The 57,671-nt window shown below is 47.5% G+C and carries 42 protein-coding genes and 1 tRNA gene (2 of these 43 running past the window's edge); 2 read left to right on the top strand and 41 right to left on the bottom strand.

All coding sequences use genetic code 11. From position 1 onward, the window contains the following. The 37 genes from MUB50_RS11035 to MUB50_RS10855 form a co-directional block, all read right to left on the bottom strand. Positions 1 to 348, bottom strand: partial view of a deoxyuridine 5'-triphosphate nucleotidohydrolase gene (locus MUB50_RS11035; protein WP_138276324.1) — the 5' portion only. The gene continues 165 nt to the left of window position 1, outside the view; 348 of the gene's 513 nt are visible here — the first part of the coding sequence; its start codon is at positions 346 to 348; its stop codon lies beyond the left edge, outside the window. Positions 349 to 392: 44 nt separating this feature from the next. Then, complete coding sequence (nrdG, locus tag MUB50_RS11030; protein WP_118513778.1) at positions 393 to 884, bottom strand: anaerobic ribonucleoside-triphosphate reductase activating protein; 492 nt, start codon at positions 882 to 884, stop codon at positions 393 to 395. A 3-nt stretch (positions 885 to 887) separates the two neighbouring features. Beyond that, a complete protein-coding gene (locus MUB50_RS11025) occupies positions 888 to 2,981 on the bottom strand; it encodes a polyribonucleotide nucleotidyltransferase (protein ID WP_118625421.1) in 2,094 nt (697 codons plus the stop codon). Positions 2,982 to 3,180: 199 nt separating this feature from the next. Then, the gene (gene rpsO / locus MUB50_RS11020) at positions 3,181 to 3,447 is read right to left on the bottom strand and encodes a 30S ribosomal protein S15 (RefSeq protein WP_015525801.1); all 267 of its coding nucleotides are present in this window, start codon (positions 3,445 to 3,447) and stop codon (positions 3,181 to 3,183) included. 155 nt (positions 3,448 to 3,602) lie between these two features. Next, the gene (locus MUB50_RS11015) at positions 3,603 to 4,502 is read right to left on the bottom strand and encodes a bifunctional riboflavin kinase/FAD synthetase (protein WP_244790982.1); all 900 of its coding nucleotides are present in this window, start codon (positions 4,500 to 4,502) and stop codon (positions 3,603 to 3,605) included. A gap of 34 nt (positions 4,503 to 4,536) precedes the next feature. After that, positions 4,537 to 5,427, bottom strand: a complete 891-nt coding sequence (truB, locus tag MUB50_RS11010; RefSeq protein WP_420314112.1) for a tRNA pseudouridine(55) synthase TruB — start codon at positions 5,425 to 5,427, stop codon at positions 4,537 to 4,539. A 7-nt stretch (positions 5,428 to 5,434) separates the two neighbouring features. Next, positions 5,435 to 6,391 carry a DHH family phosphoesterase gene (locus tag MUB50_RS11005; RefSeq protein WP_022426620.1) on the bottom strand — a complete coding sequence of 319 codons (957 nt, stop codon included), beginning with the start codon at positions 6,389 to 6,391 and terminating at the stop codon, positions 5,435 to 5,437. A 9-nt stretch (positions 6,392 to 6,400) separates the two neighbouring features. Further along, positions 6,401 to 6,769: a 30S ribosome-binding factor RbfA gene (gene rbfA, locus MUB50_RS11000; RefSeq protein ID WP_015525797.1), complete on the bottom strand. Its 369-nt coding sequence runs from the start codon at positions 6,767 to 6,769 to the stop codon at positions 6,401 to 6,403. A 12-nt stretch (positions 6,770 to 6,781) separates the two neighbouring features. After that, the gene (gene infB / locus MUB50_RS10995) at positions 6,782 to 9,466 is read right to left on the bottom strand and encodes a translation initiation factor IF-2 (RefSeq protein ID WP_244790980.1); all 2,685 of its coding nucleotides are present in this window, start codon (positions 9,464 to 9,466) and stop codon (positions 6,782 to 6,784) included. A gap of 42 nt (positions 9,467 to 9,508) precedes the next feature. Next, positions 9,509 to 9,826, bottom strand: coding sequence for a L7Ae/L30e/S12e/Gadd45 family ribosomal protein (locus MUB50_RS10990; protein WP_021650310.1), 318 nt, complete (start codon positions 9,824 to 9,826; stop codon positions 9,509 to 9,511). Then, positions 9,813 to 10,091: an RNase P modulator RnpM gene (gene rnpM / locus MUB50_RS10985; protein WP_138276325.1), complete on the bottom strand. Its 279-nt coding sequence runs from the start codon at positions 10,089 to 10,091 to the stop codon at positions 9,813 to 9,815. The genes MUB50_RS10990 and rnpM overlap by 14 nt, the downstream gene beginning before the upstream one ends. Further along, positions 10,091 to 11,284, bottom strand: a complete 1,194-nt coding sequence (gene nusA / locus MUB50_RS10980; RefSeq protein WP_114001441.1) for a transcription termination factor NusA — start codon at positions 11,282 to 11,284, stop codon at positions 10,091 to 10,093. The genes rnpM and nusA overlap by 1 nt, the downstream gene beginning before the upstream one ends. Positions 11,285 to 11,325: 41 nt before the next feature. After that, a complete protein-coding gene (gene rimP, locus MUB50_RS10975; protein ID WP_021650312.1) occupies positions 11,326 to 11,790 on the bottom strand; it encodes a ribosome maturation factor RimP in 465 nt (154 codons plus the stop codon). Between the two features lie 171 nt (positions 11,791 to 11,961). Further along, positions 11,962 to 12,402: a hypothetical protein gene (locus MUB50_RS10970; RefSeq protein ID WP_138276326.1), complete on the bottom strand. Its 441-nt coding sequence runs from the start codon at positions 12,400 to 12,402 to the stop codon at positions 11,962 to 11,964. Next, positions 12,386 to 12,853: a DUF3990 domain-containing protein gene (locus MUB50_RS10965; protein ID WP_244790977.1), complete on the bottom strand. Its 468-nt coding sequence runs from the start codon at positions 12,851 to 12,853 to the stop codon at positions 12,386 to 12,388. The genes MUB50_RS10970 and MUB50_RS10965 overlap by 17 nt, the downstream gene beginning before the upstream one ends. 106 nt (positions 12,854 to 12,959) lie before the next feature. Beyond that, a complete protein-coding gene (locus MUB50_RS10960) occupies positions 12,960 to 14,747 on the bottom strand; it encodes an amino acid ABC transporter ATP-binding/permease protein (RefSeq protein ID WP_244790993.1) in 1,788 nt (595 codons plus the stop codon). A gap of 71 nt (positions 14,748 to 14,818) precedes the next feature. Continuing rightward, entirely contained in the window at positions 14,819 to 16,555 is a 1,737-nt protein-coding gene (locus MUB50_RS10955) for an ABC transporter ATP-binding protein/permease (RefSeq protein WP_244790975.1), read from the bottom strand. Positions 16,556 to 16,562: 7 nt separating this feature from the next. Then, on the bottom strand, positions 16,563 to 16,946 hold the full coding sequence (locus tag MUB50_RS10950; RefSeq protein WP_244790973.1) for a YbaN family protein: 384 nt from the start codon (positions 16,944 to 16,946) through the stop codon (positions 16,563 to 16,565). A gap of 25 nt (positions 16,947 to 16,971) precedes the next feature. Next, on the bottom strand, positions 16,972 to 17,772 hold the full coding sequence (locus tag MUB50_RS10945) for an ABC transporter ATP-binding protein (protein ID WP_244790971.1): 801 nt from the start codon (positions 17,770 to 17,772) through the stop codon (positions 16,972 to 16,974). Continuing rightward, the gene (locus MUB50_RS10940; RefSeq protein WP_144093493.1) at positions 17,762 to 18,769 is read right to left on the bottom strand and encodes a FecCD family ABC transporter permease; all 1,008 of its coding nucleotides are present in this window, start codon (positions 18,767 to 18,769) and stop codon (positions 17,762 to 17,764) included. Before MUB50_RS10940 ends, MUB50_RS10945 begins: the two co-directional genes overlap by 11 nt. A 5-nt stretch (positions 18,770 to 18,774) precedes the next feature. Continuing rightward, positions 18,775 to 19,929: a heme ABC transporter substrate-binding protein IsdE gene (gene isdE / locus MUB50_RS10935; RefSeq protein ID WP_416385837.1), complete on the bottom strand. Its 1,155-nt coding sequence runs from the start codon at positions 19,927 to 19,929 to the stop codon at positions 18,775 to 18,777. After that, positions 19,910 to 20,995 (bottom strand): heme-binding Shp domain-containing protein, encoded by a 1,086-nt coding sequence (locus MUB50_RS10930; RefSeq protein ID WP_244790969.1) that lies wholly within the window; start codon positions 20,993 to 20,995, stop codon positions 19,910 to 19,912. The genes isdE and MUB50_RS10930 overlap by 20 nt, the downstream gene beginning before the upstream one ends. After that, on the bottom strand, positions 20,992 to 24,450 hold the full coding sequence (locus MUB50_RS10925) for an NEAT domain-containing protein (protein ID WP_244790967.1): 3,459 nt from the start codon (positions 24,448 to 24,450) through the stop codon (positions 20,992 to 20,994). The genes MUB50_RS10930 and MUB50_RS10925 overlap by 4 nt, the downstream gene beginning before the upstream one ends. 245 nt (positions 24,451 to 24,695) lie before the next feature. Next, positions 24,696 to 25,436 (bottom strand): vWA domain-containing protein, encoded by a 741-nt coding sequence (locus MUB50_RS10920; RefSeq protein ID WP_244790965.1) that lies wholly within the window; start codon positions 25,434 to 25,436, stop codon positions 24,696 to 24,698. Between the two features lie 95 nt (positions 25,437 to 25,531). After that, a complete protein-coding gene (locus tag MUB50_RS10915; protein WP_306466238.1) occupies positions 25,532 to 26,491 on the bottom strand; it encodes an ATP-binding protein in 960 nt (319 codons plus the stop codon). Beyond that, positions 26,488 to 29,943, bottom strand: a complete 3,456-nt coding sequence (locus MUB50_RS10910; protein ID WP_244790963.1) for a cobaltochelatase subunit CobN — start codon at positions 29,941 to 29,943, stop codon at positions 26,488 to 26,490. Before MUB50_RS10910 ends, MUB50_RS10915 begins: the two co-directional genes overlap by 4 nt. A gap of 158 nt (positions 29,944 to 30,101) precedes the next feature. After that, positions 30,102 to 32,855 (bottom strand): NEAT domain-containing protein, encoded by a 2,754-nt coding sequence (locus MUB50_RS10905; protein ID WP_244790961.1) that lies wholly within the window; start codon positions 32,853 to 32,855, stop codon positions 30,102 to 30,104. 320 nt (positions 32,856 to 33,175) lie between these two features. Continuing rightward, positions 33,176 to 37,645 (bottom strand): hypothetical protein, encoded by a 4,470-nt coding sequence (locus tag MUB50_RS10900; RefSeq protein WP_244790959.1) that lies wholly within the window; start codon positions 37,643 to 37,645, stop codon positions 33,176 to 33,178. Positions 37,646 to 37,908: 263 nt separating this feature from the next. Then, positions 37,909 to 38,742, bottom strand: coding sequence for a hypothetical protein (locus MUB50_RS10895; protein ID WP_118513693.1), 834 nt, complete (start codon positions 38,740 to 38,742; stop codon positions 37,909 to 37,911). A 10-nt stretch (positions 38,743 to 38,752) separates the two neighbouring features. Then, positions 38,753 to 39,586, bottom strand: a complete 834-nt coding sequence (locus tag MUB50_RS10890) for a metal-dependent transcriptional regulator (RefSeq protein WP_138276339.1) — start codon at positions 39,584 to 39,586, stop codon at positions 38,753 to 38,755. A gap of 153 nt (positions 39,587 to 39,739) precedes the next feature. Next, the gene (locus MUB50_RS10885; RefSeq protein ID WP_244790957.1) at positions 39,740 to 41,443 is read right to left on the bottom strand and encodes an AAA family ATPase; all 1,704 of its coding nucleotides are present in this window, start codon (positions 41,441 to 41,443) and stop codon (positions 39,740 to 39,742) included. A gap of 45 nt (positions 41,444 to 41,488) precedes the next feature. Continuing rightward, on the bottom strand, positions 41,489 to 41,899 hold the full coding sequence (locus tag MUB50_RS10880; RefSeq protein WP_244790955.1) for an HI0074 family nucleotidyltransferase substrate-binding subunit: 411 nt from the start codon (positions 41,897 to 41,899) through the stop codon (positions 41,489 to 41,491). Next, positions 41,886 to 42,176, bottom strand: a complete 291-nt coding sequence (locus MUB50_RS10875) for a nucleotidyltransferase family protein (protein WP_118513700.1) — start codon at positions 42,174 to 42,176, stop codon at positions 41,886 to 41,888. Before MUB50_RS10875 ends, MUB50_RS10880 begins: the two co-directional genes overlap by 14 nt. A 74-nt stretch (positions 42,177 to 42,250) precedes the next feature. Next, positions 42,251 to 44,497: a DNA gyrase/topoisomerase IV subunit A gene (locus tag MUB50_RS10870; protein WP_244790953.1), complete on the bottom strand. Its 2,247-nt coding sequence runs from the start codon at positions 44,495 to 44,497 to the stop codon at positions 42,251 to 42,253. A gap of 120 nt (positions 44,498 to 44,617) precedes the next feature. Beyond that, on the bottom strand, positions 44,618 to 46,543 hold the full coding sequence (locus MUB50_RS10865) for a DNA gyrase/topoisomerase IV subunit B (RefSeq protein ID WP_110102015.1): 1,926 nt from the start codon (positions 46,541 to 46,543) through the stop codon (positions 44,618 to 44,620). Positions 46,544 to 46,829: 286 nt separating this feature from the next. After that, positions 46,830 to 48,734 carry a GGDEF domain-containing protein gene (locus tag MUB50_RS10860; protein WP_244790951.1) on the bottom strand — a complete coding sequence of 635 codons (1,905 nt, stop codon included), beginning with the start codon at positions 48,732 to 48,734 and terminating at the stop codon, positions 46,830 to 46,832. Beyond that, a complete protein-coding gene (locus MUB50_RS10855; RefSeq protein ID WP_118625393.1) occupies positions 48,721 to 50,400 on the bottom strand; it encodes a GGDEF domain-containing protein in 1,680 nt (559 codons plus the stop codon). The genes MUB50_RS10860 and MUB50_RS10855 overlap by 14 nt, the downstream gene beginning before the upstream one ends. A 211-nt stretch (positions 50,401 to 50,611) precedes the next feature. Here MUB50_RS10855 and MUB50_RS10850 point away from each other — a divergent pair. Further along, positions 50,612 to 50,683, top strand: a tRNA-Glu gene (locus MUB50_RS10850). A gap of 226 nt (positions 50,684 to 50,909) precedes the next feature. Beyond that, positions 50,910 to 52,073: a ComEC/Rec2 family competence protein gene (locus MUB50_RS10845; protein ID WP_110102018.1), complete on the top strand. Its 1,164-nt coding sequence runs from the start codon at positions 50,910 to 50,912 to the stop codon at positions 52,071 to 52,073. A 71-nt stretch (positions 52,074 to 52,144) separates the two neighbouring features. On the opposite strand, the gene MUB50_RS10840 is transcribed toward MUB50_RS10845, so the two are convergent. The 4 genes in view from MUB50_RS10840 to pheA are tightly spaced (at most 34 nt apart) and all read right to left on the bottom strand, a layout consistent with a single transcriptional unit that may run on beyond the window. Continuing rightward, positions 52,145 to 54,298 carry an RNA degradosome polyphosphate kinase gene (locus MUB50_RS10840; protein WP_118608261.1) on the bottom strand — a complete coding sequence of 718 codons (2,154 nt, stop codon included), beginning with the start codon at positions 54,296 to 54,298 and terminating at the stop codon, positions 52,145 to 52,147. A 16-nt stretch (positions 54,299 to 54,314) separates the two neighbouring features. Then, on the bottom strand, positions 54,315 to 55,850 hold the full coding sequence (locus MUB50_RS10835; RefSeq protein WP_118513710.1) for a Ppx/GppA phosphatase family protein: 1,536 nt from the start codon (positions 55,848 to 55,850) through the stop codon (positions 54,315 to 54,317). A 34-nt stretch (positions 55,851 to 55,884) separates the two neighbouring features. Then, positions 55,885 to 57,204: an ATP-binding protein gene (locus MUB50_RS10830; protein ID WP_330590837.1), complete on the bottom strand. Its 1,320-nt coding sequence runs from the start codon at positions 57,202 to 57,204 to the stop codon at positions 55,885 to 55,887. A gap of 21 nt (positions 57,205 to 57,225) precedes the next feature. Then, positions 57,226 to 57,671, bottom strand: the final stretch of a protein-coding gene (pheA, locus tag MUB50_RS10825; protein WP_118608260.1) for a prephenate dehydratase. The gene runs 685 nt beyond the window's last position; only the last 446 of its 1,131 coding nucleotides appear in the window; its start codon lies beyond the right edge, outside the window; it ends in the stop codon at positions 57,226 to 57,228.

The raw sequence follows: 57,671 nt of genomic DNA, 5'->3' as shown, positions 1-57,671 counted from the left end.
TTCGTTGTCAGAAAAGAAATAATCGCTGTCAATGATTCCCACTGTGTTATTCAACTGCAGCCGGAATTTAAATCCCAGTCCGCTTCTCGGATAACATTTCAGGACCCAGCCCTCTTCCATCTCTACACGGATACCGGTCGGTATCTTTACGATCTCACCTGGCTTCATGGTCACATCCACAGGTGCATAAAAATCATATCCTGCACTTCCGGTCGTAGCTCTCTTCGGAAGCTTCAGACTGTCGTAGATATTTCGGATTTCCTCTTCTGAATACTGTTCAAAGGTATCTTTCCAGTCCTTTGCAAACTGTTCAAAACTTACCTTGTGAAATTTCGCAATTCTTTTCATTTTTCGTTCCACTCCCAATAGGTAATTTCAGAAAAAACCTCTGATCACTCCGCATACAGAACCACACGGTTCTCACGAAGTGACGCCTGTACATCGATCACCCTCTGATTTGAGGAGCCTTTCCATTTCAGAAGAACTTCTTTCTTATCCACCTGAAATTCCCCGTCCACGCATACATCCAGATAATGGATGATCTCATACTGCTGGATTTCTTCCCAGAGAGAACCCGTATACAGCCAGATCGTCTTATCCGGATACTTCTCTCTGATCTCTCGTGCAAGAGCTGTTACCTCAGCGATATTGGAAGGATGCAGAGGATCGCCTCCTGAGAAAGTGATCCCGCTGATATAATCCTTGTCCAGCTCTGCAAATATCTCAGCTCGCTCGCTGTCCGTAAAGGGCAGACCTCCATTCGGATCCCAGGTAATGGGATTCTGACACTCCCGGCAGCCGTGTGAACAGCCGGCTACCCAGAGCACTACACGAAGTCCGTCTCCGTTTAACATATCGTCCTTGGTAATATTGTGGTATCTCATCATTTATGCTTCTTCCGGTACATCCTTCATGCTGAAGCTGATTCTTCCCATCTTGTCCTTGCCAAGGCAGATAACCTTAACTTTGTCGCCAAGTGTAAGAACATCCTCAACACGGTTGATCCTCTGTTTGGAGATCTTGGAAATGTGTACCATTCCCTCCTTGCCTGGTGCAAACTCAAGGAATGCGCCAAACTCTTTGATGCTGACTACGCGTCCTGTAAAGATCTGTCCTGCCTCAAACTCGGTAGTGATGATCTCGATCATACGTTTTGCTTCATCCATACCCTTCTGGTCTGTTCCGCAAATGGAAACTGCGCCGTCATCTGTGATGTCGATCTTCACACCTGTACGCTCGATGATCGTATTGATAGTCTTTCCTCTCTGTCCAACTACATCACCGATCTTCTGCGGGTCGATTTGGATCTGGATGATCTTCGGAGCAAACTCACCAACAGTTGTACGAGGCTTGTCGATACATTTCTCCATAACTTCTGTCAGGATATATTCTCTTGCCTCTTTTGTTCTGCGGATCGCTTCCTCAACGATCGGTCTTGTAAGACCATGGATCTTGATATCCATCTGGATCGCTGTGATTCCGTCATGTGTTCCGGCTACCTTGAAGTCCATATCTCCGAAGAAGTCCTCAAGGCCCTGGATATCTGTAAGAACGATGTAATCATCGTCTGTTTCACCTGTAACAAGTCCGCAGGAAATACCTGCAACCGGTTTTCTGATCGGTACACCGGCAGCCATCAGTGACATGGTAGATGCACAGATACTTGCCTGGGATGTGGAGCCGTTGGACTCAAATGTCTCAGATACGGTACGGATCGCATATGGGAATTCTTCCTCTGTAGGAAGTACCGGTACCAGTGCTCTCTCAGCAAGTGCTCCGTGACCGATCTCACGACGTCCCGGTCCTCTGGAAGGCTTGGTCTCACCTACAGAGTAGGACGGGAAATTGTAGTGGTGCATATATCTCTTGGATGTCTCAAACTCATCCAGTCCGTCAAGACGCTGTGCCTCTGTAAGAGGAGCAAGTGTGGTAACGGTACAGATCTGAGTCTGTCCTCTTGTGAACATGGCAGAACCATGAACTCTCGGGATGATATCTGTCTCTGCAGCCAGCGGACGGATCTGTCTGATCTCACGTCCATCCGGACGTTTATGATCTTTGAGGATCATCTTACGGACAGTCTTCTTCTGGTACTGATATACAGCCTCACCGAGAACGGCAAGCCATTCCTCATTGTCTGCAAAAGCTTCTTTCAGCTTATCAGTGATCTCGCTGATGTTATTCTCACGTGTCTGCTTGTCATCAGAGAATACAGCCACCTCCATCTCTTCCGGAGGAACGATCTTCTTGATCTCATCAAAAAGCTCCTGAGGTACTGCACAGGACTCGTAGGAATGTTTCTCTTTTCCGCACTCTGCTACGATCTGGTCAATGAATCTGATGATCTCCTGGTTCACTTCATGGGCCTTGTAGATAGCCTCGATCATCTTATCTTCCGGGATCTCATTAGCTCCGGCCTCGATCATGATAACCTTCTCTCTTGTAGAAGCAACAGTAAGCTGAAGATCAGAAACTGCCTTCTGTGCAAGTGTTGGGTTGATGATAAACTCGCCGTCGATCATACCAACCTGTGTGGTTGCGCATGGACCGTCAAATGGGATATCAGAAATACAGGTTGCAATGGAAGAACCAAGCATAGCCGGGATCTCCGGATTGCATTCCGGATCAACAGACATAACCATATCTACCAGAGTTACGTCATTTCTGTAATCCTTTGGAAACAGCGGACGCATCGGACGGTCGATAACACGGGATGTAAGGATCGCATGCTCGCTTGCCTTACCCTCTCTCTTGTTGAAGCCTCCCGGGATCTTTCCTACTGCATACATCTTCTCCTCATACTCAACACTTAACGGAAAGAAATCGATTCCTTCTCTCGGCTCTTTGGATGCGGTAGCAGTAGCAAGGACTGTAGTATCACCGTAGTGCATAAGAGCAGCACCATTGGCCTGTTTCGCTACACGTCCGATATCTACAGTCAGTGTTCTTCCTGCAAGTTCCATGGAATAACTTTTGTACATATTCGTTCTCCTTTTCTTATTATATTAATATCTGACAGGAGCCCGAAACAACTGAAAAGACCACTTCCTTTGAAAAAAAGATCTCGACCGGAAATGGGCTTTTCAGTAGTCTCGGAAATCACTCCTGCGGTAATTCCGTCTGTGTTTATCACACATGTTAAAATGGGGCGGATGGAATCATCCGCCCCTCCCGTAGCAATTATTTTCTTAAACCTAATTTCTCAATCAGTGCACGGTATCTTTCGATGTCTGTTTTCTTAAGATAAGCAAGAAGGCCACGTCTCTGACCTACCATTTTCAGAAGACCTCTTCTGGAATGATGATCTTTGTGGTGTGTTTTAAGATGCTCTGTAAGCTCCTGGATTCTTGCTGTAAGAACTGCAACCTGAACCTCCGGTGAACCTGTGTCACCCTCTGTTCTTGCATACTCTTTCATGATTGCTGTTTTCTTCTCTTTAGAAATCATTGTTGTTTCCTCCTTGAAATTTTAATTAAACGCCGGGTATTAAGAAGTGGTCGGAGTCTCCGGCTTCTGAATACTGGCTTTTTTCACCTCGAACAGTATAGCACACGGTTTCTGACCTGTAAACTGTTTTTTCGAAAAGTTTTTCCCGAAAGTTTTTATTTTTCGAGGCTGCGGAAATAAGCCTTTCCCTTTTCTGCATCCTTCAGGAGCTGCTGCTTTAGTGCTTCTATGGACGAAAAGCGCTTCTCCGGTCTGGAATAATGAAAAAATTCCACTCTGCAGGGCTCTCCGTACAGATCCTCATCACAATCAAAAAGATAGGTCTCAACACCCAGGAATTTCTCTCCGATGGTTGGCTTATATCCTACGTTTGTGATCCCGCAAAGGGTTCTGTCCTTAAAATGGGACACTGTATCATAAACGCCATTTGGCGGCATCAGCTTTTCTTTTGCAGGAACGATATTAGTAGTGGGAAGAAGGACCTTATGTCCCATTCCTCTTCCATGTTCGATCACACCGTCCACAAAAAAGGGGATTCCCAGCAGATCATTAACCTTTTCCATATTTCCCTTTTTCAGTTCCTCACGGATAAATGTACTGCTGATCTTTCTGCGGCCTTCCATTTCTTTCGGAACAACATCCACAGTAAAGCCAAGCTTCCTTCCCATAGTCTCCAGAAGCTGTGGTGTTCCCTTGCGTTCATACCCGAACCTGAAATCTTCTCCCACTGCAACATGCTCCGCCTGAAGATCTCCCACCAGGATCTCTTTAATAAAGGTTTCCGCCTTCATATGACGGATCCGGTTATCCAGCGGACATTCGATCAGCACATCCACGCCTGCTTTCTCAAGAAGCTGACATCGTTCCTCTTTTGTAAAGATCATCTGACTGCCGATGCCAAGAGAAAAAAGGACTGTCTGCAGACCTTTTTCTTTCTGTTCCAGGATCTTCTCCACCAGTTTCTGGTGTCCACGGTGTATGCCATCAAATTTTCCAAGTGTCACCGCACTCTTTGAAAGGCGCGGAAATTCTCCGTCGATCTTCAAGTATTCCATATCTTCTGCTGCTCCTGCAAGTTTTTATAAAGTGTCATACAAAAAACATGCGGATGGGTACGTATTTCTGTTTTCTTTCATCCCAGCCGTATATTCCTGTGAAATTTCCGCTGCTTTTATACATCCGGACTTTTTCTTCCCTGCTGCCTCCCTGTACCAGTTCTTCCGGAAGCGGGTTTCCGTTATTGAGAAGTCTGTCTCCCTCCGGTGTACAGGTAAGGACCGGATACTTGGAAAGTACATCCTCGATGGAAACAAGCTTTTCCCCGATGGTCCCATCGGCAACCGCCTCCTCCACCTGGGAAAGTGTCATGCTCTCTTCCAGAGTGAAATTTCCGGACCTGGTCCGAAGCAGCTCTTCCATGGCTCCGCCGCAGCCTAATTTTTCTCCGATGTCATTGCAAAGTGTACGGATATAGGTGCCCTTGCTGCAGGTAACGCTTATGCGTACCAGCGGAAGCTCCATATCCAGTATCCTTATCTCATAAAAAACCACAGGGCGCGGCTTACGCTCTATGGTTTTTCCTTCTCTGGCCAGTTCGTAAAGCTTCTTTCCGTTTACCTTCAGGGCCGAATACATAGGAGGGACCTGCTGCTGTTCTCCCACAAAGGATCCCACTGCCTCACGGACTTCCTCTTCCGTGACGGTCACAGGTTTCTCAGAAAGAACAGCTCCGGTCATGTCCTGGGTATCTGTGGAAACTCCCAGCCTTAAAACCGCCTCATATGTTTTTTCTTTTTCTGTAAGAAGTTCCACCAGCCGGGTCCCCTTGCCCAGTGCAACAGGAAGTACTCCCTCTGCTGCCGGATCCAGAGTCCCGGTATGGCCGATCTTTTTCATGTGGAGAATCCCACGCAGCTTTGCAACAACATCATGAGAGGTATAACCTTTTTCCTTTCGGATCACAAGTATTCCGTCCATGATCTTATCTTTACTCCTCTGCAAGCTGTTTTTCAATTTCAGCGGTAAGGTTGTTGATCACATCGTACATGGAGCCCTGCATATCACAGCCGGCCGCACGCACATGTCCGCCGCCTCCGAAAAATACGGCAATCTTGCTTACATCCACCTTACCATTGGAACGGAGAGATACTTTAAAGAGTTGCGTCTGCATCTCATAGATAAAGATCGCAACCTCCACACCAGCAGTCAGACGGAGCTGGCTCACGATTCCCTCCAGATCCTTTCCTTCCACACTGTAGAAATCCATCTCCCGTTTTTTCAGATATCCGACCACACACTTACCGCCCTGAAGGAGAATACTCTCTGCCAGGACACGTCCCATGACCTGATTCTGAAGATATGTTTTCTGGTAAAAGGACTCATCGATGATCCTGCTGAAATCAAATCCTGTTTTCATCAGTTCTCCGGCGATCCTCATGGTTTCCGGTGTTGTGGAAGAATACTGGAACACGCCGGTATCATGTGCCATTCCCGTATAAATAGGAACCGCAATGGAACGATCGATCTTGTCTGAATCCAGAAGTCCGTAAAGAACTTCACTGGCAGAGCTGATTTCGCCTCTTACATGATTGACATCCGCAAATCCGTTATTGCTCACATGATGGTCAATGCAGGCTGTCTTTTTTGCTGCATCAAAATATTTCCGGGCAACTGCAAGTCTGTCCAGTGCGCTGACATCACAGGTGATAAAAAGATCATACACCTTATCTTCTTCTGCTTCTGTCTTAACCTCATCCATTCTGTCAATGTAATCAAATACAGGTTTTCGGTCTTCCAGATAAACATCTGCTTCTATATCAGGAAAATATTTCCGGATATAGAGATACAGAGCCATACAGGAACCAATGCAGTCCCCATCCGGACGGATGTGACCGCCAATGCCAACGGTTTTTACATTTTCCAGTATTTCTGAAATGTTTTTCATTTTTTCCACCTATTCCTCTGTTTCCATCCCACTCATTACGTCATTGATCTTCTTTGACATATTTACACCATATTCAATAGACTCATCCAGAACAAAACGGATCTCCGGTGTATTGCGGAGATTCAGTCTTCTGGCCAGTTCTCTCCGAACATAGCCCTCTGCATTCTTCAAGCCCCGGAGGGTGGAATCCTTGGCCTGTTTCTCGCCCAGCACACTGATGTAGGCTTTGCAGGTCTTAAGATCCGGTGCCACCTCAACAGCTGTCACAGAGGTCATCGGATGAATTCTGGGATCCTTGATCTCGCTGTGTATGATGGTGCTGAGTTCTTTTTGAACTGCACCATTCACACGTGTATTTTTAATGCTGTTTTTTCTCATTACGAATCACTCCTATCTTGGTACCTCTACCATGATATATGCTTCGACTTTATCTTCTTCTTTGACATCATTAAAGTCATTAAATACAAGGCCGCACTCATAGCCGGCACGAACTTCCTTGACATCATCCTTAAATCTCTTCAGGGATGCAAGCTCACCCTCGAAGATCTGGTCCTCACCTCGTGTGATACGAACCTTACAGTTACGCTGGAATGTACCATCCAGCACATAGCTTCCTGCGATGGTTCCGACACCGGATGCCTTGAACAGCTGACGAACCTCTGCGTGACCGATAACCTTCTCCTCGAATACAGGATCCAGCATACCCTTCATGGCTGCCTCTACATCCTCGATTGCCTGATAAATGACTTTATAAAGTCGAAGGTCAACACCCTCCTGCTCAGCAAGCTGTTTTGCTGTGGTATCAGGACGTACGTTAAAGCCAATGATGATAGCATTGGATGTTGCAGCAAGGCTAACATCAGACTCATTGATGGCACCTACGCCACCATGGATCACCTTAACGATAACTTCCTCGTTGGAAAGCTTGGTAAGACTCTGTTTTACAGCCTCAACAGATCCCTGTACATCGGCCTTGACGATGATCGGAAGCTCCTTAAGATCGCTGGCCTGGATCTGGTCAAACAGGTTATCCAGAGAAAGCTTGCCTTTGGTCTCCTCGAGAAGACGGCTCTTGTTCTCTGTAACGAATGCGCCTGCAAAGTTCTTGGCTTCTTTATCGCTCTCGAAGGACATCAAGATCTCACCTGCATTGGGAACATCGCCAAGTCCGAGGATCTCAACCGGAGTAGACGGACCTGCCTCTTTTACACGACGTCCCTTATCATCCATCATTGCACGTACCTTACCGTTGCATGCACCTGCAGCAATAAAATCTCCCACATGAAGAGTACCCTTCTGAACAAGAATAGTAGCAACCGGTCCTTTACCCTTATCAAGCTGAGCCTCAATAACAAGACCTCTTGCCTCACGGTTCGGATTGGCTTTGAGCTCGGAAACCTCAGCAGTAAGAAGGATCATCTCAAGAAGGTTCTCAATTCCTTCTCCTGTATGTGCGGATACCGGAACAAAGATGGTGCTTCCGCCCCAGTCCTCAGGAATCAGTTCATACTCGGAAAGTTCCTGTTTTACACGCTCAACATTTGCACTTGGTTTATCGATCTTATTGATGGCAACGATGATCTCAACACCTGCTGCCTTTGCATGACTGATTGCCTCTACTGTCTGCGGCATTACACCATCGTCTGCGGCAACGACCAGAACTGCGATATCTGTAGCGTTGGCACCACGCATACGCATAGCTGTGAACGCCTCATGTCCCGGTGTATCCAGGAATGTGATCTTCTGGCCCTTGATATTTACCACGTAAGCACCGATGTGCTGTGTGATTCCGCCGGCCTCGCCTCTGGTTACGTTTGTATTACGGATAGCATCCAGAAGAGATGTTTTACCATGGTCAACGTGACCCATAACACAGACTACCGGAGGTCTCGGAACCATGTCATCCTCGTCCTCTTCGTCCTCTTTGAGGAGCTCTGCGATCACATCCACCTTTTCTTCCTTCTCAGCAATGATATCAAAGCCAAGTGCGATCTCCTCTGCCTTTTCAAAGTCGATCTCCTGGTTTACGGTTACCATGACCCCTTCCATGAAAAGCTTCTTAACGATCACTGACGGCTGCATCTTCATCGCGTCCGCAAGCTCACGGATAGTAAGCTTCTCCGGAATGGTGATCTCCTTGATCTCCGGTTTCTTCTCTTCCTGCTTCGGCTGTGGATTCGGTTTCTGAAGTGCTTTCGGAATTCTGGAATTCGGTCTGCGTCCGCCCTGATTTGGTCTGCGTCCGCCCTGGGTACCTTTCTCGAATTCTTTCTTCTTGTTCTTATTCTCTCTGTCACGCTCACGCTTGCTGTCCTTGGATGTCTTGGTCAGCTCCGGGGTGAATACAGCATCTGAAGAGCCCCCGCTTCTTCTCTGTCCCGGACGCTGTCCGCCGCCCTGGCCACCACGGTTTGCTCCGCCGAAACGGTTATCTCCGCCTCTTCCGCCTTCGGAACGTCCGCCCTGGCCTCCCTGGCCACGGTTTACTCCGCCGCCGAAACGGTTTCCGCCGTCTCTTCTTCCTTCAAAGCTTCCGCCCTGGCCACGGTTTGCTCCACCGCTGAAACGACTTCCGCCTCTTCCGTCATTCTGGCGTGGGCCTCTGTTTCCCTCGCCCTGTCTTGCCGGACGTCCCTCGCCATTCTGGGAACGGTTTCCGCCAAAACGATTTCCTCCGTCTCTTCTTCCCTCGAAGGTTCTTCCGTCACGATTTCCGTCTCTTCTTCCTTCCGGACGGTTGCCCTGCGGTCTTCCGCCCTGAGTACGATTCTGGCCACTCTGACCGTTTCTCTGCTCACCGGACTCACCGTTTCTTGTGTTTGCTCCTGCGCTTCTCTGACCGCCGTTCTGTGGACGTGCCGGTCCCTTTCTCTCGCCTGCTGCCGGTTTTCTTCTTCCTTTACCGCCATCGCTGGCATTCTGTGCATGAAATACACGGATGATATTTTTTTTCTTTTTCGGTGCTTCAGATTTGTTACCCTCTGTATTCACCGTTGTTGTCTTTTCTTCTGTTTTTGGAGTATCCAATTGTCTATATTGCTCCTTTCCCGATCTGTTGAATTTATCTTTTATCATTTCTATCGTCAAACCTCCTTACAGACGCCTGTATCATGCAGGTTATCTGCCGGATTCTTTTTCCAGCGCCTTCATGATCGCCTTTGCAAAATTTTCGTCCTGCACGGCAAGGCTGGCACGGAATTCTTTGCCCATTGCTCTGCCCAGGCTCTCTTTGTCTGAAAGGAAATATAACGGAACTTCATAATAGGTACACATATTCCGAAATTTCTTTTTTGTGTTTTCGGAGGCATCATCTGCCACCAGTGCCAGGAAACCTTTTCCTGTTTTTACGGATTTCTCTGTGGAAAATTCTCCGCTCACTGTTTTTCCTGCTTTTGTCGCAAGTCCGATGAGTGATAAAACCTTATTGTTTTTCAATTGATCCAAACTCCTTTTTGAGGTTCTGATACACTTCATCCGGAACTGCCATTTTCAAGGAACGCTCCAGGCCATGGTTTTTGATAGCCTTTTCCAGGCATTCCTCTGAGAAACAAAGGTATGCGCCGCGTCCGTTTTTCTTACCTGTAGCGTCCAGGATGATCTCATTCTCTGCTGTCCTGAGAACTCGTATCATTTCCTTTTTGCTTTTCATTTCCCTGCAGCCGGTACACTGACGCATGGGAATCTTGGTTCTCGTTTTCATTATTCTTCGGCATCTCCATCTGCTGTTTCTTCAGCTTCTGTTTCTGTCTCTTCTGTATCTTCCTCTGCTTCTTCAATCTCTTCGGAAACAGCCTCTTCTGTCATTTCTTCTTCTGCTTCCTCGTGTTCCTCATCGTAATCATCGTAGAAGTCACCGGACTCTCTTGCCTGTGTCTCGCTCTTGATGTCGATCTTGAAGCCTGTAAGTCTTGCAGCAAGACGTGCGTTCTGTCCTTCCTTACCGATAGCAAGGGAAAGCTGGTAATCCGGAACTACGACCAGTGCGGTCTTCTCATCCGGGTCAGCCATAACTGCGATAACCTTTGCAGGGCTTAATGCATTCTCGATAAGGATCGCCGGGTTCTCATCCCAGTTGATGATATCGATCTTCTCACCGTGAAGCTCGTTAACAACTGCACCTACACGTGCGCCGTTCATACCAACGCATGCTCCCACAGCATCTACATCCGGATCGTTGCTCCATACAGCGATCTTGGTACGGGAGCCTGCCTCACGGGCAATGCTCTTGATCTCAACGGTACCGTCTCTTACCTCTGCAACCTCGGACTCGAAGAGTCTCTTTACAAGACCGGGATGTGTTCTGGAAACCAGGATACGCGGTCCCTTCGGTGTATCCTTAACTTCAAGAATGTAAACTTTTACTCGCTCGGTTGGCTGGAAGGTCTCACCCTTTACCTGTTCGTTCTCTGTAAGGACTGCGTCTGCTTTACCAAGGTTGATGCTGACATTTTTGCCCATTACTCTCTGAACAATACCGGTTACCACTTCTTTTTCGATTCCGTAGTACTGATCGTAAAGAACTTTACGCTCTTCCTCACGGATTTTCTGAAGAATGACATTCTTTGCATTCTGGGTTGCGATACGTCCGAATTCCTTGGACTGGATCTCAACCTTCATAACATCACCGATCTCTGCGTTCGTGTTTGTTTTCTGTGCATCCACCAGAGAAATCTCCAGCGCCGGATCCTCCACATGCTCTACAACAGTTCTGTCAGCGTAAACACTGAAGTCACAGGTCTCCGGATCGATCATAACGTGAACGTTATCTGCCTTTCCGAAATGGTTCTTACATGCCTGGATCAGTGACTGCTCAATTGCCTCCAGCAGTGTATCCTTACTGATATTTTTCTCTTTTTCGAGAACGTCCAGCGCATCTCTTAAATCTCTGCTCATTTTTCTTTTTTCCTCCTGAATTTTACAGATTCGATTCTCTTTTAGAATTCGATTGCGAGACGAATCAGGGCAATATCTTTTTTATCAAAGGTACGTTCTGTGCCGTCTTCATCGATTGTCACACTGTTACTATCATATGCATTTAAAATACCGCAGAATTCTTTCTGTTTCTCGATGGGCCGGTAGGTACGGATCTCCACCAGCTTGCCAAGGCTTCTCTTAAAGTCTTTTTCTTTTTTAAGAGGCCGGTCAAGTCCCGGAGAACTGATCTCCATAATGTAGCTGTCCTCGATGAAATCCTGCTCATCCAGTATATCGCTGAACGCACGGCTTACGTCCTCGCAGTCATTGACTGTGATTCCGCCCGGCTTGTCGATATAGCCTCTGAGATACCAGGTTCCGGCTTCCTTGACATACTCCACGTCTACCAGCTCAAAGCCCCTGGACTCCACGATCGGTGTAAGGATCGCCTCTGTCTTCTGTTCATATTCTTCCCGTCTGCTCATGCTTCCCACCTGCCTTTCCTATTTCTGCCTGTTTCTGAACAAATTCCTTCTCAGCAAATAGGAGCGGGCTCTCGCCCACTCCTATGCCAACAAGTTCTTAGTTTCGTTCATTGTAACACCAATGTCTGTTAAATGCAAGTATTAATTGCGATTTGAATTTCTGTTTATCTTTTACAGGATTTCTCCCGCTTTATAGCATGCTGCTATATAATCTCTCGGCTGATAATAAAAATCTGTATTATAGTCCGAAATATGTGCATCAATCCAGGAATGATAAATATCCCATATTCCTTTTTCGATTTCCGCATCATCATATATGTCTTCTATTAATCGCTCATATACTTCTCCAATATCCCAGTAATCCGGAACCGTATATCTGCACATGGATACATTGTCAAATTCCCCTTCCGGAATATTGCATTGTTCCATAAACTCTGCTGCAACTTTTTGTATTGGCTCACAGTGAAATACATCCGCATAATCGTATATTCTCTTTATGTTTTCCCTGCCAAGATAATCTGTGATTTCCCGCCGATGTTGTTTTCTGTTTCGTCCTATATACTCAATCAGGCTACAGGTAAAAAATAAATTGTTATTATTTTTTTTCGCCATATATGACCTCACTTCCTGCAAATTTCAAAGTATCCAATGCCGAAATTGTATGAAAACTGATCTGATGTGTGGGGTATTTAAATTTTACCAGTTCCCAGAAAGCAGCTCTTGAGATCTTACCATCCAGATAGTTTTGCAGATAATTGTAGATCGTATCATCTGCCATTGGTCCTTCCACAATATCATACTGATGTGCTTGTCCACTTCGACAGGAAATAATAAAGTCCAGCCATTCTTCTGTCATTTTCTCAAATTTAAGAATTTTTAATTCTGTATTTTCTGTATACTCGTACCTATTGATGTATCCCTTTTCTCCGTACCTTGTTGCCCACCGTTCTGCCTGTTTTTCGATGTTAGTACAATAGAAGCCAAAATAGAAATCTTTGTTAAATCGGGCTTTTCTGATTTCCGGATACTCTACTATATCTTTACTTCCATGATATAAGGTCATATGCGCTCCTTTTCAGATCGGACTTAACACAATAGTCTCCTGGAGCTATTATAGCAAATGTGTATCGGAAATCGCAATATATTTTGCTCTCACAAGAGCATCTATATCATGACACTCTCCCATTCTCCATCTCATACACCACATCTGCAACGTTCATTGTAGAAGTTCTGTGTGACACCAGCACGACGGTACGGTTGGCATTATCTTCTTTCAGGGACTTCAGGATGATGCCTTCGTTCAGGGAATCCAGATTGGATGTCGGCTCGTCCAGAAGAAGGAGTGGGCTGTCGTGGAGGAAGGCTCTTGCAATACCGATTCTCTGCTTTTCGCCGCCGGAGAGTGTGTCTCCCAGTTCTCCGACTTCTGTGTCATATCCTTTTGGAAGGGTCATGATGAAGTCATGGATGGAAGCTTTTTTTGCGGCCTCCATGATTTCCTCACGGGTTGCGCCTGGTTTTGCGATGGCGATATTGTTTGCGATGGAATCGTGGAACAGGTGGGTTTCCTGTGTCACATAGCTTTCCAGATCCCGCAGCCTGCGTGTCGGGATCTCTTTTACATTTCTGCTATCTACGAAAATGCTGCCTGCACTTACATCCCAAAAACGCATCAGAAGCTTTAAAAGTGTGGATTTTCCGGAACCGCTGGCTCCATGGATACCGGTGATCTTACCCGGTGCAAGTTTCAGGGAGTAGTCGTCCAGGATGGTTTCATCTTCATATGCGAATGTCACATGAGAGGCTTCTGCACCTGTAAATCCATCACCGGATTCATCTTGTTTCTCCACATCATTAAACCTTCCAACTGCGTGAAACTCGATTCCATCCGGAATCTCCTCCACCAGTGGTTTCTCCTCCAGGAGCGAAAGCACACGCTCACCACTTGCCAGAGTCTGATTCAGGTTATTGGAAAGACTGGACAGTGCCACAACCGGGCCAAAAGATCCCATCATGGCAATGGTACAGGTCAGGATTCCGTCAAAACCGATCTCGCCTTTTCCATAAAGATGAATCATCAGCGCCAGCATTCCAAAGGACGCAAGCAGGATCATCAGATTCGTAAATGATCTCTGAAATCCTTCCATACGGCTTAAGTCTTCCTGCATTCCTGCAAGTTTCCGGGAACGGTCAGACATCTGGCCTTTTCTCTTTTCACCCTGATTGTACTGGATGGTTTCATCAAGGCCGCGGAGAGAATCCAGCACAAAACTGTTCAGCTCACCAAACTCCGTACGGAATTCCATACCCTTCTGACTTCCATGCTTTCCATTCCACAGGGGAATCACCACACCTACGATCAGATAGGCGGCCAGAGCCAGAACTCCGGCAAGCACATGATATCTTCCGATAAAAACTACCATGATCACAGAAGTCAGTGTTGCAATAGCAATGGGGGAAATGGTATGCGCATAAAAAACTTCCAGAAGTTCAATATCCGTGGTGATAATGGAGATCAGGTTCCCTTTGTCACGACCTTCCAGCTTCGCAGGGCAGAGCTTACGCAAAACCGCAAATACCTTATGGCGGATGATCGCCAGAAGTTTAAACGCGATAAAATGGTTACAATACTGCTCCACATAATGAAGGACACCACGGAGCACCGCAATCAGGATCATAACGGCAATGATCCCTTTCACAGAAGTTCCGGCAAGCCAGGTACTCTTTATAACAACCTCCGGAATACCAGAAATCCCGGCACCTGCTGCACTTCCTACCAGGCCATGGAGGATCACCTGCCCTGCCAGGATGGTCAGGAAAATGGCACATAGGTATCCCACAGTTCCCAAAAGAATAGCCGCCACCATAATATGTAGAAGTGGTTTCACCAGACCAATAAGACTTCTCATGATAGCAATGGCACTTCTTCGCTTTTTCGCTGTATCTGTTCCCGCCATGGCCATATCTGTCTTCTGCCTGTATATATTTTTCTGAGTTTCAGCCATTTCACGTGCGTTATTGTCACTCATCACACATTTCCCTCCTTCCCATAATTTTCCAGCGCACTCTGGCTCTCATACAGATGACAATAATCGCCACCCAGGGCCATCAGTTCCTCATGCTTTCCGCATTCTCTGATCTCACCGTTCTTCAGGAAGTAGATCTGATCGGACTGTACCACATTGGCAAGTCTGTGGGAGATCAGAAGTACAGTCCTGGTTTTTGCCATCTCATGAATAACATCCATGATCAGCTCTTCACTTTCCACATCAATGTTGGAGGTGGCTTCATCCATAATGTACACAGGGGCATCCGCAAGAAGTGCCCTGGCGATCACAAGCCTCTGGCACTGACCCCCTGAAAGATTTCCCGCCTTTTCCAGAAGGACCGTATCCAGCCCGTTCTGGGTATCCAGAAATCCAAGGAGATTGACCTTCTTAAGGACCTCACGCATTTCCTGATCCGTGACATCCGTTTTTGCCATCTGAAGATTTTCACGAACTGTTCCCTTAAAGAGATAACTGTTGTGGCGCACCAGAACCACATGTTCCATCAGGTCATCTTCGCGAACGTCCCCGAGGGCAACTCCTCCGATACGGATATCACCGAAAAACTCCCGGTTCTTTCCGGAAAGGATTCCCGCAATGGTACTCTTACCACAGCCGGACTCTCCAACCAGGGAAACAAAGCTTCCCGCAGGAACCTGAAGATCGATCCCACCAAGGATCTCACGGTCCTTCTCATAGGAAAAATGCACATCCCGAAAAGAAATATCCAGACCGCCCTCCGGCAGAGTTTTCTCTCCGGCTTTCGGCTCCGGAAGATCCAATATCCGGAAAATCTTATCACTGGCAGCCATACCGTTCATGGCAATATGAAAAAAGGATCCAAGCAGCCGCAACGGCAGAAAAAACTCACTGGACAGAAGCACAATGCAGAGGGTTCCGGAAAGGTTTAAATTCCCATGTAGAAACTCCGTCACCGCCACCGCCATACCAATGGCCGCACCGCCGTAAGCCACAATATCCATCACACTGGTGGAATTCAGCTGCATGGTTAAAACCTTCATGGTGATCTGGCGGAACCGCTGGGACTCCGCATCCATCTCGTCTGCTTTCTGCTGGTCTGCCTGATAGATCTTTAGGGTAGTCAGACCTTGAAGATTTTCCAGGAAGGAATCTCCAAGTCCTGTATAAATGCTCCAGTATTTGTTAAGAAGCTTCCTGGCGATCTTCTGTACCACCACAATGGAAATGGGAATCAGCGGCACACAGATCAGAAGTACCACGCTGGCTTTTAAGCTCACCCGGCAGAGGATCACAAAGAGTGTTACCGGTGCGATCAGGCTGTAAAACAGCTGGGGGAGATATTTTCCGAAATAGGTTTCCAGCTGCTCCACACCTTCTGTGGAAACCTGCACCACTTCAGAGGAGGAAACCTGCTCTCTGTAGGAAGCACCCAGCTTCAGCATTTTTTCATAAATTTTTTCTCTGAGGATCCGCTTTACATCCACGCAGGCCAGATAGGACGACCTTGCGCCCATCCGCTCACAGAAGAAGCGGATTACAACAACCAGGATCAGTGTGAGAACCGTCCGTTCCACACTTTCCGAAGTAACAGAACCGTAAATCACTTTTTCCAGCAGCCCTGCAATGGAAAAAACGGCGATCACCTGGGACAGCAGGGCAAGCCACTGCCACAGGATCGTATACACGATATATTTTTTTGCGTGGGATAAAAGTCCCACCAGTCTTGTCTTGATCATTGGCTGCTCACACCTCCGGCTCCACAGTTTTTACCCTGAGGAAGAAATACAGAATGTGGCATACCCACACAACGGCTATGCAGATTCTTCCCACAGGCACATTTTTCATGCAGATAAATCCGATGACCATAACTACGGTCACCATGCCGATGATCTTGCATTTGGTTCCAAGCGTCATGGCTCTTTTCTGCACAAAACTGTCCAGATGTTTTTTGTAAAGGTCTGTTCCTATAAACCAGGTATGGAGCCGTTCCGAGCTTTTTGCAAAGCAGAACAGCGTTGCCATATAAAAGGGAACCGTAGGCAGGATCGGAAGGACAATTCCGATGGTGCCAAGTCCAAGGCAAAGAAACCCCAGCAGGATCCAGAATATTCTCAATGGATTTCTCATTTTCTTTTCCTTTCTTATATACGCTTTAGACGGTTAAAACAAATTTACGTCCATCTACTCTTGCCACCTTCAGATCAATACCATAAAGTTCATGGATGCTTTCCTCCGTGATCACTTCTTCCGGCTCGCCTTCCACGATGACTTTTCCACCGGCGAGACCGATGATCTTGTCGGAAAAATAGATCGACTGGTTGATGTCATGAAGGACCATAACGATGGTCATGCCAAATTCCCGGTTCAGCCTCCGCACAAGCTCCAGAATCTCGATCTGATAACGGATATCCAGATATGTAGTCGGCTCATCCAGAAAAAGGATCTCGGTTCCCTGTGCAAGCGCCATGGCGATCCATACACGCTGGCGCTGTCCGCCGGAAAGCCTGGATAATTCCCTCTCACGAAACTGTGAAACATTGGTCACTTCCATGGCCCAGTTCACATACCGCTCATCCTCTTCTCCACGGATCCCCAGCATACCAAGATGAGGCGTTCTTCCGAAAGAAACCAGACGCTCCACGGTGATGTCATCCGCCGCCGTATTGTACTGATGTACAATGGCCACTTTTCTGGCAAATTCATTCAGACGCAACCTTGCGATGTTTTTTCCTCCCAGAAGGACTTTTCCCTTTGCAGGGTCCAGGTTTTTGGTCATCAGGGAAAAAAGTGTGGATTTACCACATCCGTTGGCTCCCATGATGGTCGTCACCTTACCTTTTTCGATCTTAAGGGACGCGCCTTTTAAGATCTCGTTTTTACCATAAGAAAAGCATACATTCTTTACCTCCATGGCAGGTCGTTTTTTTTCCGTATTCTGTGTATCAGTCACCATATTTTTTTGACCTCCTTAAGAGAATGATAAAGAACGGACCACCTACCACGCTCATCACAACTGCCGCACTGATCTCATAGGGAGCTGCAATGGTCCTTCCGATGGTATCTGCCAGAAGGAAGGTAAAGGCTCCCGCAAGTGCGGAAAACGGAACCAGTGCCCTGTGGTCACTTCCCACCAGGATCCTTCCGATATGTGGCACGATCAGCCCAAGGAAACTGATGGCACCTGCGATGGCTGTGGAAATACTTGCCAGAAGTACCGCGATCAGGGAGATCACGATTCGTGTGGCATTGACGTTCAGTCCCAGGCTTCGTGCTGTCTTATCTTCCAGAGACATCAGGTTGCACTCTCCGATAAACAGGCATGCCAGGAAAAGCCCTGCCACAACATAAGGAACCAGTGTTGTCACATCATCCCAGGTTTTCTGGGTGATATTGGCTTCTACGATGGAAGCCACGCCGGACATATTTCCACCGCTCATGCTGTTAAAAGCGCTGGAAAGTCCGGCAAACAATGCATCTACTGCCACACCGGTGAGGATAATACGAAGAGGACTTAAGCCGCCCTTCCAGGACAGACAGTAAACCATCAAAAAGGCGACCACGCCGCCAAAAAACGCTACCAGCGGAGTAAAGAAATACAGTCCCGGTGCAAAAGCTGTGATCAGAACTGCCGCAAAGCTGGCACCGCTGGAAATACCAATGATACCAGGGTCTGCCAGTGGGTTTTTAAGGACCGCCTGGAACAGAACACCGGAAACCGCAATGGCGGCTCCTGCCAGCATGGAAATGATGATACGCGGAAAACGAAGGTCATAGATGGTTGCCACTTCGTCAATACGCTCCACAAAAAGTCCTCTCATCAGCTCTCCGAAGGAAACCTTCAGGCTTCCGATATTGATGGCTGCAAAAAACAATACCATCAGAAGCACCGCCATGAGCACAAAGGAGAGCACTGCACGGAGCCGCTTTCTTTTTTCTCTGTTTTCATCCATTTTTGTCACTTCTCCTTTTCTGTGGTCTTTTGGGAATCTTCAGCTGCAGTTTTTCCGGATGTGCCGGATTTCTGCGCGTCTTCATATTTCTGGGTCGCATTGGATTTCTCTGCATTTTTCTGAGCGTTTTCACTGTTCTTTTTCGCTTTTTCCAGATCCTCGTCACTTTCCGGATAAAGGATCGGCTGCAGCTCATCCAGTGCTTTCGGATAACGGAAAGTTGCGCTCATTCCGAAATTTTCATAAGTCAGGTCATACACCCTGCCATTTTTTACCGCGTCGAAATGTTTCCAGATATCGTTGGTCTTGAAATCTTCGTTAAACATCTCCACGACCTGATCCGGAAGTGCGTGAGCCGCACGGAGGATGATATCCGGTTCTTTGGTCTTCATATCTTCGGTGTTTACCGTAAGAAATTCCTGATCTGTATCTGTATAAACATTTTCACCGCCAGCCAGAGCCACAAGACTTCCCACGTAGGAATTTTCGGTAGCAATGATATAGCTGCCCGGAAGTCCCATCAGGATCAGCACCTTGGGATGGTCTTTTCCCTCGTTCTTCTTTTTGTATTCTTCGTAGAAATCCCGGAACTCTTTTACCAGCGTGCCTGCCTGCTCTTCCCTGTCAAAAATCTCTCCCAGTTCCTGAATGGAACGGTACATCCCCTGTACACTGCGAAGATTTAAAAACGCCCAGTCCACGCCGATATTTTCGTACTTGGGTTCAAGGTCTGACTGAAGAGAGATCGGGCTTAAAATCCAGTCCGGTTTCAGGGAAGCCACGATCTCCATATCCGGGCTCATGGCTGTACCCACGGTGGTTACAGCTTTATAACGCTCCGGAATGGTGGAAATGCTGCTGGAGCATACCCCAACCAGATCCAGTTCCAGTTTGTCACAGATATCCGCAACTGCCGGAGAAGTAGCTACGATCTTCGGGGATCCCTCCATGGATCGTACCTTGGCTTTTGCCACTTCCACTGCCTGTTTTTCCACAGGGTCCGTGATCTCCAGCATGGACTCCACCGTCTCTGTCTGTGTGGTTGTTTTCGTGCCTTCCGGGTGCTGATCCACACAGCCGGTGAGAAGAAGGGACGCTGCCGCCAGGACTGTGACAAGAATTCCTCTGCTGATGCAGGATTTAATATTCATCATCGTCATCATCCTCTCCGCCCCATCTGCGCCAGTTCTTACGGAAGTACCAGATGATCAGTGCAGTTACCAGGATCAGGACCAGACCGGAGCCTGTCACTGCCAGAGCAATGGCAAAGACCGTATTGATCTTTACGCTGCTTTCGCCGTCAGATTTCTTTTCCCCGGAAGTGATGCTGTCCTCTTCCGCTGTGGAAAGATTTAGTCCCTGGGCGCTGTTCAGTTCCTTGTCTGTATCGGACTCGTCAGAGCTTTTGGAAGCTGCTGCCTGTTTCTGTGCTGCCGCTACGGTGTTCCCGGAATTCATGGCATCCGCATTTCCTGTGGAGCCGCTTTCTGCAGTGCTCTGTGCAGCTGCTGCCTGGGTGGCCGCCGCATCATTCTGAGTTTTCTCCTCATTGTCCTGCGCAGCCTCATCCGTACTTTCTGTTCCGTCCGTTTCCTGGGCACTTCCCGTATCCAGGGTACTGTTGGCAACTGCCTCGCCGCTTCCGGAAGCCTCTGCAGATGCTGCTTCTTCTGTTACAAAAGCAGGATTCATACCCACACTGTTTCCTTCGGAATAATCGCTTGGATACAGATAAAATGTAACGTTTCTTCCCATCGGGGTTACATACATGCTGACCCGGACGATGCAGTTCTCGCTTGGAACCTGGATACAGATATCGGAGGTGGTTCCGTTGCTGTTTGAACCATTTGCGGTTACCGCGACGCCTGTGCTGGACCAGCCGGAATCTCCTACATTCTGTACGCTGAAACTGTGACCGGACGTATAATCGATCAGGCTCATGCGGATCGTCAGATAATAATTGCCGGAGTCCGTCACTTCCATCAGACCACTTGCATAAACCGCACCTTCTACCATACCCTGTCCGGTGGCGTAGGATGCCTCACCGCCGGAGTCTTCGATCTCTCCTGTCACGGGATGAGAATAACACCGGTTAATGGTACAGGAATACACACTTCCCGACTCCGCGTGGACGGAAGTTACCGGAAATCCCAGGGTTGCCGCCACGAAGAGTACTGCCGCTCCAAAACAGGTCAGTAGATTTTTTTTCCAGTTTTTCTCTCTCATTTCTTCTTTCCTGCCTTCTTTCTCAGGCTTCCCCCTCTGCTCTTGATCTTATAGAAAACACCTGCCAGTGCCGCCAGCGCGCTGACGGATACCGGAACTGCCACTTTTCTCATATTTCCGGAAGATTCCCCGGTACCAGTCTCGGTATCTGCATAAGCTTCGCCGGAAGTGGTTGTCTCCTGATCCTGATCTGACGCATCGGAAAGGCCGCTGCTGGTAAGCTTTGTGGTTCCTGCATCTTTGGAATCCGATTTGCTGCCGATGCTCTTTCCGGATTTCAGCGCAGTAGTTCCTGCTGATTTCTTTGTGGATGTGGATTTGGTGGTGGTTCCGGAAGATTTCAGGGAACCGCTGCTCTTTAAGGAGCTTCCTCCAGCCTTGGAAGTACTGCCGCTTAAGGAACCGTTGCTGTTGGTACTTAAGCTGCCATTATTTCCTCTGAGAGAACCGTTTCCGGTGCTGTTCGTTCCATTGTTACTGCTGTTATTTCCGCTGTTGCTTCCGTCACCATTGTTATCGTCATTTTCGAAACCAGGATCCTTGCTGTCCGTCTTTTTCAGGGTGCTCCAGTCCAGTTTCAGGAAGGCAGGCTGGGTTCCGGTGCCTTTGGTAATGGAATCCATAATGGGAACAAAAACCTGAAGCGGCACATAACCGTCATTTTTTGCCTCATCGATCAGCGGGAATGTGACCACATCCGGATAATTGGTTCCGAAATTGTCCGTAACCAGCTTGCCGTTGGTGTATTTCTGATAGGAATCCACCGTTACATTGCCAAGAGAACCGGATGGTGCGCCATATTTATCCAGCTTGTAGCCGGTCTTAAAATATTTCAGGGTACCCAGATATCCAAGCTGTCCGTTAATGGTCAGACCCTTGAAGTCCATGGTAATGGAATATTTTCCTTTCTTTACCGTCAGCTTTATGGTGTGATTGATGGCTTCGTTGGACATGGATGCAGATGTTTTGTCAATCTTTACCATGGAGCCTGTGACGGAATACACACCGTCCGCCAGGTTCTTCACATCCAGGCTGCTGTTGCTGCCGTTATTATTTCTGTTGTTGTTATTGTTGCTGCTGTTGTTATTATTACTGCTGTTCGAACTGCTGCCGGAAGACTTCTTCTTCAGTCCGCTGACTGCCTTGGAAAGCTTTTTGATCTGTGTATTGACCTGGCTCTGGGTGGCACTGCTGTTATCATAAACCGTCTTTGCGGCAGTGATCGCAGAGTTTAATGTCTTCAGTGTGTCAGCCGTATAGGTATCTTCCCTGCCTGCCATATTGGAAGCCGTGAGAAGCATCTCATGAAGTCCGGTCTTATCCACCTTTGTCTGGGAAGCCTTCTTCATGTTTTTCATCACATAATCCAGGATACCGGTCTGGGCATCGGTCTCTTCCTGGCTGGACTCTTTGTTCCCGTAAACCGCCTTTGCCGTCTCATAAACAAAACGGAGCACATCCATATCTGCGGCTGTATAATGGGCTGTATCTTTCAGATAAGTTTCCGCCTTTGTCAGCGCTTTTTTGATCTCGCGGCGGTCCGTTCCCTGGATGATCAGTCCCTGGATGGCATTGTCTATGGCAGTGACACACTTGTTGACTTCTGTCTGAGAAGCCTCCTCATTGTCATAAACCTGACTGGCCTTATCTCTTGCCCGCTGTAACGCCTCACGGGTCGATGTTTCATACTCTACATCCGTCTCATTCAGATAACTGTCCGCGATCTCAATAGCTTTCTTAAGCTCACTCTTATCAGAATCCACCTTGACCTTGGTCACCGCATTTACCGCCATGGTAAGGGCTTTTACCTCATTGTCCACAACAGTCTGGTCGATGTTCATGTTTTTATAAACAGCCTGGGCTGCCACAATGGCATCTGCAAGCATGGCAAGCTGCTCACCGGCATAGCCTTGGCTGTCCTGTTTGAGGGATTTCTGGACATTCTGCGCGTTTGTGACCTGTTTTTTCAGGGCCGCCTTGTCCGTTTCCGTTCCGCTGATCTGTTTCAGGTCGTTCCAGTCCAGATACAGTTTCGCATACTGCTTTCCGCCACCTGCATTGATGGCTTCCATGACCGGAACATAGATCCTGGTCCATACGATGCTCTGGTTCAGCTCTACCGGAATTGTTATGTAATGGGGATATTTTTTCCCTTTTACTGTGGCATCGGTGCCTTTTTTCGGATCGTTGTAGGAATCATAAATGTCATAGTAGGATTCCACACCCACTGCTTTTGCTGTGGCAGCCTCTGCCGCCGGAACTTCATTCTCATCCAGAGACTGTGTTTCTTCCTGAGCCGCAGAAGCCTCTTCTCCAGTCGCTGCACCGTCGCTGTCCCCGGAAGCTTCCTCTCCGTCCATAAAAAGTTCGTCTTCTGCTGCATCCTCTGTCTGTGCCTGAGAACTCTCTTCCACTGCTTCCGTCTCTGCGCGCTGCGCCTCTTTTTGATCTTCAGCTTCTGTCTCCGCCGCGTTCTGCGTCTCACCGGTATCTACAGCCTGGCCTTCCTCTGCGGCCGCATAAGGCAGGGTATCTTCACTGGTAAATCCCGGAAAATACCACATGCTTGCCAGATAGCCGGTAAAATTCTGCTTGCCAAGCTTGGTCGTCAGGGACGTACATTCGATCCGCAGATGGATATCATTTCCTTTCTTTATCAACTGGAAGGGTTTTACCAGCGCTGAGTTTCCCATGGAAACCTGATCTGCGGTAGCATGGTGGAGCAGTCCGCCGATCTGGTATACCCCGTCATAAACCGTATTGGAGTCCGTCTTCTGATAAAGTGCCTCCGCAGCCGCCTGAAGAAGCTGGATATGCTTATCCACCAGACTCTGTGTGGCAGACGGGTTTGCAGCCACCTGCTTTGCAGACGCAATGGCAGACTTTAACTGCTGTACGGAAGCGTCATCTGAACCGGAAGTATCCACCGCTTCCGCCTGGGTGATCAGGTCACTTAACACAGTCTTGTCGATACCGCCCCCAAGGTTCTCCTCTGCCTGGGCCACTGCGGATGCCGCGCCGTCGGTCTCTGCCTGGGTGGCATTGCCATCCTCAAGCACAGCCTGAGCCTGGGCACGTACCTGATCCAGTACTTCATATCCATCCTGTGTGCCGTCTGTGTATGCAGCCGCCTCCGAAAGGACCGCCTCCAGAGAAGACTTGTCCGCCTGAGCCACCAGACCATTTTCCAGGATTGCCTGAAGCATCATTCCGCCTGCCCCAAGCTCTTCCTCTGTTACATCTTCTCTTGAAAGAAGGTTCTCCGCTCCCTCAAGAGCAGCCTGAAGGCTCTCACAGCTCTCCGGTGTATACCCGGAAGTATCTGTGTTCTTCGCCTCTTCGATGATCCTGGAAAGTTCACTCTCATCCATGGCATAAACGCCGGATGTGCTCCCCAGGCACAGTGCAGCCGCCATAAAAAACGCACTGCTTCGCTTAAATTTTTTTATCTTCATACCCATCATCCTCCTATGAGCACTTGTTAGCCATGATTAACCGTATCATGAGAAAAAGTTAATGTCAACATACTATCGTCCAAACCGTGCTCACAGGGAACGGTTCGATGATCTCAAAAATCCTTTAAATCCGCCATGTTCCCGATTTTTCGACAAAAAAAAGACCGAAATTTTTTCATTTCGGTCTTTAATCAAGATCCCGGATACACCTGGATATCCGGCTTTTTTTCACACAGATCCTCTGGTCAGAGCTTCACATATTTCCCGCCTGCCGCATCGGATAACTGTCTGGCCAGCCCCATGCCGAACACGGAATTTTCCGTATCGATCACCAACACCGGCACGCCTTTTCGTTTCAGCTCCTCAGCCGCCTTAAGGGCAAGAGACCAGGGCTTTCCCTCCCCGGTGTCAAAATTGGCCTTGCCGTCAGTGAGCATCACCAGAATCCTGGTCTCTTCCGAATTCTTCCGTTTTTCCGCCTCCAGGACTTTCAGGGCCTTTCGGATTCCCATGGCAAGAGGGGTATTCCCTCTGGCCTTCAGCTCTTCCATGGGCCTTGCCGCAAAATCCACACTTCTGGTAAAAGGCAGGATCAGTTCTGCTTTTCGGTTCCCGAAAACCACCATTCCTGCCCGGTCCCTGTCACTGTACGCCCGCCGCAGGATGGAAAGTACCGCACTTTTCGCAAAAGAAAGCCTCTCTTTTGCACCCTGGGAACGACTGGCATCCACCAGAAATAAAACAGACACCTTATTTTTTCTCCGGAAGCGTTTCAGCCGGAGGTCACACGCTCTGATCTCCCGGTCCTCTCCCCCGATCCTGCCGCTTTCCAGCGCCGCCCGGACGGACGCCGGAAGATCCACCTCCCCGGCTCGCAAAATCCCTTCCTGACCGGAGGGGATCACCAGAGAACCACTGTGTTTCCCACCCGGCAGCCATTCTTTCCGGGACTGCTGCTCTCTTTTCAGAAAGATCTCCTGTTTCATCCCCTCCAGAACTTCCAGTACCGAATACTCTCTTCCGCTCTGTTTTACCGGAAGGAATACTTCTTCAGAATCTGCCCGTCTTCCTTTCCCCGGATCTAGTCACCCTCCCCGGAAGCTTCCGGCTCCCTGGAGCTCTTTTTCCCGGCGGAAAGAATCTCTTCCATTACCTGAGGATCCATCTGTCCGTCTTCCAGAGGATTTTTCCGCATCCGGTGAGGCAGAACATACCGGGCAGCCCGCTCAAGATCCTCCCGGGAAGCCTTTTTCCGGCCTTCCAGTGCGGCAATGGTCTGTGCAGTCCGGATCATTCCGATATCCGCCCGGTGGCCGTCAGTGCCGTAGGCAACACAGATCTGTGCCGCCAGCCTTAACAGCTCCTTTGGGACACGCACCGTCGGCAGAAACTCTCTGGCACTGCGGATCCTCTCGGAAAGCTCTTCCTGAGACTCTTTGTACTTCCGGCAGAAATACCCCGGATTTTTCTCATAGGCCATCCGGTTCTCAATGATCTGCACCCGCTTATCCACGTCTGTCTCTGCTTCCACATCCACCACCATGCCAAAACGGTCCAGAAGCTGCGGCCGCAGGTTTCCCTCCTCCGGGTTCATGGAACCGATCAGCACAAACCGGGCTGAATGAGTACAGGAAATCCCTTCTCTCTCCACGGTATTGCGCCCCGTTGCCGCCGCATCCAGTAACAGATCCACGATATGGTCGTCCAGAAGATTGATCTCATCCACATAGAGGATATTTCCGTCTGCCTCTTTCAGAAGACCTGGCTGGAACTGTTTTTCCCCGTCTTTCAGTGCGGCTTCGATGTCGATGGTTCCTGCCACACGGTCTTCTGTGGCATTGGCAGGGATCTCCACCACCCGGCAGTCCTTCATAAGTCCCGGGATGGCACGCACCGCAGTGGTCTTGGCCGTTCCCTTCTGTCCACGGATCAGCACCCCGCCTGCAGACGGGTTCACCAGATTGATAAGGATGGCCTCCTTCATAGGTTCCTGGCCTACAATGGCCGTAAATGGATAATCATAAGTTTTTTCCCGCATCATTCTTCCGCCTCTCCTTCTGCCTCCAGATATGCCTCACGGATCTGGGACAGTTCTTCTTCTGTTGCATCAAAATAGCCCCGGTTGCTGGCCTCCATCAGCCGCTCCATCATCTTCATGTATGCCCATTTGTTGCTTTGCTGCATCTGTTTCCGGAGTTTTTCATCCCCGGCATAGCACCGGGTCATCCGGGAAAAGGTCTCGCCTGTCACCGCATCGGTGGAGGCTGCAAACCCCATCACATTCTCAAACCGTTTCGCGATCTGCTGCACACCGTGATAATCGTGGCGCATCATCCCCTGAATCCATCCGGGGTTTAGAAGCCTTGTGGCGATCCCACGCTCCAGAGAACTCTTAAGATCCTGCACCTTCACCGTCTCACCGGTGGTATCTGCAACCAGCATGACCGGTTTGCTGCCTTTTTTGTTCTCCACGGCTCTGGCAAGTCCGCCGTAAAATTCATAATAGTGATCCAGATCTGTCAGCTCATACTCCACATTGTTGCGCACCTGGGAAATAAAATCCACATGGTCATACTGTCCGGCCAGCACTTCTTCGGCTTTCACCCCTCGCCTCCGGAAGGAATACCCGTAAGAGAGATCCTCGGTAAAAGAACTTCCGATCTCTGCCGCATCCTTCCAGCTGCCTTTTCGCACAACATCCGTAAGCCGGGTTCCATACTCCCCTTCTTTTGGGCCAAAGATCCTGCAGGATGCCAGATCCCAGACCTCCCGTTCCTCCATTTCGGGATGGAATCTCTGGAGCTCTTCTGCCATCTTTCTGGTATTTGCCGTAAAATAACTCTTTTCCGGTTCTTCCTCAAGCCGGAGGATCTGCCGGAGCATGGCATTTAAGTTATCGATCAGGTTTGGATACATGTCCCGGAAAAATCCGCAGATGTGGATCACCACGTCCATACGTGGCCGGTCCAGCTCCTCGGTGGGAATCACCTCCAGCCGGTCATCGTAACTGCTCTTTTCCGTTTTCAGGCGGATGCCCAGATAATACAGGATCTGTCCGATAGTCTCACCCTGGCTTCTGGAAGTCTCCAGTCCCCAGAGGATCAGCGCCGTAGTATCCGGATACGTTCCCGTCTTCTCATGATAAGCCTCCACCGAAAGCTGCGCCGCCTTCATTCCCCGCTCACAGGCCGTTCTGGTGGGCACCAGCCTTGGGTCAAACTGCACCAGGTTCCGTCCGGAAGGCAGGATCGACGGATTCTTTACCACATCCCCTGCCGTTCCCACCGGAACATAGCCGCCGTCCAGTCCATGTACCAGCCCGTTAAGTTCTGTCTCGTTGATCTCGTGAAGACCATCGGTGATCAGACTGTTTTCATATTCATAAAGCCTCTCTTCCAGAAGATCCAGATCTTTTTCCGAGCAGTTTTCTCCGGAATCTCCTTCCAGAAATCCGCAGTTCTTCCCTGCTTTTGTGATGTTCAAAAGAAGATCCCCGCACCGCTCCGGTGCACTCTGGATGCTCTCCCGGTACTCTCCGATCATTTCCCTGAGTTCCTGATAATCTCCATACAGACCGCTCTTTTTAAGCTCCGGTGCCTGATAGCTTACAAGCGTTGCCAGGGAACGGCGCTTGGCGATCATGGCCTCCGAAGGATTTCCTATATAATAGTAATAGAAATGGGGGATCTCTCCCACCAGCTGATCCGGCCAGCAGCTTCCGGTCATGCCGTTATCTTTTCCGGGCAGAAATTCCAGTGTGCCGTGGGTGCCGAAGTGGATCATGGCGTCCGCCTGAAATCCCTCACGGATCCAATGATAAAAGGCCTGATATTCCCCGGAAGGCTTCCGGTTCCGGTCGTGATATCTTCCCGGATCCCCGCTTTCTCCCTCCGGGTCGCGAAGGGGCTGCAGTCCCAGAAAAACATTTCCCACACAGATCCCCCGGATGGGATATTCTTCTCCCTCAAACTCCCAGGTGATCCCTCCTTCCCCTTCCTCGCACCATTGGGGCAGGTTGCAGTGTCCGCCTGTGACAAACACTTCCTGAAGCTCTTCGGGAGAGCGTCCCTCTGTATCATAGCCGACCTCTTTCAGCCCCTCAAGCAATCTGGATGCCGAGGCAAAGGTATCCAGAAATGCTCCTCCGAACACATTGCTCTCCCCCGGGGGATAATTATAAAAGATCACCGCCAGCCGCTTCTCTTCCCGTTTTTTCTTTCTAAGTTCCAGCATCCGGGAAAGGCGCGCCACAAAGGTATCGACCCGCTCCGCTATGGGTTCCAGCTGTGGAAAGACCGGTTCTTCTCCCTCTGTGCTTCCACTTCCCATAACCCCTACCGGAAATGTAAGGATCCCGCCGTCCAGCTCCGGAAGCAGGATGCTGATAAGAAACTCTCCGGGATTCACGGCATCCGCCCGCTCCCATTCCTCCCCGGAAACTCTGGTCAGGCAGAAGGGTTTGAAATAGGGAACATCCAGTTCTTTCAGAATTTCCACCGCCTGATCCGCATCTCCACCCATGGGCCCTGCACCCAGGCGGAAGGGCATCAGATTGACCACTGCCGAAACCGGTGTTTTCTTCTGCATGAGAAATGCCCGCAGTTTCTTCAGATCCCCGTCCTCATTCTGGGAAAATGCAATGGGAAGCAGATTGTACCTCTCTCCCAGTTTCTCTGCCAGAGCCTGTACTACCGGCAGAAAATCATTGGGATAGGAATGTCCGTAAAAAAGCAGGGCCACGGTTTCCCGCTGACTGTCAAAAGCCGCCTTCTTCCAGAATTTCGCCGGTGTATCCCAGGTTTCCATGGAAAAAAGATCTTTCAGATAGACGCCGTACTCCATGGTACAGGGTTTCTCCTTCGGGAGAAATTTTCGTCCGCCGTACTGCCGGAGGATAAGATGCATAAAAGATTCCATATCTGTCCTGGTGGCCTGCTGCCAGTAATCGATCAGAAGAAACACGTTCTTCATATCCCGGGTGACACCAAAAGGCAGCACATTTCCCATCATCATTGCCATCCGCCGCATCCGGTGCATTTTTGTAAGTGCACTGGCGGAGGATTTTTTCTCACCGGTGCCGGATACCTCTGCGCTGTCGGTTCCGGACGTCCCGGACACATTCCCGGAATCTTTTTTCCCGCCGGAGCCTTTCATCATTTTTCCCATGGTACCCATGGAAAAAGAACCCAGGCGGATATAGTCCCGAAGTGCGTTTCCAATGACGATCCGATGGCCCTTACAGGCTTCGAGGCCTTTTACCACGATCTCCTGAAGCTCTTCGGAAGCCCCCATGGTATCCACCACCGCCACATCTGCCGTGGCAATATCCTTTATGATCCTTTCCGGTTCCAGAACGTATCGCTGTTCCTGTCCCGCAACATAGAAACAGACGATGGTCAGATCATCCTCCGGGTACTGCTGTTCATAACGTTTCCGGAATGCCTGGATCTGCCGGAGAGCAGGTACGGAAACCGCTGTTATCGTAATCTTCATAAAATCCCTTCTCCTGTCTGTATCGATCTGTAAAAACTCCTCCGCTGTATCAAGTATAACATACCCTCTGCAAAAAATCCCCCTCTGTCCTGCCGTATGCCAGGGGAAGCATGGGCCGGATGAGGGGGAAATTTGTCAGGTTATCAATTTTTCAGAGCTTATTTCACTCTTACAGTAACAAGAACTGTCTTTGTTCCTGCATTGTAGTTTGCAGTCGCTTTTGCGGAAATCTTCACTTTAATCTTGTAGGTACCTTTCTTCAGGCCCTTCTTTACCGTGATCTTTCCGTTTGTCTTATTTACGGTAAATGCAGAGCTTCCTGCTGTTTTTGCATAGGTCAGTGTTCCCTTACTGCTCACGGAAGCGCCAAGAGTAAACACCTGCGCTTTCTTACGAAGTGCACTGTAGGAAACATTTTTGGATGTGATCTTTGTCTTCAGGACCGGTGCTGCCTTGGCAACTTTGACAGTCAGGGTCTTTGTGGCAGCTTTGTAACTGCTGGTCGCTTTTGCAGCGATGGTGATCTTTGCGGTTCCGGCAGCTTTGATAGTCACTTTACCTTTTCTGTCTACAGTGGCAACTTTTGTGTTGGAAGACTTGTAAGTCATGGCTGTCTTTGCCTTTGCTCCAATGGAGAATGCCTTGTTACCGTATTTTTTGGAAACCACGTTCTTGGTGTTCTTAACTGCAACTGTGATGCTCTGTGCTGCCTGTTTCTTGATGGTGGAAGGATCTGTCGGAGCCTTCTCAGTCTCAGCGAAATCTGCATCTGCATCTGTGGTCTCTTTCAGTGTGGAATAATCCAGGCGCAGATAAACGTTCTGTTTTCCGGAACCAGGAGTGATGGCATCCATGATCGGAACGAATACCTGAAGCGGGATCTCATTGTTTCCTTCCAGAGCCTCTTCACACAGCGGGAAGCTGATGTCATTCGGATAATCTGTTCCGAAATCATCCTTCAGAGTCTTTCCGTTAGAGAACTTCTGAAGAGAATTTACAGTTACCGGAACCAGAGTTCCGCTTGGTTCTCCTGTCTTGGAAACCTCATAACCACTCGCATAGTAGTTCAGATCCTTCAGATATCCCTTCAGAGAAGTGATGGTCAGGCTGTTGAAGTTCATGTTCACATATGGAACACCGTTCTTTACTACCAGTTTGATGTTGTGGTTGATGGCATTGTTGCTCATGGACATGTCCACCTTGTTTACCTTTACCATCTCACCGCTAAGCTTGTAAACACCGTCGGAAAGCTTTGCAAGCTCTGCTGCGCCGGAATCCTCAGAAAGATTATAAAGAGTATCCCAGTACAGAGTAATGGTGGAATTGATGTTGAACTTACCTGCGTCAAAGTATACACCGGAAACTTCGCCGTTAAGGTTTTTCATAGCTTCCACATAGAGATATACGTTGTTCACATAGGTCTGGCTGATGCCGTCAAGAGGAACTGTGATATCCGTAACAACCGTGCAGTCACCGATGGTCGGAGCTGTTGTGCTCTCTGTGGAATATGTTACGCCTTCTTTTGTAAGAGGCTGTGTAGTATCACCGTTTGGATAATATCCGTTATAGCCAAGAACATACAGCGGCTCTCCGGTCGTTCCGGAAACCATCTTGTAGGTCAGCCACATTTTTCCATCATTGTCCACACGAAGATATGCGCCAACTTTCTTGCTCTCGCCAACCAGTCCATGGTCAACCACGTCTGTACGGTCTTTCATCTCGATGTAGTAAAGACCTGGCGCCGGTTTTTCTGTCGGGGCATCCGGGATCACTTCCTGCTCGATCTTTACACCAAGGGCATTCATGGTGGCGTTCTTTATGGCGTTGGAAGAATAGGTTGCTCCGGAAACAGTATCCAGATCGTTGAGCTTCTGGGCATCGTTCATATAGAGACCGGTAAGCTTTTCCTTCATACCCTTTGTGCTGCCAAGACCATTGATGGCCTTGCTTAAGTACATCTGGTTATCGTCCGCATGGGTTCCCTTGAAATCATTTCCTGCAAGGGCAACATCGGTAATACGGCCATCCTTTACCGTCACCTGGGAGGTAACATTGTAATTACCAAACTGCTCCACCTCGGCTGTGCTGATCTCTGTAGTAAAATTCAGAGACGGATCCCCGGATTCCTTTGCGCCTGCATAGTCGATCTGAAGATAAGCATCCGGCGCATAGCCCATGGCATCTACATACATGCTTAAGTATACGCCTGTTGTGTTGTACGCATCTTTCGGAATGGCAAAGGAGATGGTTTCCGGAACTTCATGGTTTCCGTTTCCGTCTGCCTGGCCTACCGTCTGTGCTGCCACGATATCCGCAGCCACCGTCTCCCCAGACGGCTTTGTTCCCTGATAGATCTTGAAATCATAGGCATAATCAGTAAGCGTTCCCACGGTTACGCTTCGAAGGTTTGTGGAAATCTTCGGAGTTCCGTCTGCGTCAAATGTCAGGGTTCCGAATTTACCCGGGCATGCAACTGCCGCACTGTCCTGCTCCAGATTGTGGGCATTTTTCAGAGTCAGCGGAACGATGTAGGTTTTTGCAGTATCAAAAGCAACTCCGTTAAGAGTCACTGTTCCGGCTGCTTCTGCTGCCGGTGCGGTTCCATCGGTAAGGCCGAAAGGATCTGCCTCATCAGAATCGCTCTCTAACGTATCCTGGGAAAGATCCAGAGAATCTGCATCTTCGCTCTTCTCCAGCTCTACAGCGTCACGGGAATCTTCTTCTTGGGATTCCTCTTCTGCCGGAGCTTTTGTCTCCGCTTCCTGCACATCGGTTTCTTCTTCAAAAAATCCCTGGTCCTGTGTCTCTTCTGCGCTCACTACGTCAGGCTGATCCTCTGCCATGGCCGTTACCGGAACCATGGAAGTTGCCATCATGGAGGCAAGAAGAACTGCGATTACTTTCTTTTTCATTCTTTCTCTGCCTTTCTGTTATTTGTGCTTTTGTGCCCGGACAAATAGCCGCTTGTTGTCTCAGGCTAACTCTATACTGGCATTGTAACCACGATTGTTAGTCTCAGTCAACTGTTTTTTCGCCTTTGGTTCCTTACGGGAACGGTTTTAAAATTTTAAAAATGCTTTAAATACAGGCTTTTCCGGACTTTCGGCACAAAAAAAGGCCGATTTTTTTTCATTTCGGCCTTTAATCGATATTGACAAAATCCCCCGGCTTTCAGGAGAAAAAGCCGGGGGATTTCACATAAGTGGAATCTGTTGATCCGAAGATCCGTAAATTATTTAACTCTTACAGTTACGGTTACAGTTCTGCTTCCTGCAGTGTAGTTGCCTTTTGCTGCAGACTTGATCTGAACTTTTACTCTGTAAGTGCCTTTCTTGAGGCCTTTCTTAACTGTGAGCTTGCCGGTCTTGCTGTTTACGGAAACTGCACTGGATCCGGAAAGTTTCTTGTAAGTTAAAGTACCTTTGCTGTTTACAGAAGTGCCAAGTGTGAATACCTGTGCTCTCTTCTTAAGAGTGTTGTAAGAAAGGTTCTTGGTTCCGATCTTTGTTTTGATGGTCGGAGCTTTCTTGGCGATCTTGATAGTCAGTACTTTGGCTGTTGCTGCTTTATAAGTGCTGGTTGCTTTTGCGTTGATGGTGATCTTTACAGTACCGGCAGCTTTGATGGTAACTTTACCTTTTCTGTCTACAGTTGCGATCTTTGTGTTGGAAGACTTGTAAGTTAAAGTAGTCTTCGCTTTTGCTCCAAGGGAGAATGCCTTGTCACCGTATTTCTTGGAAACCACATTTTTGGTGTTCTTTACAGAAACGGTGATGGACTGTGTTTTCAGCTTGACAAGTTTTGCCTTGGCATCGGTAAGAGCCTTGGTTGCTGCTGTTACCTCTGTATCGGAGAAATCTTCACCATTCAGGACTGTCTCTGCGGCTGTGATGGCTGCTTTGTATGTCTTGTAGGATGCTGCGGTGTAGTCTGCTGCTTTTACCTTTTTGGCTGCTGTGATGGCAGATTTCAGAGCGTTGATAGAAGTCTCTGTAGCTACCGGCTGAAGAGCGGTTACTGCATCGTTGAATGCTTTGATCTGCTCTTCTGTGATATCCTCATCGATTGTTCCATCCAGTGTGTCATAGAGATCTTTTGCTGCCTTGTAGCTTGCCTTGGTGTAAGCAGAAGCATCCAGAGCTTCAAAAGCTCTCATGTTTTTACCAAGATTTGTAGATGCTACTGAGAAAGAACCATCTTCGTTCTTGGTAATTGTATACTGGGCAGCTCTTACTGTATTTTCAAGAAGGGCCTGTCCATCTACAGCATTTCCGTCTTCATCCTGCGCTCCAAATGTCCATGTACTATCCTGAACATATGCAGCGCCGGAACCTATTGCCGGATTAATTACTGTTGTTCCAATAATTTTAGTACCATTGATAACGTATAATTTACCAATAGAAACATACTGAAGCACTGGTGTTTCACAAGTTACATTATCAAGAATCAGGCCAGAGTCAAAATTCTGCTGAGAAGTAAATGCCCATCCATTAGCCACCAATTTTCCACTCTTATCTGCAGAACTGTCAATCACACGGCAAGTTCCACTAAAAGAAACCATTCCCTGTGCAAGTGTCAGTGTATGTCCATTCAGATCCAGTGTCATATTCTTGTAGTTTGTTTCAGAACTTGTGCTGATATCTTTGTTCAGTTTTACTGTCTGTCCTTCACCGGCAAAAGAAACGATCAGGTCTGCTTTATCCTCTCCCAGTTTCTCTGCTTCACTGCCATCTGCATTGTAGATGGTTGCTACCGGATCTGCAACAGTTCCATCCAGATCATCTACCAGTGTATAATATCCGGCATAATCACCTTCTGTTACTTCTCCCAGTTTTTTATTTGCAGGAGTTTTGTATGAATTATTATTTACAAGCTTATTCGCACTCTTGAAATAACCACCTTCGATTACTACCGGTGCTCCAGACGAATTGATTGCATAGCCTCTCTTACCTTCAGAAGTGTAAACACCGCTTTTGATTGTTACAGTTCCTGTTCCGTATGATTTAACAGCTGCTCCACGGGAGTCATTAGTTGAAACATCCATGTTTTCCAGTGTAACATCACCATTACCACTAAAGGTTATACCATTGCTGATTTTATCAGCTCTGACCGTGAGTTCATCTGCTTTAATAGTAACACTACCACTTACTGTATTACCGGTAAATGTTGCAACACCACCTTCATTACTATACTGACTATAGCTCCACAGTGTTGAATTTGTAACCGAAACTTTTTCTCCCACACAGGAGGAAACTTCCATTCCCTTATCAGATGTACAATTATCTACTGTCACATCAATTCCGTTGGACATATTACTAAAATATACATTATTATTACTTGTAGTATTGCCTACAGCTTGTAATGTATTAACCAGTGCACAGTTTTTCAGTGATACCGCAACACGAGGAAGTCCAGCCAGATAATTCAGTGAATTATAAGACATTGCATTTCCAATCTGTCCGTCAATCGTAACACCTTCTGCAGACAAGGATCCCTTTTCTACAGTAATGGAAGCACTGGAATTCGTATTGCTTACATATTTCTCACGGGTGAGCTTACCTGTTTTTTCCGTACTGCTGTCGATGATCGTTACATCACCTTTGATACGGATCAGGTTGTCTGCCTGGTTCAGTGCATGACCATTGAGATCCAAGGTACCGCCACGGATGATCAAGTCATCACTGAGAGTCACATCTGCATCCAGTTTTACAGTACTTCCTGCTTTCATGTTCTCAAGCTGTGTCTGTACATCCGGTGCGATCTCGTAAGTTTTTTCTACGGTAGAAGTTGCACTTGTATCATCGCTTACTTTCTTTACATTATTCCAGTCAAGGCCAATGCAGGCATCCTGATAAACGCCCATGATCTCAATGTGCATACGGGTTGCAACTACGTTCTGTTTCAGATCCGGCACAGTAAAGCTAATCTTGGTCGGTTTTCTCTTTCCTCCAAGGATACCCAATTTATCTACATGTGCTTTATAACGGGCACCTTTAGCAGAATTTGCAGTTCCATTGAGGAAATCCTGAGTATTTTCATAAATGGACCAGTCATCTGCACCACCGGACTGTGCAGATCCCAAAGCATCAGAAGTAACTGCTCCTAAACCAGTTGTAAGAGTTGCAGTTCCATCTTCATGGATTACCAGAGTTGCATCTCCTGTGAAGCATCCGGATGCCATGGATGTATGTTTCATGTAATCTTTGGTTGTATACTGCTGTGTAGCATCAATATGTCCTGCATTCAGAAGATTGATCGGAAGGCTGTAGGTTCCAGGTGTGAGTTTCTTTACGAAATCTCCACGTCCAACTGTCACTTCCATGGAAACTGCTATCAGTTTATCCATTGCTGTTTCCAGTTCATTGGCAGCACCTTTTACCTCATCTTTACTTCCACGATTGTCAATGACATCTTTTGCTCTCTGAATCACAGCTGCAAGGCCTGCCTCTTTCCAGCTGTCTTCCGTATAATCTTCCTCTTTCAGTGCCTCTGCTTCTGTAAGCTTCTGCAATAATACTGTTGTATCATAAGCTTTTACCAGACGTCCTATCGGAGTGTTCAGAAAACTTTTCTTGCTTGCAAGAACCTTTTCTGTCTCACGGCCATTGATTGCTGTTTCCGCATTTGTGATCGAAGTCTGAAGATTTTTCCACCACTGCTGTACACTTTCTACAGTATAATCTGTTTCTACCATTGCTTTTGCCTGGTCAAGAAGTGCCAGAAGTTCTGCCGGGTCACCAGCTGCTTCAAGTTTGCTTACTACATCTGCCAGTGCAGTATTCGCCGCATCCACAGCCTCCTGAGATTCTTTTTTCTCCAGTGCTGCTTTGGCTGCTGTCTTAGCTGCATCAATGGCATCCTTATTTCCGTCCCAGGATGCCTTGGTGTATGCCATCTCATCAAGGGCATCTGCCTGTGCGATGGTTGCCTCCAGTGCGGATGTGTCTACTGCTGCGGCATCCTTCTCTGCGTTTGCATAATCAGCTTTCAGAAATGCATCCTGTGTTCTTCCTGCTGCCATAGTCATGGTTACATATACGCCGTCCTGGGCTTTATCCGGGATTGCGAATGTAATGCTGTTTACATTTCCGTCTTTATCGGTTGTATACTCTGCTGCTGTCGCTTCCGTTCCTACAGCTCCCTTGTATACCTTCCAGTCTGTTGCATAAACAGTCTGTCCCATCATGGTGATGGCCTGGATCGGTACGGTCAGTTTAGCGCTTCCGTCTTCTGCTACTACCAGAGTTCCTTTGCCTGCGATGCAGGAATTTGCCATGGATGCTGCTGTGGTATCGTCTGCCTTCATCATGGATACCGTTACTTCGTAGCTGCCTTTTTCCAGATTGGTGTTTGTGCTTCCAAAACCAGTCTGTACCGTACCGGTAAGTTCAGCTGCCGGGCTCTCCTGTACCAGCGCCGCATCACTTTCTCCGTCAGAGAAGCCGTCCTCGACAGCAAGCTCAGCCTCTGCTGCGTCTTCTGTCTCTCCCTGCTCTGCATTCTCGTCGGTAGCAAGTGTCACGTCCTCTGTCTCATCGCCAGCTGCTTCCTGTACTTCTTCTGCAGCTTCCTCTGCAACGTCTGCGGAAGCTTCATCCTGGAAATCCACTTCTGCCGCAGATACCGGCACGATGGATGTTGTTGCGATCAGGGCTGCCATCGTACAGGATGACAGGCGAAGCCATAAATTCTTTCTTCTCATTTCTTTCCTCCTTATGTGGTAAGGTGTCGCACACCCTTCTTTTAAGCAGGCCAGGGCACATTCTCTCCTGTTACCCATGTCTAACTCTCTGCTGTCATTTAATCACAAGTGTTAGTTTGGGTCAACTATTTTTTTGTTTTCCGTTCCCTGCGGGAACCATTTATATTTTTCAAAAATCCCGTAAACATGGGCATTTCCGGATTTTTGGCACAAAAAAAAGCCGATTTTTTTTCATTTCGGCTTTTAATCGGTCTGATTATTTTCTACAGCCAGAACATCAGAAGTGCGGTGCTCTCCGGCATATGGGCTTTGCCTACGCTGCAGGTGACGGTGATGGAGACCATTCCCTTTACGTTTCCCAGGTGGGTCTTCATGAAGCGGCAGGCACTTAGGGGAATGCGAACTTTGCCCTCCCGGATGGCGGCTTCGTAGAGCTGGCCCTGGTCTACGTATTTCAGGGATGAGAGCCTTCCCCGCATATCTGCCCCATCGATCCGGGAATGGGCGTGCATCTCACGGGTGGTCAATTCCAGCCAGCTTCCTCGGGTATTGTTCCGGATGCAGGCCAGATGCTCGAACCCGTTGTTTGCCATGGAAAGCTTCGTTGTGCCTTCTGTGTTCAGCTGATAAATGGCAATTCCTACTTCGAAGCGGCCTTTTTCCAGCACATGATCCAGATAATAGAGGCTTCCTTTTTCTGCATTTGTCTGGTTTCGGGATTCCTTTACCTGGCCGGAATTTCTGGTCATTGTCATGAGAAGGCTGTAATCTACGTTCTCAATGAGCTGTCTTGTTTTTTCGGGGATCTCGGATGCCGCGATCCCGATCCGTTCCAGATAGGCGCCGACTTCTTTCAGGATCCTCTGGTATGTTTTCAGTGCGCGGGTACCCTTTTCGGTAAATTCATAGCCTTCACTCAGGTATCCTGCACCAATGCATTCTTTAAAAAAGCGGCTTACCGGGCCATGGCTGACTCCGCAGGTATCGGCGATCAGCGCCACGCTGCCTCGTTTTTTGCCTATTTTTGCCAGTTCTGTCAGATAGCGAATCTGCAGCATGGATGGATGGAGCAGTCCTTCAGTGTTTTCTTTTTCCATAAGATTCCTCCTACCAGATATGTACATCCAGCTCCCGGCTGTTCCACTCCATGGGGTTCTCTCCTTCTCTGGCAAATGCCACCAGGGCGGTTCCTTCTATGACCGGATCGTGATGCCGGAGAAAATATTGAAATACGCCAGTAGGGATCAGCGGGTTGCCGTCTTTTTCGGCAGCTTTCATCCAGCCGGTCTCCGGATCCCGGTACCAGAGATCCAGACGGTTCTTGGTCTGGTCTGTGCGGAGGAGTTCGAAGCAGCTGTCTTCTTCTTTTACGTGGAGGCTGATCTGTTCCCTGTAGTCTTTAAATTCTGTGGTCAGTCTTCTCGGGCAGGTTTTTTCCATGTAGTAGATGCCCATCATGAAGGTGTAGTCTCCCGGTTCGTAGTAATACCGGAGGTCTGTTTTTTTCATGACACGCTCAAAGGTGCTTCCGTAGTTGATGAAATTATGGATCTGCTGCACGGTCTCTTCGCTTGCCACATGTTCCATGCGGCAGGCGTCTTCTTCTGCAGTTTCGCTGTTTACGCCTACATACTCCAGAAACTGGGTGAAGGTTTCATGACGGTGGCGGCATTCTTCTCCGCGGATGCATCCCAGCTCTGTAAGACGGACGTAGGATTTGTTTTCTTCTGTTTTTACATAGCCCCGTGCGGAGAGCTGTTTCAGATAGGCCAGCACTTCCCGCCGGGTCATCTCCATCCGCCCGCAGATCTCCGGAATGGTGATCCGGGCGTCCTTTTTTGCAAGAGAACAGAGCTCTTCCAGCATGTCTTCCTCGGTTTCTCTTTTGGAAGAAGGCATGCTGTGGCCCAGTTCTTCTGTGAAATCCTGATCATTTTTCATGGTTTTTCTGTACTGAACTTTATTTGTATTTGCGGCTATGTTAGTTCAGGCTAATTGTTATTATAGGAGATGGGAAGGTTTTCTGTCAAGAGGGCAAAAAAATCCCCACCGCCCGGGGTTGGTTTGTACCTGGTCGGTGGGAATATATATTGCTTAATGATCTGTATCAACATCAGCAAGCATTACCCGGCATCTTTTTTTATAAAATGCAATCCCATATTTTAAAATATGTTCAACGCCTTCATCGAGAAGTTCTTCTTCGTACCGCCGCAGATTTATCTGCCGTAACGCTTCTCGGCAGGATTCATCCAGTTTTCCATCTTCCGCATATTTCAGTTCCAGAATAATGCCGGTTTCTCCATCATCCGTTTCTACCAGAATGTCACTGTAACCATCACCGGACTCTTTGTTAGAAGAAACGCTCCATGTATCCGCAAATCCCAGGATGCCAATCAGAATACCATGATAAAAATTCTCCTTCATCTGCCTTTTTACAAAGGTGTCACGAATACTGATGGTCTTTCTCAAATATTCTCCCAGCAGACGTTCCACACTCTTTGCGTCCCCGTTTCTCAGGGCCTGGCAAAAATTCCTCAGGGCTTCTCCGTTTTTGGGAACACTTTCTTTGAACAACTCCATGATCTGTGAAGTGAAGATTTTTCTGATCTCAACATTCGGGATCACCAACCGGAAGTTATCTCCGTCTGGCTTTCCCCTCTGGGTAAGATATCCCGTTGTGAACAGGACACTCCACAAATTATCAATGGAATCATACATATCTTTATATGTCAGTTCCTGATGGATTTCCTTCGTGATCGCCTCTCCTGCCACAAGATTTTCGATTTCCCGTCTGGTGGCTGCATGATCTGACTCCCGGATAAATCTTCGAACCGCCTCGTTACTGCTGGTGTTCAGCCAGTAATTCCTCGGCTGTGCATCCGGATCTGCTTTCAGAGTGTCACAGTAATTGATCACATCCCACGGGCAGTACACTCCGACATTTCCAAACTGATAACCATCATACCATTCTTTTACCTCATCATACCTGTCAGAAAAGCCGTAATAATCCAGCATATCCTTTACTTCCTGATCTGTGAAACCAAAGTATTCATCAAACTGTACGTCTGCCACAGACAGAACTTTAATATTGTTCAATCCTGTAAAAATACTTTCTTTTGAAATGCGCATACACCCGGTCAGTACCGCAAATTTCAGACTGTCATTTGTTTTCAGGGCATACTCAAACATATTTCGGATGAATATGACCATCTGATCATAATAGCCTCGCTCAAAAGCTTTTGCCAATGGCACATCGTACTCATCGATCAGCAGAATCACTTTGCATCCATGATGTTTTTCAAGAAGCTCAGACATAATTTTCAGGCTGCTGCATAAAAGATCCTCTCCCATATCTGCCTGCAGCAGAGAAGCAAACACTTTCTTTTCATAAGCGGTCAGACGTTCGCTTTCCAGAAGGTACTGAAAACGCCTCGCTTCACTCTGAATCACCTGCACCGCCATTGCACATGCCTTCTCGTAAGATTCCCCATTTATTCCTTTCAACGAAATTGACACTACCGGAAACTTTCCCATGTACTTCTCACAAATTTCCGTTTCCCCTGAGATTGCAAGTTTTTTAAATATTTCCTTATCTCCACCCGGTTCAAAGAAATATTTCAGCATACTCATATTCAAAGATTTTCCAAATCTGCGCGGGCGCGTAAAAAGATTTACTTTTGACCACTGCATCAGTAAATCCCTGATCAGATTCGTCTTATCCACATAATAAAACTCCTCTTTCTGCAGCTCTTCAAAATTTTCAATTCCTATAGGCAGCTTCTTTTTTTTCATTGTCATATGATCACGCTCCTGTTTGTCCTGTATCTTTCAGGATCACTGCTTTTACGTCCAGTCGCTCTCTGCTTCTGCCAGCTTCTCCTTCAATGTTTTCTCAAGAGCCACAAATGCCGGAATGAAGCTGTCACGGATGAGAAGGATCATCTCATCTACTTCCTGCTCATTATATATATGGACAGATGTGTTACGCTTTTTCAGCATGAGCAGCCACACTGCTGAATCGTTTACGAAGCCCAGCTTATAGCCAAGCTGCAGGATTTCTCTCGGTGAACCGGTGTCTGCTTCTTCTGCCCCGTGGAGTCGCAGGATCTCCTGAAGAGCTTTCCAGGCCAGCTCGAAAGTCAGGTTGAACTGTCCGATCACGCCGGTTCTGTAAATATCGTTGTTATCCGCAAGTTTGAAATCTGCATTTCTTAATATAGTAAGACAATTAGAAAAATTATCAAGCTTTTTCATAGATCACAACTCCATCCTTTTTAATTTCTTTTTTGAGTTCTTCAGAAATCGAATCATCTGCATTAATTACATCAAACATCAGAAGTGAATGGATATTTTCTTTAATATCCCAGTAAAAGGAATCAAAATCACCTCCATATACAGCAATATCTACATCACTTCTTTCTGTATTGTTTCCTCTTGCACGGGACCCAAAGAGGATGATTTTTCTGACAGAATGTTTTGTGGCAAATGAAAATAGTTCTCTTATAACTCTTTCCGGAAGATCATATCGCATTTTTAACGCCTCCCATTTTCATATAACCCTATCATATCCTATCTGCCAGTTATCCGCAATCCTCTTCGCGTCTTTTATACCCTCGGCTTCACACCTTTCGTATCTCTCTTCGCCAGCTTAACTTTATTCAGTACATACGGCTTGTCGTGATACTCAATGGCATATTCCTGGCGACTCTCCAAAAGATATGCGTGGTGGATGCGGTCTTCGCCGGTAAGCTTCATGCCTCGGACACCCAGGGCGTTTTTCTTGGTGACGGATATCTCGGTTTTCAGGATACGGAGGAAGTATCCCTTCTCAGACTGGAACACAACCTGATCCATCTCGTCGGCTGCTCCTACGAATACAAGGCGGTCATCCTCTGCAAGCTTGGTGGAAACAATGGTACGCTTGGAAGCACGGAACTCTTCTCCTTTTACCAGCTTGCACATGCCGTTCTCTGTAACAAAGAGTACCGTGGAGGCTGCAACCTGACTCAGCGGTGCCACATAGAGGATCTGCTCGGAAGTACTGTCATAATTACCCAGGTTATCTGCCGGAACACCTTTATCACGGAAACGCACCAGCGGAATATCCTCTGCCTTCACTGTGTGGAGCTTGCCGGTATCTGTAAAGATACAGATCTTGTCCGTATTCATGCAGGTTAAGACATAACGGCTCTCTGCATGAGCAGCTTCTTTATTACGCTCGTAGGCATTCTTGTCAATGAGACGCATATATCCGAAACGATCCATCAGGAAGCAGACTTCGGTCTCTTCCATCTTCTTCTCCTCATAGACAGCTTCCTCTGCATTTTCAATGGAAGTCTTACGCTTACTGCCGTATTCCTTCTTGATCTGATCCAGTTCACCCATGATCACTGCTGCCATGGAGTCATAATTATTCAGGATATCCTCATAAGCAGCAATGTTCTTCATGGTTTCCTCATGCTCCTTCATCAGAGCATCGATCTCCAGTCCGATCAGCTTGTAAAGACGCATGTCCAGGATCGCTGTGGCCTGTTTCTCTGTGAATTTCAGGGATCTTGCCGCTTTTTCGGATGTCTTGGTCTTGAATTTAATCCCTTCTGTGATACCATCGGTCAGACATTTCTTTACCTGGTCGCGACTCTTGCTGCCACGGAGGATCTCAATGATCAGGTCAATGACATCACAGGCTTTGATAAGGCCTTCCTGGACCTCCCTTTTCTCCTGTTCCTTGGCAAGAAGGGTTGTATATTTTCTGGAATTTACCTCAAATACAAAGTCCACATGGTGAGCAATGATCTGCTTCAGTCCCAGTGTCTCCGGTCTTCCGTCTGCAACTGCCAGCATATTGACACCAAAGGTATCCTCCAGTCGGGTCTTCTTATAGAGCATGTTGGTAAGGTTCTCAACATCTGCGTCGCGCTTCAGTTCCAGAACGATACGGATCCCTTCTTTGGAGGACTGATTGGAAATATCCACGATATCTGTAGTCTTCTTGGTTTCTACCAGAGTTGCGATATCGTTAAGGAATTTTCCGATATTGGCACCGATCATGGTGTAAGGGATCTCTGTGATCACCAGCTGCTGACGGCCGCCTTTTAATTTCTCCACTTCCACACGTCCACGGATACGGAGCTTGCCGGTTCCGGACTCGTAGATCTTTACAAGATCGTCCTTGTTTACCACGATGCCGCCGGTAGGAAAATCCGGTCCCTTGAGATAGCGCATCAGTCCTCTGGTGCTGATGTCGTTGTTCTTCATATATGCCTTCACCGCATCTACCACTTCGCCCAGGTTGTGCGGCGGGATGCTGGTTGCCATACCAACGGCGATTCCGTCGGCTCCGTTTACAAGAAGGTTGGGAATACGCACCGGAAGCACCACCGGCTCCTTCTCTGTCTCATCAAAGTTCGGCATAAAGTCCACAACGTTCTTGTCCAGATCTTCCAGGAAAACCTCCTGGGTCAGCTTCTCCAGACGGGCCTCTGTGTATCGCATGGCTGCAGCTCCGTCGCCTTCAATAGAACCAAAATTTCCATGTCCGTCCACCAGTGTACGACCCTTTTTAAATTCCTGCGCCATGACTACAAGCGCATCATAAATGGAGCTATCACCGTGGGGATGATATTTACCCATGGTATCTCCTACAATACGGGCACATTTACGGTACGGGCGGTCGTAGCGGATGCCCAGCTCATACATATCGTAAAGGGTACGGCGCTGTACCGGCTTCAGTCCGTCACGTACATCCGGCAGCGCTCTGGAAATGATAACGCTCATGGCGTAATCGATATATGATTTCTGCATGATCTCCGCATAGTCAGTGCGGATGATATTGTCCTGTTTCGTATTCATTGTTCAATTCTCCCAATCTAATTCCGGGTTACAATTCTCGGTTTTTCTGTGACCTTCGCTCACAAAAACCACCTCGCAGAATATTCCCTATGAACAGTAACAAATCCTGCTCATTATCTATCAGATATCCAGTTCCGCATCTGTCGCGTGCTCATAAATGAATGCCTTACGCGGCGGAACATCGCTTCCCATCAGGATCTCTGTCACATCGGAGGCCATGCGGGCATCTTCGATCTCCACACGCTTCATCATTCTTGTCTCAGGGTTCAGGGTAGTCTCCCAGAGCTGCTGGGCGTCCATCTCACCGAGACCTTTGTATCTCTGGAGTGTGAAGCTTCCTGGTTTATGACTCTTACGGTATTTCTCAAGGGCCTTATCATCGTAGAGATATTCCTCCTGTCCCTTCTTCGGCATTACCTTATAAAGAGGTGGCATGGCAATATACACATGTCCCTCATAGATAAGCTCCGGCATAAAACGGTAAAACAAAGTCAGAAGCAGAGTAGAGATATGAGCACCATCCACATCCGCATCGGCCATGATCACGATCTTGTCATAGCGAAGCTTCGTGATATCAAAATCATTTCCGTAGCCTTCGGAAAAGCCGCAGCCAAAGGCATTGATCATAGTCTTGATCTCTGCGTTGGCCAGCACCTTGTCGATGGTAGCCTTCTCTACGTTGAGGATCTTACCGCGGATTGGAAGGATTGCCTGATAGTTACGGTCTCTGGCTGTCTTGGCCGAACCGCCGGCGGAATCTCCCTCTACGATAAAGATCTCACACTGTGACGGATCCTTCTTCTCACAGTTGGCCAGCTTGCCGTTGGAATCAAAAGAATATTTCTGTTTGGTAAGAAGGTTTGTTTTGGCACGCTCCTCGGTCTTACGGATCTTGGCCGCTTTTTCCGCACAGGAAAGGACGGTCTTCAGTATTTCCAGATTTCGGTCAAAAAACAGTACCAGCTGTTCTCCTGCTACCTTGCCGGTGGCTCTGGATGCGTCCTGGTTGTCCAGCTTGGTCTTGGTCTGTCCCTCAAAGCGGGGTGCCGGATGCTTGATGGAGACTACAGCAGTCATTCCGTTTCGGATATCTGCACCTGTAAAATTGGGGTCTTTATCCTTCAGTACACCGATCTCACGTGCGTAGGTGTTCATTACCGTTGTGAAGGTAGTCTTAAATCCGGTCAGATGAGTTCCTCCCTCTGCATTGTAGATGTTATTGCAGAATCCCAGAACATTCTCACGGAACTCATTGGTAAACTGAAAAGCAACTTCCACCTGGATCCCGTCTGCCTCTCCTTTAAAATAAACCGGATCATGGAGAGGCTGTGCATTCTTGTTAAGGTCACGGATAAAGCCTACGATTCCCTCCGGCTCATGATACTCGATATCCTCAGGAGTGTCCCCTCTTCGATCCTCAAAATGGATGGTAAGCTCCGGATTCAGATAGGCAGTCTCATGGAGACGGCTCTTTACATCCGCTGCTCCGAATCTTGTTTTCTCAAAAATCTCCGGATCCGGAAGGAAATTCACACAAGTTCCGGTACCTCTGGTCTTCCCTAATTTGGGGAGAAGTCCTGCTTCCAGTTCAATGGTAGGGATTCCTCTCTCATAGTGGTCATGATGTATATAACCATCACGGCTGATCTTAATATCCAGATACGTAGATAATGCGTTCACTACGGAAGAACCTACACCATGAAGTCCGCCGCTTGTCTTATATGCGGAATTATCAAACTTACCGCCTGCATGAAGGGTTGTAAAAACAAGACGCTCCGCAGATATTCCCTTGGCATGCATATCCACCGGGATCCCTCGTCCATTATCTTCTACTGTACAGGAACCGTCCTTCTCAAGAACTACATGGATACGGCTGCAGTACCCTGCAAGGTGCTCATCCACCGCATTGTCTACGATCTCATATATCAGATGGTTCAGTCCCTTTCTGGATACGCTTCCGATATACATACCGGGGCGCTTTCGCACGGCCTCGAGGCCCTCCAGGACAGAGATACTGCCCGCATCATAAGTGTCTTTTTTTGCCATTCCACTGATTCCTTTCTTTTTATGTTCGAACGTTTGTTTGTATTATACTCAAAATATATGTACTTGTAAAGTCCACATGATCATCTTTTCTCTGCAATTTTTCCAAAAGATACGCGTGGCAGTTCAAGGAACCGGTCTTTTGAAAAATCGCTTTCTTCAGCCGCCACAGCCTATCTATTCTATCAAAAGTATCTGTAAACTTCAAGCAATTTGTGTCTGTCAGAATACAACAGGCGGAAAACCCTGCTTTTTATGGAAGCATGTTTTCCGCCTGTTTCTGATCATTTCAGGAAATTTTTTCCAGAAGCTTCTCCTCGCACAGGGGCCTGGAAAAATAATATCCCTGTATCATATCCACGCCCCATTTTTCCAGAAGCTTTACCTCCTTTTCGGTCTCAGCACCTTCTGCGATTACCTTATATCCCATATGCTGCAGGATCATGACAATGCTGCGATAAAAAGTAGCCGTCTGAGGATCGCTGCTGATCCCGGACAGAAGAGAACGGTCCATTTTTACCGCTGAAAACGGAATGCGAAGAACTGCGTTCAGATTTGCATAACCGGAACCGAAATCATCCAGGCACATGTGGATCCCCACTTCTGCAAAATCATCAATGGCTGTGCAGAAGCTTTCGCTGTATTCGGTTGCCACGTTTTCCGTGATCTCAAACTGAAAATATCCCGGATCTAATCCATACTCCTGTATGATCCCGATAAGCACATGGCTGTATCCGGGTTTCATCAGTTCGGACGGAGAAAGATTGAATTTCACATTCCGGATCTTCTTCATGATATATTCATGTTCTTTTATAAAACGGCAGACCTTGTGAAGCTGAAGACATCCCACTGCAGAGATCATTCCCTGTTTTTCCGCGATCCCGATAAACACATCCGGCGGAATCATTCCCAGAGCAGGATGTTTCAGCCGACTCAGTGCCTCCAGAGTAATAAAATCCTTGTTTTTTATGGAATATACCGGTTGATAATATACCTCGAACAGATCCTCTTTCACCGCTTTCTGAAGAAAATGCTCCACTTCCTGCTCATAGCGGAAGCCCTCCAGGATCTTGCTGTCCGACTGGATCAGGACCGTATCCTGCCGGTTCTGTATCAGAGATATCATATATTCGATATAAGAAAGGATACTATCCTCTTTTTCCAGTTTTTCCGCATTCATGATCCCGCAGATCGCAGCATGGAACGACACCTTTTCGTTTTCGATAAAAAACGGCTTTTTCAGAAATTCTTCTATTCCGTCTCTGGCTTTTTCATAATCTGTCAGAGAGTCCAGCACTGCCAGAAAGCAATTGCCTGTGATACGAAAGATCTGCACCGAATCCGTGATCTCCCGGAACCCCTTCGCCGCCCGGATCAGCAGCTGATCTCCCACTCTGGTCCCGTAGATCCTGTTGATCTGCTTTATATTGCAGGCATCCACAGCAAGCAGATGAAAGCTTTCTTTTCGATAGAGCTTTTCTCCGATCCATTTGTCAAAATACTGTTTGTCAAATAAACCTGTCATACTGTCCGTATATTCACCCGGATTGTTCATGGTAAGATAGATCAGCCAAAGTCCTACAGAAAGTCCGAAACCGGTAAGCAGTATTCTTTCCGTGGCAATCTGAAGAAACAGGCAGGCTGCTTCGATAAACCAAAATCTCCATATGGTGCGCCGTGTTTCTTTTTCTGCTGTTTTTCCATAACGGAACATAAATGCAACGATCACCAGCATAAAAAAGAATACATATCCATAGATCAAAAAATGAAAACTTCCCCGGATAAATCTACCTTCCTGGTTAAAATAAAAAAGCCATCCCGTCCGTAAGTTTGCTGTAACTGCCAGCAGCATTGCAGCCGGCAGGACCACCCAGCAGGTTTTCAGCCATTTATATTTCTCCTTTTGTCTTCCGGTGACGATCCGAATGTAGCAGAAAAGCCCGTAAGTAAGTATGACATCACAGAAATAATAGAGAGTCAGGACCAGCGCTGAACCTCTGCAGCCTTCACTGCTGCCGCCTCCTGCGATTACCGCACTCAGCATATCCAACACCACGTAAACGCCGCTGAAAGCCAGAAAACATACAAAATTCCTGTTTTCCGCATTGTTCAGTCTTTTATGAGAAAAATAATGTATTGCGATCATCGTCACCAGAACAAGGGATGTAATCTGAAAACAGTTAATATACTCCATTTTTCAAATCCCCCTTCTTTTTGTTCTCATAAAGCTTCCTGTCTGCCTCATATTTCCATTCTCCCATGGATTTCAGAGAGCCATCCTTATTTCGCAGATGGCTGCCTCCCAGGGACAACGAAAAACGATGCCTGCATCCTCTCCCGATATTCCGGAGCTCTTCTCTCAGGCGTTCCGACCAGAATTCGTCCGGTACTTCCGGATCATAGACCAGAACCGCAAATTCATCCCCGCCGATGCGGTAGCAGGTTCCTTTTTCCCGGAAAACGTTCTCCACACATCTGGCAGAGCTCACCACCATCTCGTCTCCTGCAGCCCGTCCGTACTCTTCGTTGATCACGCGAAGCTGATCGATATCGATATACATAAGAAGGATATCCCGGTATCTGCCCATATCTGCGGAAATACTTTCCAATTTTTTCTCAAAATTAACTCTCGTCTCAAGTCCTGTCAGCCCATCCTCTCTGGACAGTCGTTCGTAAGCCTGGGATTCCAGACGGTAACGAACGTTATCTGTCATCAGCATGACTGCGTCTGCAATGACAAGCACAAGAAACACAAGATTTCCCAGTTCAAAAATAGATCCATAGTAGGAAATCTCGAACAGCCAGTACAGGATCAGTGCTATGATACCGCTTGCTCCCACGACGATATATGCAATGAGAAGCAGACGTATCTCACGCTGTTTATGCTTCCGGTACTCCCGGATCAGAAGTACCGCTGATATCAGGACCCACACAACCAGCAGAATATGCGTTACAAACAGCATATCCTTAAATTCAAAGGCTCCCAGGATCACCAGGACTCCCTGTAAAACAGCATTCAGATAAAATGTAAAGATTCCAAGATCCAGGATCCTGTATTTTTTCATGTTTCCGATGTTCTGCAAAAAACGCAGCATCGGAATTGCCAGCAGCATGAACATATAAAAAGAAATAAGACATAATGCTTCGGGGCATCTGCTGTAGCTCTGTGCCAGTGATGAGTCCGTCACCAGCCAGATACTGCACATCATAAGGAACAGTGCCACATCCCGGAACCGACTGTCCGGCATCTGCCTTATCCTCATATAGATGCAGATACACAGAGCGATCATACTTAATACGATCATGATCGCTGCCGCCCCTAAAGGAATGGCTGCTTTTCTGATCTGATACCAGGCTATTGCCCTTCCGGTTCCTATGCATACCGGTTCTATAACATATTTTCCTCTCTGAGGCGCAGAATAGCTAAACGTCAGGACTTTTCCCTCTGTGTCATTACCCAGAGCGGCAATGCACTGCACCTTGGAACGCATCTGCACATTTTTGGAAAACATGGCCTCCTTATATTCATACAGGATCTTTCCATTCAGGCGTATCACCAGATCATACTGGGCTCCTGTAGAAACCACGGTCATTCCTCTGCTTTCCGCTCCCAGACTTTCATTGTACAGGATCAGCTTTTCGCCTGTTTTTGCCGGAATTTCCGCAGGCAGGGTGATCTCCTGTTTTTTTCCGTCTTTTATGTAGTACCAACCTTTGTTAAGAAACTGTACACTGTCCTGATGCTGGATCAGCCCCCCTGTGTGGGTCGCTGCAAAGATCGCGCCAAAAACCAGCAGCACCACACCAAAAAGAACGGCTTCTACCTTCCATATCAAATTTTTCTTTTTTCTGTCATCCATACTCTTCCTCTTTATATTTTTTATTCCATTCCGTTTTGTACCTATCATATCATCAATAGATTTTTCCGTCAAAAAAAATGTCAAAAACAGAATGAAATTTTTTTTCAAAAAAACAAAAAAAGTGCTTGCATTTTGCAAGAAAGTATTATATACTAACGAAGTCGGTTGCGGAAAACAACAGAAAGCTAACGCAAACGACACAAATGAATATGGCCAGTTGGTCAAGGGGTTAAGACGCCGCCCTCTCACGGCGGAAACACGGGTTCGATTCCCGTACTGGCTATTAGTTGAAAGCAGTTAGGATTTTTATTCTGGCTGCTTTTTTTGTGATTGTTGTACTTCACTTTTTCCTGTTATCACTTTCAAACTTTGTTCTGAGCATTGCATGTAAAAATCTCGTTCTTCCTGTTTATCTGTTTTCTGTATTTTCACATATATTATTTTTGCATTTCTTTCTCTTCTGTTTTATAATTTCCCCTGAAAATACTTAAGATAAGGGGTGACTTCTCATGCATCACAAACGTTCTTTTCGCAGAAAGCTGCAGACGTTTTTTCTTTCTCTGCTGCTTGTTCTGCTGACAGTCGCAGGAGTTCCCTCTGCTGCTTATACAGCTGAGGCTGCTTCTGCTGACACAACAATGGCTGTACACTTTCTGGATGTGGGGCAGGGGCTTTCGATCCTGGTCCAGTCACAGGGGCAGAATCTCCTGTATGACGGCGGTGACCGGGAACATTCCAGTTTCGTGGTTTCCTATCTGCAGAAGCAGAATATCTCCATCATCGACTATATGATCTCCTCCCATTATGACGAGGACCATGTGGCTGGTCTTGTAGGATGCCTGGACAGCTTTTCCGTAAAAAATGTGATCGGTGCAGATTATGTACAGGATACAAAAATCTATCAGTCTTTTGAAAACAGTGTTGCCGCTCAGGGATTAACTGTGCAGCATCCGGAGCCCGGAACGGATTTTGCTTTCGGAGGCGGGAAATTTACAGTTCTTTCTCCTCAATCGATCAGCAGCAACGATAACGACAATTCTGTTGCGATCCGGCTGGAAAACGGAAACAACCATTTTCTTTTTACCGGGGATGCAGAATCTGCCGGGGAGGAAGCGATCTGCAATCTGGGGCTTGATCTTTCCTGCGATGTGATCGTTCCGGGACATCACGGTTCTGCCACTGCCACCACCTGGGATCTGCTCCAGCAGACTGTTCCGGAGTATGCAGTGATCAGCTGCGGCGCCGGTAATTCCTACGGACATCCTCATAAGGATACCATGGATAAGCTTGCTGATATGGGAATACAGGTATTTCGTACTGATGAGCAGGGCACGGTGATCGCAGTCAGCGACGGAAGCAATATCCAGTGGAACCAGAGTCCCTGTAATGATTATTCTGCCGGAGATGAAGCGGATACCGGCACACAGCCTTCCTCCGCTTATAAGGATTCCGGTGCGTCCGGCTATGGATCTTCTGCTTCGGCTGCTGCAGATCCTCAGACCGGAGTGCAGGCTGATCCGGAGTCAGTGGGTGATATGGTCTGGATCTCCGCTACCGGGAGCAAGTACCACCGGATCCCTAACTGTGGAAATATGAATCCGGATAATGCCACAGAGATGACACGCTCCCAAGCTGAAGCTGCAGGGTATGAAGCCTGCAAGAAGTGTTATTAGAAACGTCCGCAGGCGCGCTGACGCAGGACAGCCTATCATAAATCGATATGACAGGCTGTCCTTTTCTTTTACTATTTTATAATATCCTCCGCCGGTTCAGCCGGTACGAAAACTCTCTTCTTTTCTTTTTTCTCCTTCTTTGCTGCCCTGGCCCGCTCGGTAGCCTCCCTGCAGAATTCCATCTGGGAATTTATCAGCGTTTTGCCACGTTTGTCCTGCTTCTCATACAAACCGGAGGGCTGCAGGATATGTGCTTTTACATTGTCACGGAATTCCAGATCCAGCACATGCATGATCTCTTCCTTGATCCGCTCATCTTCCACAGGGAAAACAATCTCCACACGACGGTCAAGGTTACGTGGCATCCAGTCCGCACTTCCCATATAGATTTCATCGGAACCGCCATTGCGGAAATAGAAAATACGGCTGTGCTCCAGGAAATTGCCGACGATCGAACGCACGTGGATATTTTCGCTGATACCCGGAATGCCCACCTTCAGGCAGCAGATGCCGCGGATCAGAAGATCGATCCTTACGCCACAGGAAGAAGCATAATACAGCGCTGCTATGATCTCAGGGTCACACAGAGAATTCATCTTTGCCGCAATGTGAGCCTCTTCTCCCTTTTTCGCATGCTCCGCTTCTCTTTCGATCATTTTTACAAAACGGTCCTTCATCCAGATCGGCGCAACGATCAGGCGATTCCAGCGCTTCGGCTCGGAATATCCGGAAAGCATGTTGAACACAGCAGTTGCATCCTCTCCAAACCGTTCGTCACAGGTAAATATACCGCAGTCTGTATAAAGCTTGGCTGTGGAATCGTTATAGTTTCCGGTTGCCAGATGCACATATCTGCGGATTCCGTTTTCTTCTCTTCTCACAACAAGAGTGATCTTACTGTGTGTCTTCAGCCCCACCAGACCATAGATCACATGACAGCCTGCCTTTTCCAGCATTTTTGCCCAGACGATATTGTTTTCCTCATCAAAACGCGCCTTCAGTTCTACAAGAACGGAAACCTGCTTGCCGTTTTCTGCAGCCTGAGCAAGTGCCGCAATGATGGGTGAATTGCCGCTGACGCGATACAGAGTCTGCTTGATCGCCAGTACATCCGGGTCCTTTGCCGCCTGACGCACAAAATTCACCACCGGATCAAAACTCATATACGGATGATGCAGGAACACATCACCCTCCCTGATCACCTGGAAAATATCTTTGTCATTCTGAAATGCCGGCACTGCTGCCGGTTTGTATTTCGGTTCCTTGAACTGATCGTATCCGTCAATACCATAAACCTTCATCAGCATGGTCAGATCCAGCGGTCCGTTGATAAAAAAGATATCATCTCCATGAACCTGAAACTCCATTTTCAGAATATCCAGGAGTCGCGGATCCATCTTATCTTCCACTTCCAGGCGGATCACCTCTCCCCACTGGCGCTTTTTCAGCTGTTTCTGGATCTCAACCAGAAGATCCTCTGCTTCATCCTCGTCAATAGGAAGATCCGCATTACGCATGATCCTGTACGGATGGGCACAGATCACATCATAGCTTAAGAACAGCTTGTCGATGTTGCGCTCAATGATCTGTTCCAGAAGCGTTACGGTTGTATGGCCTTTTTTCTCAGATGGAATGATCACTACTCTTGGAAGTACAGAAGGCACCTGTACAGTGGCAAAATCAATCTCTTCTTTTCCTTTTTTGGTATCTTTTTTGGAAAGAAGTGCTCCGATATTCAACGTTTTATTACGGATCAGAGGAAACGGTCTGGAAGAATCCATTGCCATTGGTGTCAGGACCGGATATACATTGTCCTCAAAATACTGATCCACAAACTCTTTCTGCTTCTCGGAAAATGCCTCGTGCTCAAAGATCACATGAAGTCCTGCTTTTTCAAGTGCAGGGACCAGAGACCGGTTTAATGTACTGTACTGTACGTGAACAAGCTCATGTGTCTGCCGGCTGATGGCTTTCAGCTGTTCCTTGGCTGTCATTCCTGCAATATCCGTTTTTTTGTATCCTGCATGAACCTGATCCTTCAGGGATGCAACACGGACCATATAAAATTCATCCAGATTGGATGAGGTGATACTCAAAAATTTCATTCTCTCAAACAGAGGCAGATTTTTGTCTCTGGCTTCACTGAGCACACGATCATCAAATTTGATCCAGCTCAGTTCTCTGTTTACAAAATATTCCGGTTTGTCAAATTCCTTAAATTTCATACAAAAGCCTCCTCCGTTATCTTTTTCCCTTCCGTCTCATTACAAGCCGGATGCCAAACACCTCTTCAAAAAATTCCTTTTTATCTTTCAGAAGTCCCAGCTCCAGCGAAACATCCCTTGCGGAATCCACCACCAGGTAAAGAATCCTGTCTTTTAAGGTTACATTAAGCGCTTTTACCTTCTGGTAATGGCTTCTGTCCATAGCATTGGCCAGACGGAGAATTGCGGTCAGCTTCGCAGTCAGGAGATAATTTTCCCTGCTCATGGATGTTTCACGGTTGATCTCTTCGTAGCAGCCGAATTCTCTGGTATTGTACCTTACCGCACTGGCGATCACCTGCCGCTCCTCTGTGGAAAGACCTATGATCTCCGTAGCCATGATGATTCGGTAAGAGCATTCTGCCACCTCACTCATACTGATATATTTTCCGCAGTCATGAAGAAGAACCGCGATCTGCAGAAGAAGCCGTTCACGTTTTCCCATGCCGTGGATCTTCCTTGTGCTGTCAAAAATATCCAGTGCCACATCGGTAGTTCCTGCAATGTGATTCTTTCCGCTGGAATACCTTTTGGCAATGTTCCTGGATGCCACCAGGATATCATTTTCAAAATTATGTACACTTTTCAGATATTTATTTTTTTCCGCATGGTCATAGGCGATCCCGTCCAGAAGAGAAACACCCGGGATCCAGAGTGCTTCTGCCTGAAAGATTTCTATAAAGTTTCGAATGATAACCATGTTCGGCACGATCAGAGACGCATATTCCGGTTCCAGCTCCATGGATTCGGCAAGGTCATGATCGGACATGTTTACAATGGTCTCGTATTTCTTCAGGAATTCCTCCTTTGTAATGATATTCTCTCCGGATCTGTCCTGAAAAATCGTATCTGTGAGAAAATCTCCCATCAGGATCAGATTTGAGATTTCCTTGTCTTTAAGATAAAGGCGTTGAAAGCTTATCAGATCATTTCGGATAAATTCCTCTATCAGCCGGTCATAATGTGGAGTTGTTTTCTCCAGTTCTTTCAGACGTTCGCGGATACGAAGACTTCCCATACGGATACTCTGGGTCAGCACCAGAGCATCTTTGTCAAAGAGAGAAATCTGCAGATTTCCTCCTCCGATATCCAGGATCGCCGTACCCTTCTGAATAGCCTTTTTGAAGCCGGATTCAATGGCAGCAATGGATTTATATCCCAGGAAATGCTGTTCCGCATTGCTCAGGATCTCTACCCGGATACCAGTTCTCTGATATATCTGCTCCAGGATGATCACCGGATTTTCCAGCTCACGGAGAGAGCTTGTTGCACACGCACGCCAGCTTTCCACCCCAAATTCAGCCATCATGCGTTTAAAATCATTAAGGATCCCGCAGAGCTCATCCACAGTCTCCATCTCCAGCCGTCCTGCAGCGTAAGTTCCACGGCCCAGCTCCAGCTGGTAACGGACATCATTGATCTCCCGGAAGCCGATCCGCTTTGACATTTCAAAGATCTTCATACTGACTTCATAGGAGCCTATATCAATTGCTGCAAAGGTTGTCACCGCCATAGTTTTTCATCCTTTCCCCCAATACACAGGTAAACTATTTCTTTTTTTCTTCCTCTGTTCCCACAATGTAATCAATAAACTGCTGTGCTGCACGTCCGGTCAGTCCGCCGTGAGAAATCTCCCACTGGTTGGCTTTCAGAAGCAGTTCCTCCTCCGGCATGGTAACTCCATAACGGGCTGCCAGTGTACGGACGATCTCCTGGAACTGTTTTTTGTCCGGTTTGCCAAAGTAGATACGAACCCCAAAACGATATACCAGAGAAAGCTTCTCCTGTACGGTATCGGAGGAATGCAGATCATTGTCATCTGCGATCTCCAGCTTGTCTGTGGCACGCTCACGGACAAGATTACGCCGGTTACTTGTGGCATAGATCAGGACATTGTCCGGTTTTTTCTCAAGCCCGCCCTCGATCACTGCTTTCAGGTATTTATATTCAATTTCAAATTCCTCAAAGGAAAGATCATCCATATAAATGATAAAACGATAGTTACGGTTTTTGATCTGGGCAATGACTTCATTAAGATCCTGGAACTGATGCTTATAGGCCTCAATGATACGAAGTCCCTGATCATAATACTGGTTCAGGATTCCCTTGATACTGGAAGATTTGCCGGTTCCCGCATCGCCAAAGAGCAGACAGTTGTTCGCCTTTCTCCCCTGTACAAATGCCTCTGTATTATCAATGAGCTTTTTCTTGGCGATCTCATATCCTACCAGGTCATCGATCTTCACATGTGCGATTCTTGTGATAGGCTGGATCTCCACCTTTCCCTCTTCATCGTGGCCGATACGGAATGCCTTATGAAGGCCAAGCTTGCCAACACCGAAATCTTTATAGAAGGATACCATGTCATCCATAAATTCTTCGGTTGTGGTGGCTGCTGCCAGGGTTTTGCTCATCTGGCAGATACGGTCACGGATCCTGGTGTTAAAGAGCTTGCTGTTCTCATCCGGTGTCTGGTAATCACAGATCACCCTGCAGCATACAGTTCCGAACACTTTGTCAAAGACCGTGATGTCAAAATCATACAGTTCCTTAAAAATCTGGAAATCATTTTTTGCCAGGTCGTTAATGCTGCCCTTGATCGCTCCCCGGATCTCGCTTGCCATACTGAAAGCGTTCTCATGATTTACCAGAAGGAAGGTAAGATATGTATGCCAGATATTTCCGGAAAAGCCGTACATTCCTGCCAGCTCCACCAGCCCGTTGACACTTTTGAAAAACTGGTCTTCTCTTGCCTTGAGTGCTTCTTCATCAGCTTCATAAAGATTGATAAGCTCTGCCATATCGTTCAGTATCTCGCCGTTTGAAAATTCACGGTAAAGGATACATTCCTGAATTCTTGCCAACATAATAATTAACTCCTCTGTATCTTAATAATTTCCAAGAACACGGAGAACATTCGCCTCCGCCTCGATTCCTCTTAACGCATTTTCCACAGCGCTTTCGCCAAGCTTCCCTGTGAAATCCACGAAGAAACGGTATTCCCAGGATTTTCCCGGAATCGGACGGGATTCGATCTTGGTCATATTCAGACCGTTGTATATGATATGGGAAAGCATGTTGTAAAGAGTTCCGCTTTCATGAGGCAGTTCAAAACAGATGCTGATCTTCCCGGCCTTTTCCTCATATTCCGGTTTCCTGCTTACAATAATAAAACGTGTGGAGTTTGCTTTTTCTCTGCAGATATTTTCTGCAAGGACCTTCAGACCGAATACCTCACCAGCCTCACGGCTTGCGATAGCTGCCACACCTTTGTCTCCCACTTCACTGACCTTTTTTGCCGCTCCTGCGGTGTTTTCCACTTCTTTCTTTTTCC

Origin of the sequence: Blautia sp. NSJ-140 (genome assembly GCF_022868965.1) — a bacterium.
Classification (GTDB): Bacteria; Bacillota; Clostridia; order Lachnospirales; family Lachnospiraceae; genus Blautia_A.
Note: the sequence above shows the minus strand (reverse complement) of the source record. Positions and strands in the feature narration are given on the sequence as shown.

Bases quoted from the DNA above. Each gene is read 5' to 3' on its own strand.
- MUB50_RS10970 (WP_138276326.1), bottom strand. From the start codon at position 12,402: ATGGCGAAAAAAAATAATAACAATTTATTTTTTACCTGTAGCCTGATT.
- MUB50_RS10965 (WP_244790977.1), bottom strand. From the start codon at position 12,853: ATGACCTTATATCATGGAAGTAAAGATATAGTAGAGTATCCGGAAATC.
- MUB50_RS11015 (WP_244790982.1), bottom strand. From the start codon at position 4,502: ATGGAATACTTGAAGATCGACGGAGAATTTCCGCGCCTTTCAAAGAGT.
- nusA (WP_114001441.1), bottom strand. From the start codon at position 11,284: ATGAGCAGAGATTTAAGAGATGCGCTGGACGTTCTCGAAAAAGAGAAA.
- MUB50_RS10845 (WP_110102018.1), top strand. From the start codon at position 50,910: ATGCATCACAAACGTTCTTTTCGCAGAAAGCTGCAGACGTTTTTTCTT.
- MUB50_RS10865 (WP_110102015.1), bottom strand. From the start codon at position 46,543: ATGGCAAAAAAAGACACTTATGATGCGGGCAGTATCTCTGTCCTGGAG.
- MUB50_RS10890 (WP_138276339.1), bottom strand. From the start codon at position 39,586: ATGAAAAATGATCAGGATTTCACAGAAGAACTGGGCCACAGCATGCCT.
- MUB50_RS10900 (WP_244790959.1), bottom strand. From the start codon at position 37,645: ATGAGAAGAAAGAATTTATGGCTTCGCCTGTCATCCTGTACGATGGCA.
- MUB50_RS10950 (WP_244790973.1), bottom strand. From the start codon at position 16,946: ATGAGAAATCCATTGAGAATATTCTGGATCCTGCTGGGGTTTCTTTGC.
- MUB50_RS10855 (WP_118625393.1), bottom strand. From the start codon at position 50,400: ATGGATGACAGAAAAAAGAAAAATTTGATATGGAAGGTAGAAGCCGTT.
- rimP (WP_021650312.1), bottom strand. From the start codon at position 11,790: ATGAGCAGACGGGAAGAATATGAACAGAAGACAGAGGCGATCCTTACA.
- MUB50_RS10930 (WP_244790969.1), bottom strand. From the start codon at position 20,995: ATGAGAGAGAAAAACTGGAAAAAAAATCTACTGACCTGTTTTGGAGCG.
- MUB50_RS10870 (WP_244790953.1), bottom strand. From the start codon at position 44,497: ATGAATACGAAACAGGACAATATCATCCGCACTGACTATGCGGAGATC.
- MUB50_RS10945 (WP_244790971.1), bottom strand. From the start codon at position 17,772: ATGGTGACTGATACACAGAATACGGAAAAAAAACGACCTGCCATGGAG.
- infB (WP_244790980.1), bottom strand. From the start codon at position 9,466: ATGATAAAAGATAAATTCAACAGATCGGGAAAGGAGCAATATAGACAA.
- MUB50_RS10840 (WP_118608261.1), bottom strand. From the start codon at position 54,298: ATGAAATTTAAGGAATTTGACAAACCGGAATATTTTGTAAACAGAGAA.
- MUB50_RS10960 (WP_244790993.1), bottom strand. From the start codon at position 14,747: ATGGCGGGAACAGATACAGCGAAAAAGCGAAGAAGTGCCATTGCTATC.
- MUB50_RS10830 (WP_330590837.1), bottom strand. From the start codon at position 57,204: ATGTTGGCAAGAATTCAGGAATGTATCCTTTACCGTGAATTTTCAAAC.
- rpsO (WP_015525801.1), bottom strand. From the start codon at position 3,447: ATGATTTCTAAAGAGAAGAAAACAGCAATCATGAAAGAGTATGCAAGA.
- MUB50_RS10835 (WP_118513710.1), bottom strand. From the start codon at position 55,850: ATGGCGGTGACAACCTTTGCAGCAATTGATATAGGCTCCTATGAAGTC.
- MUB50_RS10955 (WP_244790975.1), bottom strand. From the start codon at position 16,555: ATGATCAAGACAAGACTGGTGGGACTTTTATCCCACGCAAAAAAATAT.
- MUB50_RS10920 (WP_244790965.1), bottom strand. From the start codon at position 25,436: ATGAAACAGGAGATCTTTCTGAAAAGAGAGCAGCAGTCCCGGAAAGAA.
- MUB50_RS10910 (WP_244790963.1), bottom strand. From the start codon at position 29,943: ATGAAGATTACGATAACAGCGGTTTCCGTACCTGCTCTCCGGCAGATC.
- nrdG (WP_118513778.1), bottom strand. From the start codon at position 884: ATGAGATACCACAATATTACCAAGGACGATATGTTAAACGGAGACGGA.
- MUB50_RS11025 (WP_118625421.1), bottom strand. From the start codon at position 2,981: ATGTACAAAAGTTATTCCATGGAACTTGCAGGAAGAACACTGACTGTA.
- MUB50_RS10880 (WP_244790955.1), bottom strand. From the start codon at position 41,899: ATGAAAAAGCTTGATAATTTTTCTAATTGTCTTACTATATTAAGAAAT.
- MUB50_RS10895 (WP_118513693.1), bottom strand. From the start codon at position 38,742: ATGGAAAAAGAAAACACTGAAGGACTGCTCCATCCATCCATGCTGCAG.
- isdE (WP_416385837.1), bottom strand. From the start codon at position 19,929: ATGACGATGATGAATATTAAATCCTGCATCAGCAGAGGAATTCTTGTC.
- MUB50_RS10905 (WP_244790961.1), bottom strand. From the start codon at position 32,855: ATGAAAAAGAAAGTAATCGCAGTTCTTCTTGCCTCCATGATGGCAACT.
- rbfA (WP_015525797.1), bottom strand. From the start codon at position 6,769: ATGAGAAAAAACAGCATTAAAAATACACGTGTGAATGGTGCAGTTCAA.
- MUB50_RS11005 (WP_022426620.1), bottom strand. From the start codon at position 6,391: ATGAAAAACATTTCAGAAATACTGGAAAATGTAAAAACCGTTGGCATT.
- MUB50_RS10875 (WP_118513700.1), bottom strand. From the start codon at position 42,176: ATGCGATATGATCTTCCGGAAAGAGTTATAAGAGAACTATTTTCATTT.
- MUB50_RS10925 (WP_244790967.1), bottom strand. From the start codon at position 24,450: ATGAAGATAAAAAAATTTAAGCGAAGCAGTGCGTTTTTTATGGCGGCT.
- MUB50_RS10885 (WP_244790957.1), bottom strand. From the start codon at position 41,443: ATGACAATGAAAAAAAAGAAGCTGCCTATAGGAATTGAAAATTTTGAA.
- MUB50_RS10860 (WP_244790951.1), bottom strand. From the start codon at position 48,734: ATGGAGTATATTAACTGTTTTCAGATTACATCCCTTGTTCTGGTGACG.
- MUB50_RS10940 (WP_144093493.1), bottom strand. From the start codon at position 18,769: ATGGATGAAAACAGAGAAAAAAGAAAGCGGCTCCGTGCAGTGCTCTCC.
- MUB50_RS10915 (WP_306466238.1), bottom strand. From the start codon at position 26,491: ATGATGCGGGAAAAAACTTATGATTATCCATTTACGGCCATTGTAGGC.
- rnpM (WP_138276325.1), bottom strand. From the start codon at position 10,091: ATGAAAACGAGAACCAAGATTCCCATGCGTCAGTGTACCGGCTGCAGG.